Annotated in this window: 44 protein-coding genes and 1 other annotated feature (1 of these 45 only partly in view); of the genes, 10 read left to right on the top strand and 34 right to left on the bottom strand. The window is 50.8% G+C overall.

Annotated elements, in window-relative coordinates; all coding sequences use genetic code 11:
- Both BN3772_RS06745 and BN3772_RS06740 read left to right on the top strand, forming a co-directional pair.
- Positions 1–966, top strand: the 3' portion of a protein-coding gene (locus BN3772_RS06745; protein WP_042198039.1) for an aldo/keto reductase. It extends 24 nt beyond the left edge of the window; 966 of the gene's 990 nt are visible here — the last part of the coding sequence; its start codon lies beyond the left edge, outside the window; the stop codon is at positions 964–966.
- A 141-nt stretch (positions 967–1,107) separates the two neighbouring features.
- Entirely contained in the window at positions 1,108–2,016 is a 909-nt protein-coding gene (locus BN3772_RS06740; protein WP_042198037.1) for an aldo/keto reductase, read from the top strand.
- 109 nt (positions 2,017–2,125) lie between these two features.
- Here the strand turns inward: BN3772_RS06740 and BN3772_RS06735 are convergent, their stop codons facing one another.
- The 6 genes from BN3772_RS06735 to msrA form a co-directional block, all read right to left on the bottom strand.
- Positions 2,126–2,419 (bottom strand): hypothetical protein, encoded by a 294-nt coding sequence (locus BN3772_RS06735; RefSeq protein WP_042198034.1) that lies wholly within the window; start codon positions 2,417–2,419, stop codon positions 2,126–2,128.
- Positions 2,420–2,537: 118 nt separating this feature from the next.
- Entirely contained in the window at positions 2,538–3,269 is a 732-nt protein-coding gene (locus BN3772_RS06730) for a ZIP family metal transporter (RefSeq protein WP_042198032.1), read from the bottom strand.
- A gap of 101 nt (positions 3,270–3,370) precedes the next feature.
- Entirely contained in the window at positions 3,371–3,880 is a 510-nt protein-coding gene (locus BN3772_RS06725; protein WP_042198030.1) for a GNAT family N-acetyltransferase, read from the bottom strand.
- A 635-nt stretch (positions 3,881–4,515) separates the two neighbouring features.
- Positions 4,516–6,198: an ATP-binding protein gene (locus tag BN3772_RS06720; RefSeq protein WP_042198028.1), complete on the bottom strand. Its 1,683-nt coding sequence runs from the start codon at positions 6,196–6,198 to the stop codon at positions 4,516–4,518.
- Between the two features lie 19 nt (positions 6,199–6,217).
- Positions 6,218–7,291, bottom strand: a complete 1,074-nt coding sequence (locus BN3772_RS06715; protein ID WP_042198026.1) for a cobalamin-dependent protein — start codon at positions 7,289–7,291, stop codon at positions 6,218–6,220.
- Between the two features lie 86 nt (positions 7,292–7,377).
- Positions 7,378–8,352 carry a peptide-methionine (S)-S-oxide reductase MsrA gene (gene msrA / locus BN3772_RS06710; RefSeq protein WP_042198023.1) on the bottom strand — a complete coding sequence of 325 codons (975 nt, stop codon included), beginning with the start codon at positions 8,350–8,352 and terminating at the stop codon, positions 7,378–7,380.
- A gap of 158 nt (positions 8,353–8,510) precedes the next feature.
- Between msrA and BN3772_RS06705 the strand changes: the two genes are divergently transcribed.
- Both BN3772_RS06705 and BN3772_RS06700 read left to right on the top strand, forming a co-directional pair.
- On the top strand, positions 8,511–9,665 hold the full coding sequence (locus BN3772_RS06705) for a Rossmann-fold NAD(P)-binding domain-containing protein (RefSeq protein ID WP_042198021.1): 1,155 nt from the start codon (positions 8,511–8,513) through the stop codon (positions 9,663–9,665).
- Between the two features lie 142 nt (positions 9,666–9,807).
- The gene (locus tag BN3772_RS06700) at positions 9,808–10,326 is read left to right on the top strand and encodes an SRPBCC domain-containing protein (protein ID WP_042198018.1); all 519 of its coding nucleotides are present in this window, start codon (positions 9,808–9,810) and stop codon (positions 10,324–10,326) included.
- A 114-nt stretch (positions 10,327–10,440) separates the two neighbouring features.
- Here BN3772_RS06700 and BN3772_RS06695 read toward each other — a convergent pair whose 3' ends face one another.
- The 14 genes from BN3772_RS06695 to BN3772_RS06635 form a co-directional block, all read right to left on the bottom strand.
- Complete coding sequence (locus tag BN3772_RS06695) at positions 10,441–10,773, bottom strand: hypothetical protein (protein ID WP_042198016.1); 333 nt, start codon at positions 10,771–10,773, stop codon at positions 10,441–10,443.
- Entirely contained in the window at positions 10,760–10,936 is a 177-nt protein-coding gene (locus tag BN3772_RS30550; RefSeq protein WP_157643557.1) for a hypothetical protein, read from the bottom strand. Before BN3772_RS30550 ends, BN3772_RS06695 begins: the two co-directional genes overlap by 14 nt.
- Positions 10,933–11,232 (bottom strand): hypothetical protein, encoded by a 300-nt coding sequence (locus BN3772_RS06690; RefSeq protein ID WP_042198014.1) that lies wholly within the window; start codon positions 11,230–11,232, stop codon positions 10,933–10,935. The genes BN3772_RS30550 and BN3772_RS06690 overlap by 4 nt, the downstream gene beginning before the upstream one ends.
- A gap of 167 nt (positions 11,233–11,399) precedes the next feature.
- Positions 11,400–13,013, bottom strand: coding sequence for an S-layer homology domain-containing protein (locus BN3772_RS06685; protein ID WP_042198011.1), 1,614 nt, complete (start codon positions 13,011–13,013; stop codon positions 11,400–11,402).
- On the bottom strand, positions 13,010–18,700 hold the full coding sequence (locus BN3772_RS06680) for a dockerin type I repeat-containing protein (RefSeq protein WP_157643556.1): 5,691 nt from the start codon (positions 18,698–18,700) through the stop codon (positions 13,010–13,012). Before BN3772_RS06680 ends, BN3772_RS06685 begins: the two co-directional genes overlap by 4 nt.
- A 3-nt stretch (positions 18,701–18,703) precedes the next feature.
- Positions 18,704–25,525 (bottom strand): hypothetical protein, encoded by a 6,822-nt coding sequence (locus BN3772_RS06675; RefSeq protein ID WP_042198006.1) that lies wholly within the window; start codon positions 25,523–25,525, stop codon positions 18,704–18,706.
- A 281-nt stretch (positions 25,526–25,806) separates the two neighbouring features.
- A complete protein-coding gene (locus BN3772_RS06670; RefSeq protein WP_157643555.1) occupies positions 25,807–27,453 on the bottom strand; it encodes a clostripain-related cysteine peptidase in 1,647 nt (548 codons plus the stop codon).
- Between the two features lie 281 nt (positions 27,454–27,734).
- Positions 27,735–29,366 (bottom strand): chaperonin GroEL, encoded by a 1,632-nt coding sequence (groL, locus tag BN3772_RS06665; protein WP_042173324.1) that lies wholly within the window; start codon positions 29,364–29,366, stop codon positions 27,735–27,737.
- 203 nt (positions 29,367–29,569) lie between these two features.
- Complete coding sequence (gene groES, locus BN3772_RS06660; RefSeq protein WP_042198002.1) at positions 29,570–29,851, bottom strand: co-chaperone GroES; 282 nt, start codon at positions 29,849–29,851, stop codon at positions 29,570–29,572.
- Positions 29,852–30,188: 337 nt separating this feature from the next.
- On the bottom strand, positions 30,189–30,959 hold the full coding sequence (gene tatC, locus BN3772_RS06655) for a twin-arginine translocase subunit TatC (RefSeq protein WP_042197999.1): 771 nt from the start codon (positions 30,957–30,959) through the stop codon (positions 30,189–30,191).
- A gap of 116 nt (positions 30,960–31,075) precedes the next feature.
- On the bottom strand, positions 31,076–31,315 hold the full coding sequence (tatA, locus tag BN3772_RS06650; protein ID WP_086074442.1) for a twin-arginine translocase TatA/TatE family subunit: 240 nt from the start codon (positions 31,313–31,315) through the stop codon (positions 31,076–31,078).
- Positions 31,316–31,446: 131 nt separating this feature from the next.
- Positions 31,447–31,932 carry a MogA/MoaB family molybdenum cofactor biosynthesis protein gene (locus BN3772_RS06645; RefSeq protein WP_039870183.1) on the bottom strand — a complete coding sequence of 162 codons (486 nt, stop codon included), beginning with the start codon at positions 31,930–31,932 and terminating at the stop codon, positions 31,447–31,449.
- 84 nt (positions 31,933–32,016) lie between these two features.
- Positions 32,017–32,490 (bottom strand): cyclic pyranopterin monophosphate synthase MoaC, encoded by a 474-nt coding sequence (gene moaC / locus BN3772_RS06640; RefSeq protein WP_042197997.1) that lies wholly within the window; start codon positions 32,488–32,490, stop codon positions 32,017–32,019.
- Entirely contained in the window at positions 32,480–33,121 is a 642-nt protein-coding gene (locus BN3772_RS06635; protein WP_042197995.1) for a 5-formyltetrahydrofolate cyclo-ligase, read from the bottom strand. Before BN3772_RS06635 ends, moaC begins: the two co-directional genes overlap by 11 nt.
- A gap of 230 nt (positions 33,122–33,351) precedes the next feature.
- Here BN3772_RS06635 and BN3772_RS06630 point away from each other — a divergent pair, with 230 nt between their 5' ends.
- A complete protein-coding gene (locus tag BN3772_RS06630) occupies positions 33,352–35,301 on the top strand; it encodes an ABC-F family ATP-binding cassette domain-containing protein (RefSeq protein ID WP_042197992.1) in 1,950 nt (649 codons plus the stop codon).
- Between the two features lie 384 nt (positions 35,302–35,685).
- Here BN3772_RS06630 and BN3772_RS06625 read toward each other — a convergent pair whose 3' ends face one another.
- The 9 genes from BN3772_RS06625 to BN3772_RS06590 form a co-directional block, all read right to left on the bottom strand.
- Complete coding sequence (locus BN3772_RS06625; protein ID WP_042197989.1) at positions 35,686–37,242, bottom strand: 2-isopropylmalate synthase; 1,557 nt, start codon at positions 37,240–37,242, stop codon at positions 35,686–35,688.
- A gap of 62 nt (positions 37,243–37,304) precedes the next feature.
- Positions 37,305–37,596: a binding site (T-box leader), on the bottom strand.
- A 37-nt stretch (positions 37,597–37,633) separates the two neighbouring features.
- Positions 37,634–37,825, bottom strand: a complete 192-nt coding sequence (locus tag BN3772_RS30545; protein WP_157643554.1) for a hypothetical protein — start codon at positions 37,823–37,825, stop codon at positions 37,634–37,636.
- A gap of 194 nt (positions 37,826–38,019) precedes the next feature.
- Positions 38,020–39,069, bottom strand: a complete 1,050-nt coding sequence (gene tsaD / locus BN3772_RS06620) for a tRNA (adenosine(37)-N6)-threonylcarbamoyltransferase complex transferase subunit TsaD (RefSeq protein ID WP_042197987.1) — start codon at positions 39,067–39,069, stop codon at positions 38,020–38,022.
- The gene (gene rimI / locus BN3772_RS06615) at positions 39,066–39,590 is read right to left on the bottom strand and encodes a ribosomal protein S18-alanine N-acetyltransferase (RefSeq protein WP_042197985.1); all 525 of its coding nucleotides are present in this window, start codon (positions 39,588–39,590) and stop codon (positions 39,066–39,068) included. Before rimI ends, tsaD begins: the two co-directional genes overlap by 4 nt.
- On the bottom strand, positions 39,587–40,417 hold the full coding sequence (gene tsaB, locus BN3772_RS06610; RefSeq protein ID WP_042197983.1) for a tRNA (adenosine(37)-N6)-threonylcarbamoyltransferase complex dimerization subunit type 1 TsaB: 831 nt from the start codon (positions 40,415–40,417) through the stop codon (positions 39,587–39,589). The genes rimI and tsaB overlap by 4 nt, the downstream gene beginning before the upstream one ends.
- Positions 40,414–40,905, bottom strand: coding sequence for a tRNA (adenosine(37)-N6)-threonylcarbamoyltransferase complex ATPase subunit type 1 TsaE (gene tsaE, locus BN3772_RS06605; protein ID WP_042197981.1), 492 nt, complete (start codon positions 40,903–40,905; stop codon positions 40,414–40,416). Before tsaE ends, tsaB begins: the two co-directional genes overlap by 4 nt.
- 105 nt (positions 40,906–41,010) lie before the next feature.
- A complete protein-coding gene (locus BN3772_RS06600) occupies positions 41,011–42,018 on the bottom strand; it encodes a DMT family transporter (protein ID WP_042197979.1) in 1,008 nt (335 codons plus the stop codon).
- A 180-nt stretch (positions 42,019–42,198) separates the two neighbouring features.
- The gene (locus tag BN3772_RS06595) at positions 42,199–42,384 is read right to left on the bottom strand and encodes an H-type small acid-soluble spore protein (RefSeq protein WP_042173300.1); all 186 of its coding nucleotides are present in this window, start codon (positions 42,382–42,384) and stop codon (positions 42,199–42,201) included.
- 66 nt (positions 42,385–42,450) lie between these two features.
- Positions 42,451–42,630: a hypothetical protein gene (locus tag BN3772_RS06590; RefSeq protein WP_042197977.1), complete on the bottom strand. Its 180-nt coding sequence runs from the start codon at positions 42,628–42,630 to the stop codon at positions 42,451–42,453.
- A gap of 156 nt (positions 42,631–42,786) precedes the next feature.
- Here BN3772_RS06590 and ku point away from each other — a divergent pair, with 156 nt between their 5' ends.
- From ku to ligD, 3 genes are read left to right on the top strand one after another with little or no spacing between them, the layout of a single operon-like run.
- A complete protein-coding gene (gene ku / locus BN3772_RS06585; protein WP_042197975.1) occupies positions 42,787–43,758 on the top strand; it encodes a non-homologous end joining protein Ku in 972 nt (323 codons plus the stop codon).
- A gap of 33 nt (positions 43,759–43,791) precedes the next feature.
- Positions 43,792–44,739 (top strand): ATP-dependent DNA ligase, encoded by a 948-nt coding sequence (locus BN3772_RS06580; RefSeq protein WP_042197973.1) that lies wholly within the window; start codon positions 43,792–43,794, stop codon positions 44,737–44,739.
- Positions 44,740–44,764: 25 nt separating this feature from the next.
- Positions 44,765–45,649, top strand: coding sequence for a non-homologous end-joining DNA ligase (ligD, locus tag BN3772_RS06575; protein WP_042197972.1), 885 nt, complete (start codon positions 44,765–44,767; stop codon positions 45,647–45,649).
- 203 nt (positions 45,650–45,852) lie between these two features.
- Here ligD and BN3772_RS06570 read toward each other — a convergent pair whose 3' ends face one another.
- Together BN3772_RS06570 and cls are read right to left on the bottom strand one after the other, a co-directional pair.
- Positions 45,853–46,704: a YitT family protein gene (locus tag BN3772_RS06570; RefSeq protein WP_042198061.1), complete on the bottom strand. Its 852-nt coding sequence runs from the start codon at positions 46,702–46,704 to the stop codon at positions 45,853–45,855.
- A 230-nt stretch (positions 46,705–46,934) separates the two neighbouring features.
- The gene (gene cls, locus BN3772_RS06565; protein WP_042197970.1) at positions 46,935–48,368 is read right to left on the bottom strand and encodes a cardiolipin synthase; all 1,434 of its coding nucleotides are present in this window, start codon (positions 48,366–48,368) and stop codon (positions 46,935–46,937) included.
- 244 nt (positions 48,369–48,612) lie between these two features.
- Here cls and BN3772_RS06560 point away from each other — a divergent pair, with 244 nt between their 5' ends.
- Both BN3772_RS06560 and BN3772_RS06555 read left to right on the top strand, forming a co-directional pair.
- The gene (locus tag BN3772_RS06560; protein ID WP_042197968.1) at positions 48,613–49,803 is read left to right on the top strand and encodes a M23 family metallopeptidase; all 1,191 of its coding nucleotides are present in this window, start codon (positions 48,613–48,615) and stop codon (positions 49,801–49,803) included.
- A gap of 23 nt (positions 49,804–49,826) precedes the next feature.
- A complete protein-coding gene (locus BN3772_RS06555; RefSeq protein WP_042197966.1) occupies positions 49,827–50,285 on the top strand; it encodes a bactofilin family protein in 459 nt (152 codons plus the stop codon).
- A gap of 46 nt (positions 50,286–50,331) precedes the next feature.
- Here BN3772_RS06555 and BN3772_RS06550 read toward each other — a convergent pair whose 3' ends face one another.
- The 3 genes from BN3772_RS06550 to gltB form a co-directional block, all read right to left on the bottom strand.
- A complete protein-coding gene (locus BN3772_RS06550) occupies positions 50,332–51,114 on the bottom strand; it encodes an ABC transporter permease (protein ID WP_042197964.1) in 783 nt (260 codons plus the stop codon).
- Positions 51,107–52,036 carry an ABC transporter ATP-binding protein gene (locus BN3772_RS06545; protein ID WP_042197962.1) on the bottom strand — a complete coding sequence of 310 codons (930 nt, stop codon included), beginning with the start codon at positions 52,034–52,036 and terminating at the stop codon, positions 51,107–51,109. The genes BN3772_RS06550 and BN3772_RS06545 overlap by 8 nt, the downstream gene beginning before the upstream one ends.
- Positions 52,037–52,780: 744 nt before the next feature.
- A complete protein-coding gene (gene gltB, locus BN3772_RS06540) occupies positions 52,781–57,376 on the bottom strand; it encodes a glutamate synthase large subunit (RefSeq protein ID WP_042198060.1) in 4,596 nt (1,531 codons plus the stop codon).
- Positions 57,377–57,671: the final 295 nt, after the last annotated feature.

Genomic DNA, 57,671 nt, shown 5'->3' with positions numbered 1-57,671 from the left:
TATAACCAGATGAAATATAACCGTACCGGCCGGAGCGGCCTGCTGCTTCCGGCGATCTCGCTCGGCCTGTGGCATAACTTCGGCGGCAACGACCTGTTCGAGAACGGACGGGCCATGGTGCGCCGGGCCTTTGATCTGGGCATTACCCATTTCGACCTGGCCAACAACTACGGACCGCCTCCCGGCTCCGCTGAAGAGAATTTCGGACGGATTCTCCGCCAGGATCTCGCCGCTTACCGTGATGAGCTGATCATCTCCACCAAAGCCGGCTATTACATGTGGCCGGGCCCGTATGGAGAATGGGGCTCCAAGAAAAACCTGGTCTCCAGCCTTGACCAGAGCCTGAAGCGGATGGACTTGGATTATGTGGATATTTACTACCACCACCGTCCAGACCCGAACACTCCGCTGGAAGAAACGATGGCCGCACTCGACCTTATTGTCCGCCAGGGTAAGGCGCTGTATGTCGGTATTTCTAACTACCGTCCGGCTGAGGCGCGTGAAGCCGCGCAGATTCTCCGCCGTCTGGGCACACCTTGCCTGATCCATCAGCCGAACTATTCCATGATGGCCCGCTGGATCGAAGACGAGCTGCAGGATGTGCTTGCTGAAGAGGGCATCGGCACCATCGCCTTCTCGCCGCTGTATAAGGGTATTCTGACCGACCGCTATCTGAACGGTATTTCCTCGGATTCCCGTGCGGCAGGACCAAGCGTGTTCCTATCCGAGAAGGAAATTACCGAAGAAGTTATCAGCAAGGTTAGCAGGCTGAACGACATCGCTGCAGCCCGCGGCCAGAAAATGTCGCAGCTTGCCCTCTCCTGGGTGCTGCGCGGCGGCAAGGTAACCTCGGCGCTGATCGGTGCAAGCAAGGTAAGCCAGATTGAGGATGCAGTGGCATCGCTGAACGCGCCTGAGCTCAGCGCGGACGAGCTGGAACAGATCGAGGCTATCCTGCAGGGTTAATCGTAAGAATGATTGCACAGCACGGCATTATAGACGGCAAATGAAACTGCAGGGCTGAGACGCCGGGCAGGGGCGTTTGCCGTCTTTTGCATGGGGAATGTATAATGGACAAAACATGCGCAGAAAGGGATGCACAGCACAATGAACAAGCACCGCTTAGGGCAATCTGACTTATATGTAAGCGCCATGGGACTGGGCTGCATGTCTCTGGGAACTGAGGAGGCCCCCGCCGTCTCCATCATCCATGAGGCACTGGACCGGGGAATTAATTTCCTGGATACAGCAGATCTTTATGATGCCGGCCGTAATGAGGAGCTTGTCGGCGCCGCGATACGCGGACGCCGCAGCGAAGTCGTTCTGGCTACGAAGGTAGGTAACCGCCGGATTTCCGGCCAGGACGGCTGGTCCTGGGACGCCTCCAAGACCTATATTAAATCCGCGGTGCAGGATAGCCTCCGCAGGCTGCAGACCGACTATATCGACCTCTATCAGCTGCACGGCGGAACCATGGAGGACAATATCGATGAGACGATTGAAGCCTTTGAAGAATTGAAGCAGGAGGGGCTGATCCGCTATTACGGTATTTCCTCCATCCGGCCGAATGTGGTCAGGGAATATGTGAAGCGTTCCCGAATCGTAAGTGTCATGAGCCAATATAGCATTCTCGACCGGCGGCCGGAAGAAGCCATACTGCCGCTGCTTGAGCAGCACGGCATCAGCCTGATTGCACGCGGGCCGCTGGCGCGCGGCATCCTGACAGACAACGGCCGCTCCAGGCTCGGGAAGGATTATCTCGATCATACGGCAGCGGAACTGGCCGCCCTGCATGAAGAGCTCACGCGGCAGGCTTCTGCTCCGCGGACCCTCACGCAGACCGCACTCCACTACCCGCTGTCACACCCGGCGGTTGCAGCTGTAATCCCCGGCGCGAGCAGTCCGGAGCAGCTGCGGCTGAACATTGCCGCAGTTGAAGCAGCGCCGCTCACTGCCGCTGAAGCAGCAGCTGTCCGGCAGACGGTCAAAGTAGGCGTCTATACCTCGCACCGCTAAGCTGTAAGAGGCACAGCAAACAGGCTATCCCGCAGGCTGCATATTTGCAGCAGGGATAGCCTGTCTTTATTCAGTACGGAATACCGCCATAAGCACAGAAGCAGACGTGTTAACGTTTTTTGCGGATACGGTTAATCCACAGCACCAGGGACACCAGCAATACCACACCCGTGATTGCCCAGGTCAGCATGAATGCCATTCCCAGCCCGATATTGGCGTCTAGCGCCTCCCGCAGGCTCTCCTGCACGAGCAGTACGGCAAGCGGGGCACCGCTTGCTATCAGCAGCACCAGTGTACTATATCGCGCAAAAGCCGTGCGTTTAGGCAACGCATAATAGAAACTCAGATACGAGACAATCAGTAGAATGAAAGATAATGAAGCTTGAATTCCAAGTCTGTCCATCCTGTCACACTCCTTACCCTCAGCCTTTGCCGATGACGGCAGACTCTGCTGCCTTCGGATGCGTTCAGTATATCGGCTCTGTAAGCCTGATGCAAATACAGGCACCTCCCCGGCAGGATCAGCCGAAAAATTGCGTAATATATACCATCGCCAGCAGCCCGAAAATAAACGAATACGTGGAAGGCCGCTCATAACCGTGGCCATGGCTCTCCGGAATCAGCTCCTTATAGACAATAAAGAGCATCGCTCCTGCGGCAAACGCCAGCCCGTAACCGACTGCATGCTCCAGGGAGCTGGCTGCAAAATAACCGATAACCGCAGATATCATCTCCATTAGCCCGGTCAATGCCGCTACACCGAGCGCTTTCCCCCGGGTAGATTTTGAATTCATCATGAAGACAGCCAGAATAAGGCCCTCCGGCATATTTTGTGCCCCGATGGCAATGGCCACCATTGGGCCGAGACTGGACTCTTCGCTGGCATAGCTGAAGCCTGTACTCAGACCTTCAGGTATGTTATGGATGAACAGGGCAATCATGACAAGCAGTGCCTTGGAATCCATATTGGCGAAGCCGGGCTTGTTCTCCACGTCGATATGCGGAATATTCTTTTCAATGAGATCCAGCATCAGCACACCGGTAATCAGCCCAAGCGTCAAGGCGATGATCCCCGATTCATTAATCGCCTGCGGCATTAAGCCGAAGGTAGAAGCAGATACCATAATCCCGGCAGTAAAAGCGACCAGAATATCCTTCCAGCGCTCGGATAATCTCCGCACGAACAAAATAGGCACCGCTCCAAGCACCGTTGCCATTGCAGACAGAAAGCTGCCTAGCAGCGCAGTCTCCAAGTTATTTCCTCCTCATCAGCAGACCGGATTTCATAGACTCAATTTATGCGGCGGACAGCATAGTTTATGACTTGGCCCGCATTTTGGTGCCTATTCTCCGTTCAGGATAATACAAGTGTCATTAGGTCCTCATCCAGATACCGGCCGCCGGCCAGCCTGACCGCATTGCGTTCAGTACCGTAGCAGGTGAAGCCCAGGGTAGAATAGAGACGCTTTGCCGGAAGATTATTTGCCGTTACGGTCAGATTGATTACCGCAAGCCCAGGCATCTGCCTTACACGTGCAAGCAGCCCGGTCAGTAAAGCGCAGCCCAGCTTCTGTCCGCGTGCCGCCGGACTTACATACATTGCGAAAACATTGCCTTTGTGACGTATCTTCTCCCTGCCCTCACGGATAAAGGTAACCATGCCGGCCAGCTCATGCTCTGCATTGAAACCGCCCAGGGTGAACCTGCCCTCTACAGGCTCCAGTCTGCTGCGGGTAGCGTCCAGCGGAAGCTCCTTCTCTTCTTCGTAGGAGCTTAGAAAGGCCTCCGGATGAAGCCGAAGCGCCTGCAGCCGAAGCTCGCGATACTGCTCTGCATCAGCCTGATTAAGCATTCTTATGTACATGACGTCTCCCTCTTCCGCCCGGGGCGGGCAACTGATCTATATAGTGCGTAATTAAGTTTAGGACCTGACGAGGAGGCGTTCTATCGCATAGCCAGAGTCCTTCGATGAAGTTAAGGTTTGGGCTAACGTATTGAACCTGGCTGTTCTTCTATAGTTAAGGGCACAGAATAAGGAATGACCCAGCCGAAATAACTGTACTTTCTGCAGTTAAACCCGACTAATGGGCTCTGCTGCAGGTTTTAACTGCACTCTGTACACTTATATTTGCTAAAAACGCCCGAAACCGGCTTTTTCGAGGAAAATAGATGTATAGAATACCATTATTATCTTATAATGATTCATTTCCACTGTTTTAATTGTACAAAGTACACTTAACCTGATATGACCCTGTACCCACTGACTAAGGTTAGCGTTTGGCAGGGGCGCTCAATCTGCTGCCCGCCGTTTCTACTAAGCGGGAACAGGAGGCGTTTTGCTTCTTATAGGCGTTATGTATAGATAGATTATATCCGTATTACGGAACTTTTGAAACGGGAAGCAGAGCAGACAACAGTGCACCGGTTTGTTAGCCCGCAGGCAAAAAAGAAGCGGAGGCTCCGGTACTCCGAAACCTCCGCTCTCATCAGCCGCAGGATTTACAGCAGCTTGTCCAGCTCCCGGCAGGCTTCCCGGTATGCAGGCTCCAGCTTCTGGAGCTGGCGGGCAGCAGGACCGTATTCTCCGGCTCTGGCATGACGTTCCACCATGGCGCACAGATGGGCAAAGTACTGTACCCCGATGCTCAGGCTGCCTGATTTCAGGCTGTGGGCTGCTGCCTCCATATCCGCCAAATTCTGCTTTGCCGCAGCTTCATCCAGGGCTGCCAGTCTAAGCGGAGTATCCTTCTTAAAGATCCCGATAAGCATATGCAGCAGCTCCGGCTCCTCCCCGTCCATCTCCCGGATACCGGAAAGGGTGTCCTCCTGCAGAACCGGGATATACGGCTGTGCGCTGTACCATTTGGCCAGCAGCTTGCCGAGTGTCTGCAGGCTTAACGGCTTAACCGTCCAGTCATCCAATCCGGCCAGGATGAACTGCGAGCGGCTGTCCCCGCCTTCATCTCCGGTCACACCAATGATCGGCACCCTCGGCCTTCCCCCTGAAGCTTCAAGCTGACGGATTGAGCGTACGGCCTCCTGGCCGTTCATTACCGGAAGCCTGCTGTCCATCAGGATAAGTCCGTACTCCTGCTCCTGCCAGGCCTCAACAGCTTCCAGACCGTTATCCGCCAGATGCACAGATGTTACGCCCAGCTTCTGCAGCTGCCGCAGCAATACCGTACTGTTCAGCCCGTTATCTTCGGCAACCAGCACCGGAAGTACGCTGAACCTGCTCTCCGGGAAGGCTGCCGCAGGGGGCTGGTCCGGTGCCGCAAGGCCTGCCGGCTTGTCCAGTGTAAGCTCGAAGCGGAAAAGTGAGCCCTGACCGGGTGTACTGTCTGCTGAGATTGTACCGCCCATAAGCTCTACCATGGACTTGCAGATAGACAAGCCTAGCCCGGTCCCCTCGGCGGTCAGCTCCGCATCATGGCTTACCTGTGAATACGGGCGGAACAGGGCTGCCTGGTCCTCCGGTGAGATGCCGATTCCCTGGTCCCGGACTTCAAAGCACAGACGCTGCCAGGAATCCCCTTCCCCGGTCTGGCTAACCGTTACCCCGATCTCTCCGCCCTGCGTGAATTTCACCGCGTTGCCTAGCAAATTAATAAGGACCTGGAGGATTTTCGGGGAATCCCCTTCCAGCTTATCCGCAACCCCGTCAAGAATTTTATATTCCAAGGTGTTATCCTTCTTCGCCGCAGCTGGTGATAGCAGACGCAGCGAATATTCAAGCAGATCTTTAACACCAAAGCATTCTTTGCTAATCTCCATTTTCCCGGCTTCAAGCTTGGAGAAATCCAGCAGGTTCCGGATCATCTGCAGCAGGTATTGCGCGGATTCGCGGATCACCTGCAGATGAGCCCGCTGTTCCTCCGTCCCGCCTTCTGCTTCAAGCAGCTCGGTTATCCCCAGAATGCCGTTCATGGGTGTCCGTATTTCATGGCTTACAGTAGCCAGAAACAGACTTTTGGTCTGGTTGGCCGCTTCCGCCTCCTCCTTCAGAGCCTTAAGCTCGACATTATTTTTGGCCAGCAGCCGTTGCGTTGTAATCAGCTCATTGTTCATGGCGGAAAATTCAGCCAGCACCTGCTCTTCCCGCCCGTTGCCTTCAATGATCTGCTGCGACAGCTTTTCGATAGTTAGTCTGAGACTGATAATCTCCTGCTCATTTCCGGTCATGTAATCTCCTGCCTCTATGTCAGTTCTTATGATGCGTACTGGAAACCAGGCGCTCAGCTGCTTCAAGTGCCGTCCTGGCATCCGGAGCATAGCCGTCCGCTCCGACCTTTTCCCATAATTCCTTATCAATATTAAACGGCATACCGCCGACCATAATCCGCAGACCGTCCAGTTCAGGCCTGCTGCGGATTGACGCAATTACACGGGCAGCCTCTGACACGTGATAGGTCATTGTAACCGAAATCGCCAGCAGATCAGCAGGCTGCTCGATAAGATACCTGACCAGACTCTCCAGAGGCATATTGGACCCCAGATAATAGGTATTCCAGCCCTCCATCTCGAAGAAATCCGTCAGCATCCGCAGGCCGATTTCATGCAGCTCTTCGCCAACCCCGACCGCCACCAGACTGCTGCGGCCGCTCTGGGCCTTAATCCAGCGCGGATATAGCTGCGAAATAATGCTCTGGGTACAGGCTGTACAGTAATGCTCCTGGGCCACCGTAATGCGCCCCATCTGCCATAGCCGTCCTAATTCGTATTGGGTTTCCTGAAAGATATGCATGTAAATATCCTTAACCGGAACCCCCTCGTCATATAACCGGCTTATACAAGCTGAAGCCTTGCGGCGTTCCCCTTCCAGCAGCAGCCTCAGATATTCATCAGCCTCCCGGAAATAGGGCTTCTCAGGACGCAGAAAGGAAGGAGGGCTCTCCTCTCCCTTCATATGAAATACCGCCATGTCGAGATAGCTGAGAATCAGTTCTCTGGCCGGCGGCTCTAAGCTGGCGCTGATTGCATCCTTCATAAGAGTGAAGTTAATCCGCAGATCCTCCGCTGTAATCTTGTACTGCATAAGCAGCACCTTAAGCCAAAGCACATAGTTAATGAATAAAAGCGGGCTGTCCATAGCCACGCTTTGTGCCAGATAACGCAAATGGTATAGAGAGTCCTGCCTGGTTCTTGCCATCCCGGAAGGACCAAAGCGCTGTTTCAATTCAGGCTGTCTTTCATATTGACGCAAAGTTATTTCATCCGCAAGCTGCTCTGCTATCATTTTCAGCCGTTCTCCTGCATCTTGCTGATTAGTATACATCGGGTCACTCCTTCAGTATGCATATAAAATGATACTTAACTCCTATTATACCTTATTTCGCAAGCCTACCGGGAACACTGCGAGAATCACTCAAATATTACCAGATAACGTTGCAGCCCGTTCGCTTCAAGCTCTTCCTTCGGGATAAAATGCAGCGCAGCCGAGTTAACCCGGTAATGCAGCTTCGCAGGCTCCGGCCCGTCATATAGCAGAAGGCCGATATAGGCTCCGCTCAGCCTGCTCCGCAGCACAGTCTGCGCTGTACCGCCGTTCAGATCTGCCTCCCGGCGGACCAGGCCAGGCTCAAGCGGCCCGGTGAAGGACGGCCAGCCGGTGCCTGAGTCGAATTTATCCCGGGAGCTAAACAGCGGGTCTCCGTTCAGCAGATCGGTGTAGATACCGTCCCTGTAAACATTCCAGTAAGCATTATCAAAGGGGGGTTCTGTGCCCTTGTTCTGCGTTACTTCAAACTGCAGGGCGGACAGCTTCGAGCGAAGCCGTTCGCGATCCCCGCTCCGCTGCCAGTAATGCTGCGTGAAATCGCTGCGGCCTGAGCCCTTCAGGTAGAGCTTATAATCAAGGGGATGTGTTTTGTAATAGTCCTGGTGCTCCGCCTCCGCCGGATAGAACGGCCTGGCCGGCAGAATCTCCGTCACAACCGGCCCTTTGAACCGCTTTTCCGCCTGTAGCGCGGCTCTGGAAGCCTCTGCCTCCACCCGCTGTGCCTCATTGTGAACAAAGATGGCCGTCTTGTAGGAATGGCCGCGGTCCATGAACTGGCCGCCCCGGTCCGTGGGGTCAATCAGCTGCCAGTAAATGTCCAGCAGACGCCGGTAAGGAAACAGCTCCGGTTCAAAAGTAATCTGTACAGCCTCAAAATGACCGGTCGTCTCCGTTCCCACCGCAGCATAAGTCGGATCCTCCGTGTGCCCTCCTGTGTATCCCGATACCACTGACATAATTCCCGGCAGCTCGTCAAAAGGCTTGACCATACACCAGAAGCAGCCCCCGGCGAAGGTAGCAAGCCCGGACCGCTGAACAGTCTGCTGAAACTTATCCATCCGGCCTTCCCCCTCACTTGTATTGTTTGATATCTTATTACCCCATTATAGCCGAAGCTCTTTTTGACCCAATCGGCCAGTGCCCCGGGCAATAGCATCGCGTATAATATTCCTTAGAAATTCTTCCATTATAGACAGACAGGGAGACACGACACCATATGAATTCAGCCAAAGACAGCTGCAAGGAAAGCGCCAGATCAGCATCAGCTGACACAATAAATAACAGCACTAACTCCAGCCTAAGACAAACCGTTGCTATTACCGGCGCAAGCAGATGTCCGGATGAGCAGCTCCTCACACTGCTGACGGAGCATTATAATGTAATAGTGCTGCTGGACAAGGGAGATCGGGGTTTAGCTGCATGCCCTGATCAGACAGGGCATTGCCCAGATGTGCAGCGGCGGCCTTGTGACCTGTTCTCCCTGCCTTCCGCGGAGAAGGCTATGCAGGGGGCAGATTATGCCATATACTTTGTTCAGCCAAAGCGTTATCCTGCACGATTAACACAAGCTTGCATTGCAGATATTAATGCTATACAGGCAGATCATTTTGCCCGGGCAGCCTGTAAGAACGGCATACAACACATCGCCTTCCTATGCTCTGCAGCGGCAGGAGATGACACTCCGGGCAGCCTGCCGCTGAGCTGCCTGGAGATAGAGCGCATCCTTGGCTCTTACGGCCTGCCCGTCACGACGCTTCGTACCGGGCAAAATGCCAGGCAGACTACAGCCGGGGCGCCAGGCCCCTCCTTCGAGGCTCCCGCAGCGCTGATCAGCGCCGGCAAGGTGCTGCTTGATGCGCTGGTGACCGCATCCGGGTCCGGCAAACTGCCCGGCATCCCGGATAAGGGCCCGTCCGTAAAGTCTACACGGGTCTCAGATGTCCGCTCCATCCAGCGCGTAGTACTGCCCGACAATACGGATGCGGCCTGGGCTGCCCGTTATTATCTGGATTGGCTGGGCAGCCTGCTGAAGCTGCCGCTCCGTATTGATCATGACGGCGGTGACAGGCACAGAATTTGTCTGCGCGCCGGCAGCCTGCCGATACTGGAACTGACATGCCTGCCGCACCAAAGCAATCCGCAGCATACGATACTCAGGATTTCCGGCGGAGTCCTCGCGAAGCAACAGGATGCCTATGAAGGAAGACTCGAATTCCTGCAGCTTCCCGGCACCCGGGAATGCATCATTGCCATCCATGATTATTTGCCGTCCCTGCCCTGGGTACTTTATAAGCATACCCAGGCTCTGGTCCACCTTTGGGTTATGGCAGCGTTCCGCAGGCATCTACAGCTTATAAGCAGCCGCTCCTGAGTCATTTGCAAATTCCAGTCATCATACCTCCCTCTCGAACAGAGCGGGAGTCCGACGATTGGCTGGAGCAATACCGCTCCCTCTGGGAGTAACGCTTTGCTTGTTATAATAATCTGACTATCGCAGGGAGGATATGTACCTAATGACAAACCAAATGGTGTCCCGGTTAGAGGACAAATCACTTTTTCTTGAGCGTGAATTCAATGCGCCGCGCGGGCTGGTCTTTGCGGCCTTCTCACAGGCTGAGCATCTGAAGCACTGGTGGGGGCCGCGGGGCTGGAGTCTTCCGGTATGCCATGTAGATTTCCGCAAAGGCGGAGTCTGGCACTACTGTATGAAATGTGAAGACAAGAGCCAGGGGGAGTTCTACGGAATGGAAGCCTGGGGCAAAGCAGTTTACAGTGAGCTTACCCCGCCTGAAAGCATTATCTATACCGATTATTTCTGCGACGAAGAAGGCCATGTGGCAGAGGATCTGCCGGCCACGCTCGTAACGTTAACCTTTACAGAAACAGACAGCGGAACCAAGGTCATCTGCCGCTCCGATTATGAAACCGCCGATGAGCTGCAAAAGGTGCTTGATATGGGGATGCTCCAGGGAATCACAGAGACATGGGACAAGCTGGTAGAGCACCTGGACTCCGCCAGCAGCAACAGTTAAACGGATTAGCTCAACCACCGATCGGCTGCTTAACGCAGCGCCATCTATAAGCAGACAGCAAAGCAACGGTTTCCTGTTCCGGCAGGACCGCTGCTTTTTATCAACAAATCAGGTTTAGCTATCCTTCTCGTTAATATCCCACAGATCCTTGTGCATCAGCCCTGCAAACAGAAGGAGGATCAGCGTCAGAATCATCACTAGCTCTCTGAACGTATTGGATACGCTGTCTACATTATACCCAAAAACAATGTTCAAACGGCCCCACAACAGATTAAGGCATAGCAGCGAGACCATGCAATACGTCATCCATACACTCCTCAGGTACAGGTTATACGTCCGGTTCGGGCCTTTTCCGATAAAAAATTTGCGGTACCTCAGCACATAAGCAGCAAACACAATAAAAACAGCTATTTCCAGTGTAATAAGAATTAAGTCAACGATGGCCATGCAAATCATCTCCTCTCTTACCCAGGCCGGTACGGTGCAGGTCTAACAGGCTTTCGATATCATTCAGTTCATAGGCTTCCCGGATTTTGCCGAGGTTCTCTATTTCCCGCTTTACAGAGCTGGGCTTGACCACAGTTTTCTTGAAAATATCGAGGAGCTTCACTTGTTGACGACCTCCTCACCTTTGGTTTTATCGGCGCTCTCTCGTGCCAGGGCCTCTCTTTCAATTAATAGCTTGACCAGGGAACGGTTGTACTCACTCAGCTGCTTCTCGTTCTCTTCATCACGTTTCTGGTAATTCTGAATGACCTTCTCCTTGCCTGCGATCTGCCTGATAGCCCAGATTAGAGCAACCGATAAAAGGACATTTAGCACGACTGAGCCGCTATTCTCAGCAAACAGGCCAGTCAATGCATTCAGATCCATCCATATCACCCCGTTTGTTGTGAACCTGTCCATCTCCGCAGCACCACCTACAAAAGCAAAAGCACTGCAGAAGATCAACTGCTATACTCTATTCTTTTGCTGCTAGAATGGATTGGGTAATACAGTATGAAAAAAAAGCCTTCCGCATGTCCAATAGACTGCGGAAGACTTATATTAGATTGTATTCTCATGGAGTCGGCCTATTCCAACTCATTAAACCTTTGGAGCATCGTGGCTACCTCTGCTCTGGTTGCAAGACCCGAAGGATTTAGCGTCAAATCATTGTTACCCTTCATAATGTCCTTAGACACAGCCCAAGCAATGGACTCTTTGGCAAAGTCTGAAATTTCATTAGCATCTTTGAAGCTCAGGCTTGAAAGACCGGTTTGAAGATCAACACCTTTACTCTTAGCGTATCTATAGAGCATAACAGCAATTTGCTCACGGGTGATTGCATCATTGGGAGCAAATCTATTCTTATCATACCCGTTAACAATTTTGCTTTGATGTGCCCAAATAACCGGATCTGAATACCAATGCCCGCTTTGAACATCAGAGAATACATTTGCAAATGTAACATTCGGTTTATTTTCCATACGATAGATTACAGTGGCCAGCATGGAACGGCTCATTTTCCCGGAGGGTGAAAATTCCGTTTCGGAAGTTCCCGTGAATAGTCCCTTGTTGTAAACATACCTTACAGAAGAATAGAACCAATCGTCATGTGCTATATCTGTAAAAGGCGTTTTTTTAGCAAAGGTAACCACCACAACGGTATCACGGCTAACCTCTGGAATGGTGTAAATGTCATGGCCTATAAGTTTCTCACCGTTGACAATGATATATTCCGTTTCAAACCCCTCATCTGGAATCATTCTGATGGTTGCAGAGGTTGTTGCACGAATGGTTTGAACTTCGAAGCCGTCGGCAATTTTTCCGTTCCCGCCTTTTACAGAAGCACTAACGGAATAGTAAAGATCAATTGCGGTGTTACCGTCTGTGGTGTTGCCAACCGGGGCTGCCCAACGTTTCGGGCCGACAATTTTTGAGCGCTCGAAATCGGAAACGCCAGTGCTAAGCATTTCAATTGCTTCAGAGATTTCCGAAGCCAGAGCAGCCTTGTTATCAAAAACAGCCTCAGCCCCGGCAATTACCTCTCTCAATTTTTGAGCAGATTTTGTTGGATACCAAAACTCCGGATCATATATGTTTTTGGGGTTATCCGCAATAGTCACTGAAGCAAGTAAAGCTTTTGCAGCAACAATGTTTTCATACAGTAAAGCTTTTGAGGTGTCCTTTACTCCAGAGCCAACAATGATTTGCACATCTTCAAACGGTTCAATATACCGGTGTGTCGCATCTTTGTTTGTCAGAATGAAGCTGCTTAAAGAGAAGCTGAACGTTCCCGTGTTTCTGGCTTGAAATACAGCGGTCCCAATATTTTGAAGCATTGAATCCGCTTGTCCGTTGCCAGTCATATCAAGATAGACATAGTTGATGGCACCGCCGGAATATTTCATTGAAATATCCTTTTCCATCTTAACACCGGTATTTTGCAGAACATAAGAATCAAACTGCAGCTTTCCTTGAAAGCCATATACCGGTGCCCTTCCGGCACCAGTATATGAAAGACTTAGTTTAACAAAAATCTCTTCTCCAACCTCAAATGATGATTTTACGGAGCCGGAGCTGTCAGTTACTGTGGCCACTACACGATAGCTAAGGTCTGCAGCATCGTTTGCGCTGTAGGCATAGGATGGTAAAACAGCCCCTAGAAGCATGATACACAATATGCTTTTCAAGTATTTTATCATCTTTCAAGTGCCTCCATTAGTGTGAGCTGCGCATCTACAATGTCAACAATGCCGTCACCGTTTTTATCAGCTCTCATCCAATCCTCTGAAGAACTAAAGCCGTTATAGACATCGTCTAAAATAGCATCCAGGGTTGCTAAAATATCGATTTTATCAATCATACCATCACCATTGGTGTCTCCGCGAAGAAGAACAGGAGATTTCACCGTGGGTTCAAAACCAAGTTTTGCTGTTAATTGCTCGCCTGTGACAAGCTCCTTGGAAGCACCAATGTATGCTTTTTTAAGATTGTCATATAAAAGCGTTTGTTTGTTGCCTTCAATCACAACCGTTGCCTTGCCCATGCTTATTTCAGTGTAGATGGTGTACAACGAGAACCCTTGTGCTTGACGGATTTCATAACGGTAACCCAAATCCTTCACACTAATTTTGATAACGTCTGACAGTTCTTTATAGACCGGTTCCCCATTCCGGCCTTCAAAAGCAGCAAGTCTATAGCTGACTTTGATTGCAGCTTCGCCTGGAGCTAATGCTTCAATTGTCCCGTCCTGTGAAAGCCTGATGATGTTCTGATTATAAAGAATGTGCCACACAACGTCCTCTGCATGTAGAACGGTGTCGCCAGCCGTGCGGAGAGCTTTAACAGAAAGCACCGTTTTTCCGCCTATGCCAAGCTCGACCGAATCTGGCAGTTCATCGGAGCTTTCAAGGTCAGAGATTAGTTTAATGCTGTCAAACTCTGACAGAGCACGATTCACAAGATACACTTGAACAGCCGTTTCGTTTCCGGCATCATCAACCGCTTTAAGAATCAGGGTTTGGTCCGGGTCCTCACTTGAGGCCTTACGATTGACAACGAATGTTCCGTCCGGACTAATAATAATTCCGTCTGAACTGCCGTCTAACGTTAAGGCTGCGGATGGTTCTGTTAGACCCTTGAAGCTATAGCTTGAGTCCGCGCCGACAAAAACAACCTGATTGCTGACAGTGTTATCAACGTTGTCCCCGTCAAGGCTGGTTTGAACATCTTCGTTAAGGAGTAACGCAGGTGCTTTTGTATCAACAGTAAATCCAATGGCCCCTGATGACCTGCTCCCTTGGAGGGTGTCACGGTTTTCGGCAACCGCTATAAAGTCAATCAGCTGCTGGCCGTCTTCAAGACTTTCTTCAAATGACCACTCCGTCTTAAACTCTTGTGGCGTGTTTTTATCTTCAGTGTTAAGGTTAAATGTCATTTTAACAGGTCTGTCGAAGGTGTACGTTGCCTCTAATCGGTCAGTGTTTAAATAATAGCGGTCTTTGGATCTGTCAATATTGGTTTCAACGCTTAAAAGCTGAGGTTTATCCATTGACGGCATAACAAAGCTTTGCGATGATGCTACTTCGGTTGAACGATAATATTCTGCCTGTTTAAGAGCAGACTCCACAATTCTAACAGCCTGCGCTTTAACAAAGTAAGTCTTGCCTTCCTCTAATAGAGGCCGGTTGGTCTGGCTTTCTAATGGTTTTAGAATGATGTCACTTCCGACTTTAAATTGACCAAAGGAATTATCAACCTCATCACCCTCTTCGTCCTCGATCGCCACAAGATAATGGGTTGCCGTTTCGTCGCTTCCCGTTAGTTCAACCTTCACATAGCCGTCACCACTGTAGACCGCAGACACAGATTTCGGGTTTTGAGGGAGCAATGGATTTGTGAAAGTGAATGTTGAAGACGTGATTTTCTTACTCATTCCGCCTTGATGGTTAACAAGCATTGCAACAACATGATATTTCCCTTCAGGAAAGGACTCAGGGAGTGTGAACACATGAGAACCTGATTCAATTCCATCTAACTCCAGGTTGCCGATACTTATCAATGCTGAAGTGTCTTGAATGTTAGTGGATTCGATTGTTTGCATGACTGACGGGTCTTTTGTGACATAGACATTAAGTGCACCCGAATATTTGCCTTGCTTATCAGTTGTCCAGGAAACGTTAATATCACGGTTTGAATTTGCGCTATGAGAAGCACTGATTCCTGTAAGCTCCGGCATATAGTCAACACTGTTTACTGCAAAGCTGTCTATATAAACATCAGGTGTTGTAACTGAAACAGACCAGTTACCGGCAACAATAAGAGAGGGGTCAGTGACTGAAATGTACAAATAATTGTTGCCATCTAAAGATTGAACAAGATAGTTGCCGTTGCCCTTGTTATCGTCTTCAACCATTGTCAATTTTTTGCCGTTTGGATTGGTGACAATGATTTCTGATGCAGACGGTTTGACTAAGCCGCGAAGCGGAACTTCAAAGAGAAGCGCATCCTTTGATGTTGGGTTAACCTCTTTTGTAACCCCATCCCCGGCCCTTGTTTTAGCGATTGCCCCGGTACTCATCCTTCTCATATTCGTTCCATAGATCATTGTGGTCGGCACAAGATTGCCGTTTTCGTCCAGCGCTTCCGAGTTGACATAGTGAACGGCGTTTCCTCTTGAAGAGAGATCGATTGATCCGCCAAAGCTCAGGTCACCGTTCCAGTAATAGATAAAGCCAAGCTTAATTCCAATGACTTTAAAGTTTGCACCAACAAAGTCAGAGGAAACAGCTGCTTCAACTCCTGAAAGCTCCTTGCCCCCCACGAGCGGGATCGAGTCAGGAATGAACAGTCCTGCGTAAACATAACCGTAAAAATAATCCTCAGTAATTTTTATCGTTATCCCGCCGCGAATGGCTCCGGCGTGAATGCTGATGCTGCCAAAGGCATTTAGCTGAAACGGCGATATCCATTGCACATTCATTCCCGCTTGAAGATTAAGAAGTCTTCCCTCTTCGTCTTTTGCCAACCGTCCTGTACCTTCAATGGCAAGACCGGATAGTTTGGCATCCAGCTTAAAGTCACCTACAATAATTGCATTGATTAAAAGTCTTGTCTGAAGATGGATGGTAAGCGGCGGAAGCTCACCTGCCGGTTCTCCGGCAATGGTGTCTGCAAGGTTTGAAATGCCTCCGCCAAGTCCTGTGATAAACACATAAGGTGCAACGACAGGAACTTTCATTGTGGATGGCGCTAAAAAGAAGGTGAGCTTGTCCAGCATCATTTTTGGAACATCGTTAATAGGAACCTTTTTCAGCGCCAATGACCCTTCTACTTCCAGCATGGTAATAGAAACACCGGCATTAATGCTATAAATATCATCAATGGTGTTGATGGTTATGTCCGCCTTAACACCGGCTTCGTTGCCTACCAATGGGCCTAATATATCTTTGGGCAGGGCTACTGACAGTGTTGTGTTAATGCCAACAAAACCAATTTCACTGTCTTTACTTCCATAGAGAACATCTTGAACGTCCGCTGTCAGTGAGCCTTTATAATCATAATGCTCTTCACCCTTCGATGGGTCAGCAGCTTTCAAAGGCATTGAAATTCTTCCGCCAAAGCTAATGCCGAAATCATCATCGTCCCTAGTCAATACACCATATTTAATATTGATCAAAAAGCCTGCAATATTCTGCAGCATATAACCGGCATCCCCAAGCTGAAGCTCAAGGGCTTGAGCCTCCTTCTTGGAAACAGCCTCCCGGTTCAGGGTATATTTGATTCCATTTTCGGCTTCAAAATGCCACTTATTATGCCAAATATTAATGGAGTTAATCACCTTGATGGTACCATCGCCTTCCAGCTTTGCACCATTGCTGTCAACTGTCATCTTAAGGGCTTCGTTGCTGTCATAGGTCAGGATGTTATTGATGGTTATATCGCCATCGGCTCTGCTGGCAGAGTAATATTTTTCCGTCCCCGTATCCATAAGCCTGATTTTTCCGCGAAGGGTCAGAAGAATTTCTGTTTTATCTTTTTCAAATGCTATGCCTTTGTTAAGAATGCCATCTTTTTTCACGCTGCCGGATGCAAATTTTTTCAATGCATCTTCGTTTGCAAAGCTAACATAGTCATACAACTGTCTGTTGGTTGCAGCGTCAGTAAACCGAACCAGCGAAACAATACCGTAGCTTGCACTTCTATCCAAGATATTATTTGTGACATCGACTGTAGCTGCTGCTTTGATTTTTGTACCGAAGGCATCGATCAGCTGCTGATTGGTAAATCTGAATTCAATTTCATACTTTCCAACAGCCATGGTCTGATTCGTTGAGAACGCAAGCGTCTGACCTTCTTCAATAAAACTTATTTTTCTTTTGTCGATCATAACAGCCTCACCGCTTGTTGATGAAACAAGGTAAAGACTCCATCCGTCACTTCCCGCAAGGGCCCCGGTTAAAACCTTCATATCACCGGAAACGGTAATATTTTTGTCGCCTTCATAATAAACGGACGACGGGAAAACTTGCTTCATTGAAACTTCCGGAAGCTTTCCTTCAACTGCAGGAATCAGAATGTTTGTGTTGGCACTGTAGTCAACCACTTTATTTGTGTTAGCATCAACAATTTCCGTTGCGTTTAACGAAACGGCCAGACGTTTTGAGGTGATCGTAGACTGAGTCTCTGCAATGATCTCAACATCCGGAATATCAAACACCGTCCCAATGTTAAGACCGCCCGAAATCTTCACCGTGTATTCCCGTGTGTTCGTTGCTGCAAAAACAAGTCCCTCTTCGAGGCTAAGCCTCACAATGGGCTCTAAAAGTTCTTTTGCTCCTGAGACACTATTGTCAATGACTACATTTGCTTTGAAAACACCATTGTTTTCATATGCCTTTTTGTCGTTAGTTAGCAATACATTTTCGGTTTGAATACCTATTGAAACATGCTCCTTTTGGGTTTGTTCAGCAAAGCTGCCAATCCCATAGAGCATTTCAGAAATTCTGACCTGGCCCGGCTCAATTGATTTTTCATTCCAATAATAAGCCGTTGCAGTGTCAGGAACTAAATATTTGTTGGAATAATTGGTAAAATCAACATTAGGGTCTGGCGTATAATCGTATCTTGTGTTTGCAAGATTAACCCAGTGACCTACAATCACTTTATCAACGTTTACGTCTTTGTTGCCGCTCCAGCCGGACAAGAGGGCATAAGCCATCTTGTTCGACGCTGAAAGAGAATCCACATATCTAATCTGCTGCGGAAGGTTGTCACCGCTATATTCGGTTTCAACAATTGTCGGCTGCATCGGGTCAACCAAAACATAAGGTGAATCAATTTCTGAACCAAGCGCGTTATCCAGAAGAAGCCGGATACCCACCGTCCCGGCTGTGGCATTGTTATTTTTCACATCATATGAAATACCAATGTTTCCAGTCCTCAAGTTATTTGGGTCAATCGAAATGGACACCTTTTGTGTGATGGTATAGCCCTTAATGTCCCATGCGATGGTTAAAAGCCTGTTTTGCTCGGAAACGACAGGTTCATGAAGCTTTGTATCGATTCCAAACCAGCCATATTCCTGACCGAAAACATAATCTTTGCCGTCGATCCGAACGGTTGTGAACGATGTTCCATTGCTCCTTGCCGCATCTTCCCTATAAAGAAGCGGCAGGTTGTTGTCAAAAGCTTTTTGCGGATGGCCGTCAATGGTTTCGATTGAAAAACCGCCTGTTTTAGAATTTATTGAATATTTCATAAATTCGTTCGCAATGGAATAATCCGCGCTACTGGCTTCTGCACGGGCAGGGAAACTGGCAAAAGTGAAAAGCATGGCTACAAAGAGAGCTGCAGCTATGCTGCGTTTCATTGATCTATGGACCGTCATTGCCTACTTCCCTCCTTGATTTGAAACATATACATGAATGTTGAAATAGTCGCGTTTATCCGTTTGGATATATACGGTGTACCAGCCGCCTGAAACATTATCAATGGTATACACTCCGTTTTTCCCCTGAAGGACAGTTCCTTTTGATTTCATCTGGCCTTGTGTTAAAATACCTTTTTCATGACGGGCATACGCGATTCCCGCAAAGTTTTTCAGTGAGATTTCAACTTTGCTTCCAAGAACGGCTGCACTATTTGAGCTGTCTGGCATAACGCCGTTAACAAGGGCTATGGTGTCATAAAGACCCACAAGGCGAACAGTTCGGCGAATGGTTGTTTGATTGCCTGCGTCATCTCTTACTGTGTAGTCAATATAGTAAGGGTTCGAGCGAACAAATTCATTTGCCAGGATGTTGTCAGGGTCAAATACCCGCCCGCCTGCCCCATAACTGATGGTGACCCGGTTCGTCAGATCGACCTTTTTACCCGCAACCGTATCCCATGCTTCGAAGTCCAGAAGCTTTGACTTGTCATAGGCAATGGAGGCATCTTTTTTAGGCGTCATTCCTTCGATGAAGATTAGCTCTTCCCCATTTTTAAGTTTCAGCTCAGGGGGTGTTTTGTCGATTAGACCAATGTCTACACCATACGAGGTATAGGCCCCTGTTCTCCCTTCAAGGTTAAAATTGTAAAGCCCATTTTCTCTATAATTCATTGACTTATCTTGTGCCCAAGGGTCGTTGCCGCCCACGAGCTTAGCATCTTTATCCGTGATTACCGTGACATTCACATTCTGGTTCGTTGCCGGGTTCTTGTCGATGCCCACAACATATCCTGCTTCATCTCCAGAGGTGTCAACACCAACAACAATCTGGTTTTGATGATTCTTTTCTACCCACTCACCACTTTGGTTTTGTTCGAGATATTTGTATGTCCAGCGGACTTCTTTAACCTTGGGTGCTCCAACTTCAATTCCTTCCACCGTTAACAGAATTTTTTGCGTTATGCCAGTCTGGTCCCTGACTTGAAAGACGTGTTCCCCGTTAGTGTTAACGTTGATAACGGCATCTTTATAGGACAGGGCATCGCCGTTTTCATCCTTCACCTCAGTTAAAAGGGCATATTCATATCCGCGATAAGAAACAGTAAGGTCTGTCATCTTTCTAAGAATATCGAGCGGAACGCCGTCACTGTCACGGATTTGGTCAAAGGTTACATTAACGCTCAGCTTATCTTTTGCTAAAGTTGCAATCGCTTTGACTTGCGGCGGCGTGGAAACAATATTGGATATGGTAATTAGCTCATGTCCTTCGTTGCCATAGTCGTCAGCAAAGAACATGGTGACTGTACCATTTTTTCTAAAGCGGACAGCCTTTGTGCCTGGGATATGTACGATATCGTTGGCAGTCAGGCTCCCGGCCGGTTCTACACCGGTGACTGTAATGGTTTTGATATCTTTGCTGAACTTTGTCAGCTCAACATTCACGCTTTGTGCAGTAATGGTGGTCGGAGGCGTACTGTAAGTCTTTGCGATTGCAGTCGGCACTACTTTGTTAATGTTTGAAACGGTGATCGGTGCCACCCAACGGTTTCCGGCGTAGTCATAGGCTGTCACATAATAAATCCCTGAGCTGTCAAGCTCAACGACATATTCATTTTCAAGCGGCTCACCTTTGAACGGATAAACCACATCGCCCTTTTTAACCTCAGCAAATGCTATTTCACCTGAATCATCCGATAGAGTGATCGTTGCAAAGATATTCTGGTTCGTCTTGGACGTGTTTGATAACACATAGGAGGTTTGGCCAATGGTGTTGTCAAAATCGTTATAGCTAACCATATGAGAACCTGTGTTGCCCGAATGATCCCTAAACTCAAATGTGAATGTGTTAACATCTTGCGTTAGAGTCCTTGAGAATGCTGCGTTGTTGTTTGTCATAGAAAGCGTTTTTCCGCCTCCGATGAACTTGAGCGTTGCCATAACCCTTCTATAGGCTTTTCCTTCTTTGATTGGAACCCAGTTCCCAAGATAGTTCTCATAGCTGTATTCCACCGTGTAGTGTGTGTCTTGCGTGATTGGCGTTTTATCAATATTCGAAACGGCGGCCGGCAGTACCGTTGCTATTCCGGCTTTGTTTGTCACTCTGAAATAGACCGTTGCATTCTGTTCAAAGGTTTCGGTGTGCGAAACAATGGAGTCAATCGGGCTAAAGCTTATGCCGTCATACGAACGTTCAAGCTTTAAAATTCCGCTTTCCGGGTCATATACAGAGAGTGTTGCGCTAACATTTTGGTTGGTTGACTCCGTGATTGAATATTTCACCTCTGCAACAGGTGCAGTCTCGTCAACCACTGTAATGGCAACATATTCTGCTTCCATCCGGTCAGCTTCCATACCTTCTGCCGTATATACCTCGAAATAAGCCGACTTTGTTGTTTTTCCATTTCTTAGCGCTTCAAATACAAGCTTTGAATACGCTGTTTTTCCTTCCTCTTCTGTAAATGTAGGGTCAAGAACACTTAGCTCGCTATTTAGCTCTAAGCCAGATAACACGGCATTCTCAACAAAGAAATATTGTGCGGAATACTTGGGATTTGGAACGACAACGTAATACAGCTTGTCGCCCTGGTTAAAGGATATAAACCCGCCGTTTTGAATCGTTTGATCATTTTTCTCCACATAACCTGTAATGTCAAATCCTGTAACAAAATCAACATCAGGTGTGAATTCCAGAACATTATCCCTTCCGACCTCGTCCTGAATATAGAGGCTGATCGGATTATTGTTTTGAACAACCACCTCATAGTCCATTACATAGTCAGCGGATGTTGTTAACAGCCCCGTATGAAGAAGGTTCGACCTTGCCATATCACTCACAACCTCACCCTGGGCGGGCGCGTTAGGCATTACGGTTACCGGAACGTTAAAATACACGCTAACCGTTGCGGTGGTTTTTGTTGTTGCAGGGTTTGCACTGACTCTTACAATGGATGCCTCCGCGTCAATCAGGTCTAGTTTTGAGTCAAAGAAAACTTTCTCAGTCACATTTCCTGCGGTGTCGACGGCTTTGATCCCAATGGCATAGGTGCCGCTAAGCCCTTTCAAGTCAATTGTATAGGTTTTCTGTTTGTTCCCTTCGCCATTAACGATTAACGGACTACTTTGCATGTCCACAGATTGACTTGAATGAAACAACTCATAGTCAGCTTCGGTTAGAGTATAGTTTGCTGTAGGGTCTTGAATAAGTGCGAATGAAGCGGTTGTGTCGCTATTGTCTGAAACTTCAACGGTAATCACACCATCTTTTCTTGCTCCTTTGGTCACGATGTCACTTGAAGCAAGCGCAGATGGAGCTGTTTGGTCGATGTTAGACACGGATATAGGAACTAGAACACGATTTCCAAGCTCGTCAGACAGGATCAGGTTTGTTGTTATGTTCTCGCTTACCGTTACTGTGAATGCACCGTCTGTATATGGAGAAACCGTGATTTTGTCTGCATCCTCTGGTGCAACTGTCAGCTTGCTGATTCCTGTGCCGGCATCATTTGCTATTATTGTTGCTGTGACTGATGCGTTGGTTGGCTGAATGGTGCTATAGTCTGGCAATTCAAAGGTTGGTGCCTGGCTATCATAAAGAATAGTGATCGGTCTTGCTTCTGTTAAGAACTCAGGTTTTTCGTCAGCAGGAACATTGATAAGCCCAAACTGAAGATAGATTGTGTTAACACCCTCTTGAAGCGGAACAGGTGTATCAAGTGTAAAGGCAAAATTCCCGCCCGAATTACTGCTCGCTGTAAACTCGGACACCACAACGCCGTTATCTGTTGGCATCCCGTCTGTTGTTGCATAATATACCGGGTTTTGATATTTTAATGTGCTATCAGAAGTCCATGCTGCATGAGGCTCATTCAAAACAGCATAGACACTATATGTTCCATCTGTTGTTGCACCCATTCCGTTTACAGTCTTTGGCTGGGTATGGTTTAATGTATCCATTTCCGCAGGTCCTGACCTCATTCCAAAGTATTGGGAAATCTTTTTACTTTCTCTGCCATGCGGGTCCTTTGCAACAACAACAATGCTGTACGCCCCTGATGGAAGTCCTGTTAGGGCCAAGGTTTGATTAACCTGAACTATGTTTTCACTGTCTGGTGTCAGTGCCAGCGGATAGTCCGGCATATCTTCAATTCTAATATCTGAGCCGGGCTTAGATAAATAGTAATATGCACTTTCAATTCCACTCCGATCTGTCACCTTCACGTTAAACTGATGTGTTGATTTAAAAAGCTCGGACTGGCTTAAGGCAGTATATTTAATCTCCGGAGGATTGGAGTCATACGTGTATATTCGTGAAAACTCGGCAGTGTTACCAGACTGTTTATTTTTAACACGATACTCAAGTACGTATCTTCCGTCCATCAAAACATTTGTTCCATTAAGATTACTTTTCTCAGCTGCACCAACATCATGGCTCAATTCATACACTCTAAAGTTTTGTGTAAAGCTTGTGTCATTGCCGGAATCAGAAATCCAGCGGTAACTCGTTTCAAAATTTGGATTGCTTACGTCAAAGCTGATGTCAAAATGCGGCTTTGGAAGACTGGAATCTTCCGTTTGGAGTGTGTCGACAACATTTCCATTGAAAATATTCACAGCTTTTTTATAGTATCTTGACACTTGCTCATTTCTTGAATCGTTCCCAAGGGAATCTACTGTGAAATAATAGAGAGTTCCCTCAAAGTTGGCACCTTTAGATATGGATAGTATGGCAGTTGCGCTATCACCTTCTGAGTCTACGAATGCCCACACCCCTTGAGTTGAGGCGATTTCTTTGGATGCAGGTTTAATTTCATCGATTGAAGTGTCAGGTGGCGTCGCAGCTCCGTTTATAAAGGTATAATACGTTCTTGACCAGCCGTTATTGCTTTGCTCGAGGTCGTTCATTTCAAAGCTATAGTCATTTCTTTTGCGAAGCTGTGCATCTTGCGGATGTACAGTTTCTTGTATGGTCACTCGCGGAGCCAGGTTATCGATTTTGATATTTTCAATTTCTGCATATCCGGCATCTCCGCCAAGCGGATTGTCAGCTTGATCCCATCCATACAGCCGAAGCTTGAATTCGCCTTCAGTCGGAACAATTGGACTTAGTTTTATGCTAACTCCATTGATAACTTGCGTGTTAATAGGTGCGGTAACTTTTGTCCGGTTTCCTGTACCGTCAAAGTTTGTTATTCTGGTCATTGCCGGTTCATAGGAATCACCGGTTTTCTTGTACAGCTCATAATTAAAATAGTTTTGATTGGACTCGTTGTGGGCGACATTCCCGTCTGGAAAGAGGGTTTCGCTTGAAACCATATAAAATTCATGCATCTTTTTGATGCTGCTTTGAATGGAATTTGCCCCAACAAGGTCATTTCCATATTGGTCGGTAACCCTTACGGTTGGTGTTTTTGTGTCCACTTTGTGAGTTGAAAAATAAAAGCTTTGTGATGCTGCAGATTCCGGTGTCGGATTTTCCAAATAATAGGCCTGAGCCCGTCCATTTTTCATTAGGGAGGTAGATACATTGTCAAGCTGAAGCCTTATGCCCTCACTTTCAACTGCGCTTACATCCAGCGGTACTTTTCCAGTGAACTGAAGCTTGCCGTTTGGTTTGCCGTCATTACCCTCCAGTTTTGTCATGGTAAGGTTAGCAAGCGGTGTCGTCGTACTGTTTCCAAGATATAACACAGGTGTGGCTTGGAAGTTTGTTATAAGCTCCGTTTTAATTTCTTGCGTCATGGCTTTTTTGTGGATCGAAACTGCTTCAACGGTGATATTAACATCTGTAAATTTACGATTTAGATATCGATTGTCCTGGCTTGGCGAATAAGTAACCGTTTGAGTGATATCGGGGTTAGCGAGATTATATATGCTACGATAGAACGTATAGGTTACATCTTTATAATAGTAATTCTCTTGCCCTATCTTGGTTGTTAAATAGGTTTTAACTTCGGGATCTCCTGAACTCGTATGGGCAAAAGTCCCCCCGAGGCTTTGTGTATTGGTAGACTGGGCAAGCAGCGCCACCCTATAGGTTAGAGAAATCTCTGCTTTGTCCTTTGCAACCATTTGATCGTGAAGCTTCTTGCGGTCAATATCCAGCTGAAAGGTCTGCGTGGCTGTGGGCTCCTTAAAATTCAACCAGTCTCTGCCTACAGCGTCGTCCGAAAGGGTATAGCTGAAAACAGGAGCATCCTCGTATTTCATAATGTCATAGTGACCATATTGGTCCCTGACGTATTTATTCCACTGGGCACTTTCAGAGCCTGACGAATTAGCATCAAGATAGAACTCTCCGCCAAGCTCATCAACGTAACCCAAATCTGTAAATTTTCTTTTTGTTACATCCGAAATGTCACGATAAAGTCTGCCGCGGTCTATTGTGTTTGAGTATATTGGAATGGTTACCGCCTTTGTTGGATTTGTATTCCCCTCAAGATAAGGAAGCCATAAATCCACATAATCACCGTGCCAGTCATCACTGCCCACAAGCCAAAAAACGAATTCGTTCATTCTCCATGGTGGAATATTTTGTACTCCAAAGGTATATTCTCCATAAGAGTTTGGCTCAAAGTCGTCGCCGGGTCCGTCAGTGTTATATGCATAATCAGAGCCTATTCCTGTATCATAGGTACTTACACCCATATAAAGATCATCATCTGTTCCGTTTCCTCCTGTTTTCACACCAATCTTATAGGTATAGGTGGTTGGCACATTCGCATAAACAGGCGCTACTGATGCCAGAAGCGAAAATACCAGCATCAAACTTAAAATCTTCTTCATAAAATACCTCCTAGTATTATCCTGGCACTTTTGGCAGTAAGTTCATTCGCAGTTATGAACCGTGATGATCAAATTTCGACATTTTTTTCTATAATACCATCGTCGAAAGAAGCCCTGCTGCTTTGTAAAGAAAACTTTAAGTTTCATAGATAAAGTAGACTAGGAGCCAGCTTGTTACCACGACACGCAAAAAAAGGCCCGCATAAGTTTGGTACACTCATGCGAAGCCGGAAGCGCAACAATGATAAGACCACATTCTGGACAACGATCAGCCTTTACAGCTATTTTCCGTTGAGAATAGTTTCTATATACTTAGAGCTAAGACCTATGGCTTGTAGCTCTTCTTTCATTTCATTTATTTGTGATATTTTTCTGTTAGGGACATATAAAGCTATGCCGCCCCGATTGTTATAGCCTGCTGAATTTCTTACTTCGAAAGCAAGTGCTTGGGCGGCGGCAGTGATTTCTGATGATTTGCCCATTAGCACTATAAGATCATATTGATCAAATATCCCGTCGTTCTTGCCTAATAGCTCTGAGTTGGTTGCAAGACTTGTTAATGATGAATCCAATTCTGCATTTTCTATTGCCTTAACTAAGGATTCAGCCTGAGAAAGCTTCATCATAGACATTGTTGTTTGCATCTTAGCTTCAATCCCCGAATGAAGGGTAAAGGAATCTAAAATTAAACGCCCTACCCTTTCAGTGCTAATCTGCGGGTTTCGCTCCATTGCACCTATCCATGTGGTATAATACAGCCCTGCTGCGGGGGTTGAATCTTCAGAGGCTATGAGATATTTGCCATGGTCTCTAAGGGCATAGGCCGCTTCAACCGTACCCATAAGGCATGCATCAAAGACGATTAAGTCGAAATACATATCTGCTGAACCGATTGCTTTCGAAAGCTCCGAAACCTTCATCGTTTTTCGTCCGTTTAGCTCGTCTGCACCAAATCCGCCCATTGTTCCATACCCATGATCCCATAAAATCAGTATGTAACGCTCACTTGGTGCAACAGTTTTGCCCCAGACAAGAAAATCCTTTAGTGTTTTAGGGTCTGATGCTGCGGTTTGGATGTGGCTTTCGTGCTTTTTAAGTTGTCCCTTGCCCACCTCAAAGCGTTCTGATGCTCCATCCGTCATATAGTTGTTGTGATATTTGAGCGTTCCGCCTGTTTGAATCAGGATTTTCGTATTTTGGTTTGGCTGGCCGCGAAGAATTTCTTCCAGGTCATCTGTCAGCCGGCCTTGCTGTGATTCAAGATCAGAACCAACTGCATATATTAGAATCGTCGATGATTCTACCTTTTTATCCTGCTCCCAAAGTGACCTTGCCTCGTTTAAAGCTTGCGTTGTGAAAACATCTGTTGTGCTAAGGGTATCACCTAGTGTTGCAATTTGATTTTTGGGTCTTGTGTTTAAAGCATGACTGCTTATTTTTGCGAGCGTTCCCCGATTGAATTCGAGTTCTTTTGTAAAGTCTATTCCTAACACCATGGAGGCGAAAGAAACCGCAGTTTCATAGGTAAAGTCGCCCTTAGTTTCTGAATATCCCAAAACCCTTAAAATCATTGAACAATACTGGTGTAGAGTGGCTGGCCGGTTACCGCCAAAGCTGTATTCATCAATTCCGTTAACTACACCCTTTGCATAAGCATACGACACGTAGCGGCTTTCCCAGCCCGTATCCTTAAACGGATTCTTGTAAGTGCTTGTCAGGACCTCGTCTTCCTTCCCCCACAGACGCAGCATCATTACAAGGGATTCTGCTCTGGTAGGCACCCGCGAGAGTTCATATCCATTCCCCGTTCCACTGAACAATCCCAAGCGGTTAAGCCCTTCTGCATAGTTTGAGCTTTGTGCCGCTGCTGATGGAGTTATTGCAACAAAAAAAACCACAAAAATGATTAAGCTTCGGATATATTTCATCAAATTCCGGCCTTTCAATTTGAGAATAAAGTAGCTGATTGAACCTATCACGCTACTTTAACATGGCAGATTAGCCCCTGTGTGAAAGTTAAAGAAATCTTTATGTTCGGGCTGTGCCGTGACTCCAGATTTCTTGATTTATACCGAAACCTTATTCAAGATATAAAAAAGACACCCTAGAGTAATTTTCATCACTCTAAGGTGTCTTCATTGTACACAATGTGGGCAATTCAGGTTTCTCCGAGGAGAAACCCTTGCCCCACAAGGCTTTACAGCCTTGTTTACATCATGCCGCCCATTCCGCCCATGCCGCCCATATCCGGCATGCCGCCGCCTTTTTCAGGCTCTGGCTTGTCAGCGATAACAGCTTCGGTTGTCAGGAACATTGCTGCTACGGATGCAGCGTTCTGCAGCGCGGAGCGTGTTACCTTCGCAGGGTCAACGATTCCGGCTTCGAACATATTTACCCATTCGCCGGTTGCAGCGTTGTAGCCGATACCTACTTCCTCTTTCTTCAGACGGTCCACGATTACGGAACCTTCTTCGCCGGCATTCGCAGCGATTGTGCGGATCGGCTCTTCCAGAGCACGCAGTACGATGTTTACGCCGGTTCTTTCGTCACCGGTTACATCTACTGCTGCTACTGCATTATATACGTTCACAAGAGCTGTACCACCACCGGATACGATACCTTCTTCAACCGCAGCGCGGGTTGCGTTCAGGGCGTCTTCGATGCGCAGCTTGCGCTCTTTCAATTCTGTTTCAGTTGCAGCGCCTACTTTGACAACGGCTACGCCGCCAGCCAATTTAGCCAGACGCTCCTGCAATTTCTCTTTGTCGAACTCGGAAGTTGTTTCTTCCAGCTGGGAACGGATCTGGCTTACGCGGGCATTGATGTCCGCTTTGTCGCCGCTGCCGTCTACAATTGTAGTGTTTTCTTTGGTTACGCGCACTTGGCGTGCGTTACCCAGTTGGTCAATGGAAGTGCTCTTCAGGTCAAGACCGAGCTTCTCAGTGATCACTTGGCCGCCTGTCAGAGCAGCGATGTCCTGCAGCATAGCTTCACGGCGGTCGCCGAAGCCTGGAGCTTTAACAGCAACAGCGTTGAACGTTCCGCGCAGCTTGTTCACGATCAGCATAGCCTGTGCTTCGCCTTCGATATCTTCAGCGATGATCACGAGCGGACGGGCCTGCTGTACGATCTTCTCAAGCAACGGCAGGATTTCCTGCGTGCTGCTGATCTTCTTGTCAGTGATCAGGATGTACGGGTTGTCCAGAACAGCTTCCATTTTGTCCGTGTCAGTAATCATGTACGGAGAAATGTAACCGCGGTCGAACTGCATACCTTCTACCACTTCAAGCTCAGTCAGGAAGCCGCGGGATTCTTCAACGGTGATAACGCCGTCCTTGCCCACTTTTTCCATAGCTTCAGCAATCAGTTGACCCACTTCGTCGTCAGCAGCAGAGATAGCTGCTACTTGAGCGATAGCCTGGGAATCTTCGATTGGCTTAGCGATGTTCTGCAGTTCAGCAACAGCTGCTTTAACCGCCTTGTCGATCCCTTTACGGATAACCATCGGGTTAGCGCCTGCAGTTACGTTCTTCAGACCTTCACGGATCATAGCCTGAGCCAGAACCGTTGCAGTTGTAGTACCGTCACCGGCTACATCGTTAGTCTTGGTAGCTACTTCTTTAACGAGCTGTGCGCCCATGTTCTCGAAAGCATCTTCCAGTTCGATTTCTTTAGCAATCGTTACACCATCGTTAGTGATCAGCGGGCTGCCGAATTTTTTCTCAAGAACTACGTTACGGCCTTTAGGACCCAGTGTAACCTTTACTGCGTTAGCCAGAGCATCAACCCCGCGGAGCATCGAGCGGCGGGCGTCTTCACTGAATTTAATTTCTTTTGCCATTAGTGTTAACCTCCTAAAAGTTTGTGAGCGTTACTTCTGGGAATATACTTCGAACAAACTAACTTCGAAAGCATATACCTGGTTTGTGAGCGTTACTTCTGGAAATATACTTCGAACAAACTAGCTTCGAAAGCATATACCTGGTTTGTGTTACGTGCACTGAAACTTAAGTATATTTACAGCTATTCTTATACACGTTCCTCTTAGTCAAGAATCGCGTGAATGTCGCTTTCTTTCATAATCAGATATTCTTTGCCTTCGTATTTGATTTCGGTGCCGGCATATTTCGAGAAGATCACGCGGTCGCCTTCTTTAACTTCCAGCGGTACACGAACTCCGTCTTTCAGAGCTCCGCTGCCAACTGCGATAATTTTGCCTTCCTGTGGTTTCTCCTTGGAGGAGTCCGGAAGCACGATACCGAAAGAAGTGGTTTCCTGTTGCTCGCTTGCTTCTACCAATACGCGTTCACCTAATGGCTTGATCATGAAAAATAGCCTCCTTTGAAATTATGTGGTTTGACTTGAAAACATAGATTGGAATACCGGAGAATCAGCATGATTAACCGGCTGTCCGGAGACAGGTTACTGCACGGCATCAGCCAGCTGGTTCCCTATTACCCGGGAGTATTAGCACTCAACCATCTTTAGTGCTAACAACAATTTTTATGATACTCAACTTGAAGACGGATTTCAAGTCCTTTTACGTAAAATCGGATGCTTCCTGCGGAAAAATATGGCTCTGCAGGGTTATCCGGTACACACTCACCTACATTCTATCCACCGGGAGGCAAAATATGCCTGCCCGGCATCAAAACCTGAGACCTTACAACTGCTCCTGCTTCGCATACCTTGCTTCACGCGCTGCATCCTCAGCCAGCTGCCTGCGGTAGACAAAAGCCGAGAGAAACACACTGAACTCATACAGTACAAGCAGCGGCACAGTAACCAGGAAATCCGAAATAAAATCCGGCGGCGTAATAACAACAGCGATAAAGACGAGGGCGAAATAGGCATACCGCCGCATCCGCCGCAGTCGCAGCGGATTCAGAATCCGCAGCTTGGTCAGGAACATCACGATCAGCGGCAGCTCAAACAGCAGAGCCAGCGGCAGGCAGAGGCTGAACATAAAGCTGAAATACTCGGCAATCCCGTATGTCTCCTCCAGCCCCATGCTCCGGGTAACAGAGATCGTAAACGACAAGGCCATAGGGAAGACAATGTAGTAGGCAAATAACAGGCCCAGCACAAATAGCACCGACACATAAGGAACATACCGCAGTGCAGCGCTCCGCTCCTCCGGATGTAGACCCGGACTGATGAACGCCCATAGCTGATAGACAATAAACGGCAGCGATACTGCCAGCGACACCGCCATGGCAATCTTCATGTACATGCCTATACCGTCCCAGAAGGAGAAGGCGTGCAGCACAAAGCTCTGCGCCTGGTCGGCGTCAATCAGGAACTCATATATCGGCCCTGCAACAAACAGTCCGCCGATCAGCCCGGCTGTAAACATAATCAGCACATAAATGATGCGTCTGCGCAGTTCGGACAGATGATCAACCAATGACATTTCTTCCGCTTCCAGAGACATGATAGGTCACCACCCGGATAACATATGTAGAATGCTGTTCTCCTAATAAAAAAATAAAGGAGCGTTCGCCCGGTCTGAAGCAGACTGAGAGTAACGCCCCCGCGTAATTAAATCTGTTATTCCGGCAGCTTCCGGTCCTGCGGAAGATCTGCAGCTAATGACTGCGGGGCCGGCGTAGCAGGAGCTTCACTGCGCTTAGCCGGTTCCGGTTCACTGATAATTTCACGTGCGCCGTCCTTGAATTCACGGAAGGTACGTCCGACCGCCCGGCCAAGCTCAGGGAGCTTATTCGGACCAAACAGCAGCAGCGCCAGGATCACCAGCAGAATAATTCCGGGAGCACCAATACCACTCAGCATTCGTTATTCCTCCTCGCCTTTTATCCGGTCATGATAACTTAAGCAGCAACTTAATAATACCATAACTTATATCACACATCCAACGGCTTTAATCCGGCTAAATGTGACACGGCAAGGGCTTGCAGATGCTATTGACGGTATTGGCCGGTTACCATGAGCAGTGCTTCCGGCAGCTGATCCATGATTGCCGCCAGATTCTCATGTACCCCCTTAGGCGTACCGGGCAGATTAACAATGAGCGTCCGTCCGCGGATACCGCAAATGCCGCGGAAAAGCATGACCGCACGGTTCTTTTGCATCACAGTGCTTCTCATTGCCTCGGACATACCCGGCACCTCGCGCTCAATTACCCGCCGGGTTGCTTCCGGGGTAACGTCGCGGATAGCCAGCTCGGTTCCGCCAGTGGTCAATACCAGATCGGCCTTGAAGTAATCGGTAAGCTCAATCAGCGCTGCAATAATCTCGTCCTGCTCATCAGGCACAATTCTGACCTCGATAATTTCACCGCCAAGCTCTTCTTCCACAAGCTCACGGATAACCTGGGCGCTCGTATCTTCCCGCTCGCCCCGGGATCCTTTATCGCTTGCTGTCAGGATTGCTGTTTTCCACGCCATAGGTTATTCCTCCCTCTCTGTTCTATGTATGGACGGCCGCAGTCTGCAGCCCGCTGCGCTTCTCTCTTGCAGCACCCGGGCTGTCTAAGCTTCCAGCACGTAATCCCCGTTCTTTCCGCCGCTCTTGGATACGAGCATCGTCGGTCCGATAACCATATCCTTCTGCAGCGCCTTACACATGTCATAGACGGTCAGTGCAGCCGCAGAAACAGCCGTCAGCGCCTCCATCTCCACACCGGTCTTCCCGGCCGTCTTCACGGTTGCTTCTATATAAAGTTCATCTTTGCTGTTATCCGAGAAGGCGATATCTATACCGGTCAGCGGCAACGGGTGGCACATCGGTATCCAGGCAGACGTCTGCTTCGCAGCCATTATGCCGGCTACCTGTGCAACAGCCAGAACATCCCCTTTACTGATTCTTCCGGCCTTGATTGCCTCAAGTGTCCCGGGGTCCATCGTTACCTTGCTCTTTGCAGCCGCCGACCGCTTGGTGACCTCCTTGTCGCTGACATCCACCATTCGCGCGCGGCCCTGCTCGTTAAAATGACTAAATTCCATGCCGTCTCTCCTCCCGGAAATCCATGACGCCGTCTTCGGTAATTAACAGGTCCATGCAGGCATCATGATTATCCATCGGTACCTCTTCAATCACCTGCTGGCCGAAGGACAGGCCAATCCAAAGCGTGTCTCTTCCTGATCCGGAGGCCTCAGTATCCAGCCCGGCCCGTAACCGGTCGTAGTATCCGCCTCCGTAGCCCAGCCTTCCGCCGCGCTTGTCAAATGCCAGCCCTGGCGCGAAAATAAGCTCCGGCCGGTGCAGCGGGACCTGCATAACTGCGGAATCAGCTGCAGGCTCCAGAATACCGTATGCCCCGGGTACAAGCTCTTTCCATGAGTGTACCGGATGCAGGCTCATCATTCCTGTGGCTTGTATCACACGGGGCAGCAGCACAGTGCAGCCCGCTGCCCATGCACTGCTGATCAGCGGGCGTGTATCCAGCTCCGAGCGGAACGGAACATAGGCAAGCAGCGTCTTTACCCCTTCGCCTGCCAGCCATTCCGCCGCATGCCGGCAGACCAGAGAAGACAGCTGCTCTCTCTGGCCCCCCGGAAGCTTACCGCGTGCAGCAGCAGCCGCTGCACGCAGCTCCCGCTTCCACTCAGCGGTCCGGTCACTCCGGACTGTCATGTGCAGCCGCCTCCCCTTACGTATTTACCTGACTTATCATTGTTTGTAAACTCAGTTTACCACTCTTCCCCCCGGTTCGCCAAGGTTGTATCATTTGCCCTGTTACACGAATCATACAATCCGTCCCCCTCGCGCCGCAGAAGCTTTTCATGTAAACTGTAGTATAAGCAAGTTTAACAGCCGGGCTATATCGTCCGGGCGAATATGCAAGGGCGGAGGGTTCAATCAGTATGCTTCTTCAAGCGACAGGAATTTCGAAATCATATGGTGTTCAAAGCGTGCTGGACGGCATCAGCCTGCAGGTGAACGAAAAGGAACGGGTAGGCCTTGTAGGTGTCAACGGAGCCGGAAAGTCCACCTTTTTACAGATTATCGCAGGTGAAATGTCCTTTGACAGCGGACAAATTCATAAATCCAAAGAGACAACCGTCGGCTATCTGGCCCAGAACAGCGGCCTGCAGTCCGACAAAACCATTCAGGAAGAGATGCTGGCTGTATTCGCTCCTCTAATTGAAGCAGAGAATGAGCTGCGCCAGATGGAAGCGGACATTGCCGATCCGAAGCTGGCTAATGATGAGAAGCGGTATGAGGATCTGCTGGAGCGTTATGCCAAGCGCTCAGACTGGTTCAAGGACCACGGCGGCTATGAGATGAATACCCGGATCCGCAGCGTGCTGCACGGTATGGGCTTCGGTGAATTTGCACCGGATACGCCTATCTCTACGCTTAGCGGGGGGCAAAAAACCCGGCTGGCGCTGGCCCGCATTCTGCTGCAGGCTCCCGACCTGCTCATGCTGGATGAGCCTACGAATCATCTGGATATTGAGACACTGACCTGGCTGGAGGATTATCTGCGCGGGTATGCCGGCGGCATTCTGGTCGTTTCCCATGACCGTTATTTCCTCGACAGGCTGGTCACCACTATTGTAGAAATCGAACGCCACCAGTCCCGGCGGTACACAGGCAATTACAGCCGTTATATGGAGCTGAAGGCGGCGGAATATGAAATCCGCATGAAACAGTATGAGAAGCAGCAGGATGAAATCTCGCGGATGGAGGATTTCGTACAGCGCAACATCGTGCGCGCTTCCACCACCAAACGTGCCCAGAGCCGGCGCAAGGCACTGGATAAGATGGAACGTATCGACAAGCCGCTCGGCGACCTGAAGAAAGCAAGCTTCTCCTTCGAGCCCGACTTCATGTCCGGCAAAGAGGTGCTGCAGGTGCGTGATGTCGCCGTAGCATTCAATGAAGCTGCGTCCCCGCTCTTCCGCGGCGCTTCCTTTGAGCTGCGGCGCGGAGAGACAGCTGCACTAATCGGGCCGAACGGAATCGGCAAGTCAACACTGCTGCAATGCCTTACCGGCACCCGGGAGCCTTCCGCAGGAACCGTTAACTGGGGTGCCAAGGTTAAAATCGCTTACTATGACCAGGAGCAGACACGCCTTAACCCGCGCAACACTGTGCTTGAGGAGCTGTGGAGTGAATATCCTATGCTGGAGGAGGCACGAATCCGCACGATTCTCGGCAACTTCCTGTTCAGCGGCGAGGATGTCCTGAAGAAGATAGCTGCGCTGAGCGGCGGGGAAAAAGCCCGGGTGGCCCTCTCCAAGCTGATGCTGCGCGGTGCTAATATGCTTATACTCGATGAGCCTACCAACCATCTGGATCTGGTAAGCCGCGAGGTGCTGGAGTCGGCACTCATTGATTTTGAAGGTACCCTGCTGTTCATTTCCCATGACCGGTACTTCCTGAACAAGATGGCTGAACGTGTTCTGGAGCTGCATCCGGCCGGCATTGACCAGTATCTTGGCAATTACGATGATTATATTGATAAGAAAAAAGAGCTGGAGGCTATTGCTCTGGAGGAAGCCGGGCTCATTGCAGCCAAAGCTGCACGGATTGCCGAGTCTGAAGCTCTTGATAAAGGCAGCGCCTCTTCCTTTGAAGCGGACAAAGCAGCCAAGCGTGAGGAGCGCAACCGCCAGCGGCGGATTTCTGAGCTGGAAGAAGCTATTGCCCGCTTGGAGGAAGAGATCGCCGTAATAGAGATTGAGATGACAAAACCTGAGGTTTATCAGGATTATATGGCACTCCAGCAGCATGAAACCGACCTGAAGAATAAGAAGGAACAGCTTGCCGGGCGGTTTGACGAATGGGAGCAGCTTGCTGACGAATAATGTAAATGCATTAAATAAATATTTTTTAACTGTTCCCGATTTGTTCAAAATTAGTTATACACATATCTATCCACAGTTTTCGTGTATAACCCCTAATAAAAAAAGGCCCAACGGGCCTTTTTTTATGCATTAAATCAGCATTTTGTTTGTCAAGTACTTTTTATCCACCGAATTGTCCACATTATCCACAATTCCCACAGAAACCTGACACCGAAAAACCGCTTCCTTCCGGGGTGTCTGAAACAGGCGTTATTGCTGATTTTACACGGTTTTTACACAACTAAGGCGGAATATGTGGATAACGTTGTCCACAGCTTGACAATTTCGGCATTCGCTAATTTTCTACTTTTTTTGACATACGCTCAGCATGCTGCTTCTTTGGAATTACACTGCCTTTTCCCGGCCTTTTTCGGTTTCATCAGAGAGCAGAGCCGCATTGCAGGCAGCCACGTAGGCAATTCCTGCTGCCATGACAATATCCCGGTGAATGGCTGTTCCCCTGAATTTGGTCCCGCTGTATTCTACCATAACCGCAGCTTCAGCCTGGGCCTGCTCCCCGCTGCCCAGCGAATGCAGCTCAAGGCCGTCAAAGCCGATACCTTCAGTAATCCCTTGGCTGATTGCCGCAATAACAGCCTCCAGCGGACCCGCACCCGTGCTGGTATAAGCTTCATTCGCTCCTGTCTTCAGGTTGCGTACCGTAACTGCAGCTACTCTATGCGGGGAACTGCCGGCCAGCACCTGGACATCCCCCAGCTCGTAGAACTGCGCCTGCTGTCCGGTAGTGCTGCTTATCATCCGCAGCAGTTCATCATCGCTGACAGCTTTTTGGCGGTCAGCGGTCTCTTTAAAGGATTCGTAGAGCGCATCCAGCTCGGCCGCATCCAGAGCTATTCCATACCTGGCCGCACGGTCCTTCAGTGCATGCCTGCCGGAGTGCTTGCCCAGAATAATCATGCTGCGCGGAATGCCGAGCCGTTCCGGGTCCATAATCTCATAGGTGCTGCGGTCCTTCAGCAAGCCGTCCTGATGAATGCCGGACTCATGCTGAAAGGCATTCCGCCCGACAACCGGCTTATTAAAGGCAATCGGGAAATGCATTGCCCCGCTGATCATCCGCGAGGTATCATACAGCTTTTCCAGTACGATTCCCGTCTCTGCGCCAAGTACATCCCCTCTGGTCTCAAGCGCCATAACCAGCTCCTCCAGTGCGCAGTTTCCGGTCCGTTCGCCAACGCCGTTAACCGTAACCTCAATTTGTGTAGCGCCTCCTTCAATCGCCGCCAGACTGTTCGCAACAGCCAGCCCCAGGTCATTGTGACAGTGAGCGCTGTAGCTTACGTTCTGTCCGCCTCTTGCTCCGAGGCGCACCCGCCGGAACATCTCACCGTATTCATGCGGCAGGGCGTAGCCGACTGTGTCCGGTAGATTGATAATACCGGCCCCTTCTTCAATGACGGCCTCAACCATTTCAATCAGGTCATCGATTCCTGTCCGGGCCGCATCCATCGCAGTGAACTCTACCACATCACAGAACTGGCGGGCATAGGCCGTCATTTCACGGGCAGCCGCAACAACCTCAGGGCGGCTTTTACGCAGCTGATGGCGCAGGTGAATATCGGAGGAGGAGATGAACAGGTGAATCCGCCGCCGTGCCGCATCCCGGGTTGCCCGGACAGCCGCATCGATATCCCCGCGGACCGCGCGGGCGAAGCCGCAGATTTCCACTCCCTCTACTTTACGGGAAATGGTCTCCACTGCGGCAAAATCCCCCGGACTCGAGACCGGAAACCCAGGCTCAATCACATCGACTCCCAGCCCGGCAAGCTTATGGGCCAGCACAATTTTTTGCTCCGGGGTCAAGCTGGCACCTGGTGCCTGCTCTCCGTCCCGCAGTGTCGTATCAAAAATCTGAATTCGTTTCTTTACCGGAATAATCATCATAAACCCTCCTGAAATATAAGTTTACAACCATAAAACAACGCAAAAACCCGCCGTCTCTTATAAGAGACGGCGGGTCACCCCACCGCGGTACCACTCTTGTTGACGCATCCGGCTTACCTTCCTGATAAACCGCAAGCTGCGCCCAGCTCACCCCGTATCCGGCTCATCCCCATACGGGTATAGTCCGGCAAATACAGATGTCCGGTAACGGGGACTTCCGTTGCAGCGTACTTCCTGTTTCCGCCGCTCCGCTCCCGGGCGAGATTCAATGCCTATCAGGTGACTGCGTTGCACCAGCCCGCAGCTCTCTGCACACCCTCATCATCTACTGCTCCCGTTCATTGCGTGTAATTCATATAAAAGCATACAAAAAAGCCTGCCGTCTCATTCAAGAGACGACAGGCTGTTCACCTTCGCGGTACCACTCTTGTTGACATTCCGGTTCAGCCGTAATACACAGCCTGCAGAATATCCACTCAACAGTCAGCCAGTTGATCGGGATAACTTCAGCATCCCCCTGTACTTGATTGACCACCCTCTCACGGAGGTTACCCGTAACGGTGTACGAAAGGTCCGGCACACTAGTGCACCGTTTATCGCTCCTCTAGAAAGAGCATCCCGCTTCCACCGCTCCGCTCCAAGACGAGTTCAGGACTCCTTCGGCTGCGTCGCACCTACCCGCAGATCTCTTAACCCGGAGTTACCTTACTGCTTCTCTTCATAGCGTTTCGTTAATTGAATTGGGTTGATTATACTCTTCCTGTTTCAGGGATGTCAATAGGCAGAAACAGACCACTTCTCCAGCGACAGGCCGGGATCGGCAACCATATCCAGCGGCGTACTGCCGTCATGCCGCCATTTCACGTAGGCCGCCGCTCCGATCATCGCCGCATTATCCGTACAATAAACGGCCGGAGGAATAATCAGCTCAATCCCTTCCTTGTCGCAGCGGGATATCAGTGCTTCGCGCAGCCCTTTATTGGCGGCAACCCCGCCGCAGAGCAGCAGCTGCCTGGCCTGGTTGGCTTTTACAGCACGTACAGCCTTCTCGACCAGCACTTCGACGACTGACTCCTGGAAGCCGCGGGCAATGCCTGCCACATCCGGAGCCAGCCCCTTCATCTTGCTCTGGTTGACTACATTCAGTACAGCCGACTTCAGGCCGCTGAAGCTGAAATCATACGAATCCGGCTCCAGCCAGACGCGCGGCAGGGCTACTGCCGCCTCAGCTTCACGGGCCAGACGGTCAACATGCGGGCCGCCCGGATACGGGAAGCCCAGGGCGCGCGCGACTTTGTCATAGGCTTCGCCCACTGCATCATCCCGGGTGCGTCCGATAATCCGGAACTCCCCTTCACGCTCCATATTTACAAGCTCCGTGTGCCCGCCCGATACAACCAGCGTCATACACGGATACTGCAGCTCCTTAACCAGCCGGTTGGCATAAATATGCCCGGCGATATGATGGGTGCCGATTAGCGGCTTGCCCCAGGCCAGCGCCAGGCTCTTTGCAGCCACGACCCCAACCAGCAGTGCTCCGACCAGCCCCGGTCCTTGAGTTACTGCAACAGCCGTAAGCTCTTCCGGCTGTACACCGGCCGCAGTCATCGCTTCCTCAATCACCAGGGTAATCACCTCAACGTGTTTACGGGAAGCGACCTCCGGTACAACCCCGCCGAAGGCGCGGTGGGTTTCAATCTGGCTGGAGATGATGTTAGCCAGCACCTCACAGCCGTCCTTGACAACCGCTACCGAGGTTTCATCACAGCTTGTCTCAATAGCTAATATTAGTACAGGCGCAGCCGCGCCCGCTTCTGTATTCATTTCTGCTCCACTCTTCCTTCCATCATTCCCTGCTCCCCGCCAGCCGGCAGATCCGCCCACATAATGAGCGCATCTTCACGGTTGTCCGAATAGTAGCCCTTGCGGGTGCCGGCCGGGCGGAAGCCTTTTTTACGGTATAAATTCTGGGCTACCTCATTTGAGACCCTTACCTCAAGCGTAATGGATTTCATCCCCAGGAAGCCCGCGGTTTTCATGAGCTCATCAAGCAGCCGCTCGCCCCATTTGCGTCCCCGGTAAGCTTCAAGCAGAGCGATATTCGTTACATGAGCTTCATCGACAATTGCCCACATCCCGGCGTAGCCGATAATCCGGCCCTCCAGCTCCATCACCATGTACTTGGCAAAATGATTATGCGTGAGTTCATTGCGGAATGCCTCCTCGGTCCATGGCATGGTGAAGGCTTCCCGCTCAATGACGAGAATTTCCGGAATATCCTCAAGCTTCATCAGGCGAAAAACAAGCTTACTTCCCTGATCTCCCACTATCATAGGCTCCGTCATACTTGGCCTCTGCTCCCTTCACTGCTCCGGCGCAGATTGGCTTCCGCTTCAGAAAGCTGGGTGTAGTTCGGGACTAACCCGTGAACATCATCACTGCCCTCCAGCAGGCCTGCTTCGCCTAGAAATCCTGCCCAGCGGCCTTCAAGCTCGTACGGTACAGGCTGAATCTCAGCCTTGCCCAGCAACGGCTCAAGACTGGCACTGCTGCCGTGCTGCGCAGTTTCGCCGACAAACCATACCGTATGCGGCTTGCTGCCCTCTGCCTCCGCCTGCTTCAGGCGTTCACCCAGGAACAGCACCCAGTCAGCCATAAGCCGGATCGCATCCGGCTCCAGCCGCTGCGGCGCAGCTTGTCCATCCGCCGCGAAGAGCCCGGTATAGGCTTGTCCCCGGCGGGCATCAATCAGCGGGATAACCCAGTCGGGGCCAAACCCGGTTAATTCAGACGGCTCCGCTGATCCGTCCGCATGCTTCTCCTGCACTGCAGCATATCCGCCCCAGGCGAGCGCATGCAGGCTGGACACACCGGTGACCGGCACCTTCCAGGCCCAGGCCAGTGTCTTGGCTGTTGAAACCGCGATCCGTGTGCCGGTATAGGAGCCCGGTCCGATACCGGCGGCGATGCCTTTCAGCATGGAGGCATCCGTACCGCTGGCCTGCATTGCCTGCTCAATAATCGGCAGCAGATGCACGGAATGGTTCCGCTCCCCGGAAGCATTGATCTCATGCAGTACTCTGCCATCTTCTGTTACAGCCACACCCAGGATAGCCGTCGAGGTATCCAGCGCTAAAAGCCGCTTGCGCGGCCCGTTATTATCGTTCATCATTCTTCGTTACCCCACTTCTCGATCAGTGCGCGGCAGATTCCGGCGTAAGGCTCTCCAGCTGCCGTCACCGTAATCAGGCGTTCCTCAAGCCCGGCCGTTTCCAAGTATATGTGCAGATGCTGCTGCGGCATCAGATCTGGAATGATGCTGCTCCATTCCACGAGGCATACTCCCTGCCCGTAGAAATATTCATCAAGCCCCAGCTCGTCCGCTTCCTGCGGTGAAATCCGGTACACATCCATATGGTACAGCGGAAGGCGCCCGGTATATTCCTTAATAATTGTAAAAGTAGGACTGTTCACAATCCCCTCAACGCCCAGATGGCGCGCAAAAGCCTGCGAAAACGCCGTCTTTCCGGCACCCAAATCACCGTTCAGGCCGATCACCGTACCGGCTGATACCGCGGCGGCTACCTCAGCCGCAAGCGACTCCGTATCCTGAAGGTTATGGGAACGGTAACGGAACACCGTTTCAACATTATTGTCCAAGCTGCAACTCCACCTTATATCAATATCCTGATTAGACATGAACCGGCATATCTTTACCTTACATTTAATTATATCGGTATGCTACTAGTCCCGCAACAACCCCCTCTAGTCGCCGCGGCCGCCCGTAAGGTAGGGGGCAATCTGTCTGCTTGTCCCAGCCTGCTTTTTCTTTGGTGTGCGGCGGGAAAACAGGCTGTGCAGTGCCATCCCGGCAATAATGACTGCAATTCCGGTCCAGGACAGCAGCGAGGGCAGCGGAGCGGACAGAATCAGCATCTCACCGATCAGGGCGAACAGTACCTCCAGCGACTGGGTTGCCTCTACAGCGGCAAGGCCGCTCATGCTGCTGCGCACCATATCAGTTGCCCGGAAGAACAGCACGGTGGCAACAATACCAGAGGACAAAGCCACAATGACAGACTGCAGGGCCTGCGAGCCTGAGGGCAGACCGGTATCGGCCAGGCCGACAAGCGATATAATAAGCCAGAACGGCAGGCTGGCCAGCGTCATGCCAAGGATACGCTGGAATACATCAAGCCGGTCACCGCACAGCTCCATCGTCTTGCGGTTCCCCAGCGGGTAGGCGAAGGAGGCAATCAGTATTGGAATGATTCCCAGAAGAACCTGTGAAGCCTCAAGCTCCCGGGCGTGTTCGGCCTGAAGCAAGGCGACACCGGCAAGAATAATAAGAGACAGTCCGAGGCCGCGAAGCGGAATCCTCCCGCGTTCAAAGATGCGTGCCCCTCCAGGACCCGCAACCCATTGTCCAAAGAACGGGGCCAGCAGGGAGCCGGAAATAATGGTGATCTGCCAGGTTCCGGCAGTCAGCCAGCCCGGCGCATAAGCTGCCGCGAAGCAGATCGGCGCATAGAACAGTCCGAAGCCGACAGTCCCCCACAGCAGCCAGGCCCCGGGGCGTTCTTTCATCACAGCAAGCAGCGGCTTCAGTCTCCCCCTTCCGGCAACAATCGCCATCAGGAACGGCAATGTAAACAAATAGCGCAGCGAAGCGCTCCAGGCCCAGCTCCCTCCCGCCAGCTCCATCCGCCGGTTAAGCACAAAGGTTACCGCAAAAAACAGCGCCGAACAGACGCCAAGCAAAATAGGCCGCATGCTCATCATCTCTTTTCATCAAATTCACCTCCCAAATATAGGGTCAGGCGGCAGCCAGCGTCAACCCTTGTGTAAGCTCCGCGGCAGCTCGAGAAAGCTTTTCCAAAAAAAACAGAGCCTCAAATATCCGTAGTCCGGATACTGCTGCTCTGCCGTTGTGTATTGTTAAAACCGCTGCAGTTATTTGGCCTGCTCCTCCAGCCGCTCTACCCCTACTGTATGGGTATTGGCTGGACGTGAGCCTACCTGTACCGTCGCCATACCGTTCTCCTCGTCCACCCGTTCAATCCATACCGACTCACCGTCCAGATGAACCGGGATCATCTCCTTAGAGGCATAAATATCCTTTGCCCGTTTTACGTCCATGATTCAGGTCTCCTTCGAAAACATATGTTTTATTTTAGTAATGGATACCGCTTCCATACACGCTGCCTACTCCTGCTCCTCATCCGCCTCAGGCTCACCGATCGTTGCATCAGCATCGAGATAACCGGCCTCCGTACCCAGCTCATCTTCAGCGGGATCAGCCACAATATTTGCCCAGTCTACAACCTCGGCGGGAATATCCTGCTCAGACAGATCATCCAGCCATTCCTTGCGTCCATTGTCCACCTTATCGACTCCCTTCCGGCATGTGCTTGGCTTTATTTTTTCCCAAGGCTCGCAAAAAATGCATCAGGGTAGAATCAGCACCGCCACAGCATACTAAACGGTAATTACATCGTTATTGTCAGCTCTTGCAGCACTTATACCCAGGAGGCGATATCTATGCATACCGTTTGGAAAGGGGCCATCAGCTTCGGTCTTGTGCATGTTCCGGTCAAAATGTTCTCGGCAACCGAGGACAAGGATATTTCCCTAAGATACATCCATAAGGAGTGCGGGAGCCCGCTATCCTATGTGCGCAAATGCCCCGTGTGTGAGAAGGAAGTGGCCTGGGAGGAAATCGGTAAGGGTTATGAATATGAAAAGGGCAAGTTCGTCCTGTTCGAAAAGGAGGAGCTGGAGCAGCTGACTGAGGAGAGCAGCAAAAGCATTACCATTCTTGATTTCGTGGATTTAACTGAAATTGACCCGATTTATTTCCAGAAAACCTACTACCTGTCCCCTGACCAGGCCGGCAGCAATGCTTACAGGCTGCTGATGGAGGCGATGCGCCAGACCGGTAAAATCGGAATCGCCAAAATTTCCATCCGTTCCAAGAGCAGTCTGGCAGCAATACGCGTGCTGGAGAACTGTCTGGCGATTGAGACGATTTTTTATCCGGATGAGGTGCGGCCGGTTACTCAGGTTCCCGGACTCCCGGAAGCCGGTATTGTCAGCGACAAGGAGCTGGAAATGGCCAAGCTGCTGATCTCCCAGCTGTCCACTCCGTTCGAGCCGTCCAAGTATACAGACGACTACCGCCAGCGGATGCTGGATCTGATCTCGCACAAAATATCCGGTGAGGAATTCCACATCGCACCGGCGCGGCAGGAGAGCAATGTGATCGACCTGATGGCCGCGCTGCAGGCCAGCATTGAGGCGGTTCAGCATATTCCGAGCGACCCCGGGACAGCTCCCGCCGCAGCTGGAGCCAAGACCAAACCTGCCGCCGGTACCCGAAAAAGAACCGCTAAAGCCAGCGGCGCCCAAGCGGAAGCCGGATCTCCTGTTCTCAGCGAGGCAACCGGCCCTATTCCGGTCATTGCACCCAAGGCTAAACGGCGCAGCACTAAAAGTAAAGAAACCATATCTTAACGCGTACTGTCCAGCTACCAAGGAGGCGGTTTGATGGAAGTAAAGCAGGTGAAGCCGTTTGAGCCGGTGCTTGCCGGACAGCTGCCTTCCGGCAGCCAGTGGATCGCCCAGATTAAATGGGACGGTGTCCGCATGCTCTCCTGCTATGACGGCAGCGCTATAGAGCTTGTTAACCGCCGTGGCAACCGGCGTACCATGCAGTATCCCGAATTGACCGTACAGGGACGTTACTGCCGAGCAGACAGCTATATTCTCGACGGTGAGGTTATTGCCCTGAGCGGGGGGAAGCCGTCCTTTCACGAGGTGATGCGGCGTGACGGCGTAAGAAGCGAAGCGGCTGTCCGGGCAGTACAGCCGCAGGTTCCGGTGCTGTATATGGTATTTGATATTCTGTACTGTAACGGTGAATGGCTGCTCGACCGGCCGTTGTCCTTACGCCAGCAGATGCTGAAGGATGTACTGCTTCCTCACCCGCATGTGCAGAATGTGCCGAGCTACACAGATCCGGTGCAGTTGTTCGCCGCTGCCTGCAAAGGCGGCCTGGAAGGCATCATCTGCAAGGATATACGCAGCACTTATGCCCCCGGCGGCAAGGATGCACGGTGGCAGAAACGCAAGAACATTCTCGACGTGACCGCTGTTGCCGGAGGGGTTACCTTCCGGGATGGAACAGTTAATGCCCTGCTGCTCGGTCTTTATGACGATGAAGGCAGGCTGCACTATATCGGACATGCGGGAGCTGGCCGGCTGACAGCCACGGACTGGCGTAATCTGACAGCACAAGCCCATAATCTGGAGGTGCCCGTCATGCCGTTTACAGGTGTTCCGCAGCGCAGCAAGGATGCGGTATGGATCAGGCCCAGCCTGGTATTCAAGCTGCATTTCCTGGAATGGAACGCCTCCGGCACGCTGCGCCAGCCGGTTATTCAGGCACAGGTTGATCTGCCGCCTGATGCCTGCCGGCTGGAACAGCGGGGTTGAACATTCTTAGAAAGGAGGGCATTCCATGCCGGCTACACTGAAAGGCACCATTACCATTGACGGACAGGAGATTACCGTAACGAATCCGGACAAGCCGCTCTGGCCGGAGATGGGTATTACCAAGCGGATTTATCTGCAGAAGCTGGCAGCCCTCTCCCCCTATCTGCTGCACTACTGCAGGAACCGGCTGCTGACCGTCATCCGTTATCCGCACGGCGTGCCGGGAATGTCCTTCTACCAGAAGAATGCGCCGCAGCCGAGGCCGGAATTCGTCCATACAGCCGCGCAGGACGGGATTACGTATATTGTCCTGCACGGCTTACCGGAGCTGCTGTGGCTGGGCAATCTGGCTGCACTTGAATTTCATCCCTCCCTGCATTATGCAGGAAGTGAACTGCCCTGTGAGTGGATGATTGATCTGGATCCCTCCCTTGAGGTGGAGCCGCGGATCATGGAGGCAGCCGCCCTGGTCGGCGAGGTGCTCAAGTCGCTGGGTCTGGCCTCCGTACCCAAAACCTCCGGGGCGACAGGGGTTCAAATTATTGTACCGGTGCATCGGGGCGTAACCTTTGAGGAGCTGCGGAAAACGGGACATTTTATCGGACGGTATGTAGCCGAAAAGCACCCTGGCCTGTTCACACTGGAGCGGCTCAAAAAGCACCGGGGCGATCGGATTTACTTTGATTATCTTCAGCATTACGGCGGAAAAACGCTGGCTGCACCTTATACCCCGCGCGCAAGGCCGCGGGCTACCGTATCTACACCGCTGCTATGGGAGGAGGTTGCCCGTAACGTTTCACCGCTGGATTTTCACCTGCTGAATATTGAAGAGCGGCTTGCCCGCACAGGTGACCTTATCGCTAAGGTGCCCCCGCAGCCTGTAGGCGAAATCGCTGCAAAGCTGCCTTGATTCCGGACATGCATATCCCCTATAGACAGCAATAAGCCCGCAATTGCCTATAACAGGCTGCGGGCTTATCAGGCGTCCAGCTTTGGGACGGAAGGTATTATATATGAGAATTCGGCACAGCTTGCTGCAGGCACCGGATTGGTTACTCTGACTTTCGTAAATATACCTTCCTTCAGACCGCGTATCCGTTCCCCCGGATGACGCTAGTGGATTGATTTCTTTTTAAAGCGGCCGCCTTTTACATCATGGATATTGCCGATCGCAATAAAGGCGTCGGAATCCCAGTCTTCAACAATGGATTTAAGCTTCGCTTCTTCCAAACGCGTAATGACCACGAAGATCACTTTTTTGTTTTCCCCGGAAAAGCCGCCTTCACCATCGAGATAAGTAACTCCGCGTCCCAGACGTTCTGTCAGCGCTTCACCGATATCGCGGAATTTGTCACTGATAATCCAGACCGATTTGGACTGGTCAAGACCTTCAAGTGTAATGTCGATCATTTTGAAAGCAATGTAATAAGCAATCAAAGAGAACATGGCGTTATTCCAGCCGAAGACAAAGCCCGCCCCCGACAGAATAAAGAAGTTGAAGAACATCACCACTTCACCGACCGAAAACGGCAGCTTCTTGGCGACCAGGATAGCCACGATTTCAGTGCCGTCCAGCGAGCCCCCGTATCTGACTACGAGTCCCACACCGACGCCGAGAATAACGCCGCCGAACACTGCTGCCAGCAGCGGTTCAACGGTAATCGGATTTACCGGATGCAATAATTGTGTGCCGACGGACATTACAACTACAGCAAACAATGTGGACAAAGCAAAGGTTTTGCCGATCTGCTTATATCCGATAATCAGAAACGGAAGGTTGAGCAGGGTCAGCAAGATACCGAGAGGTATATGAAAAATATGGGATAGCATAATGGAAATACCTGTTATTCCGCCGTCAATCAACTCATTGGGAACAAGAAAAATTTCCAGCGCAACGGACATCATCCCCGCGCCAAGCACCATCATGACAATCCGTTGGGCTAGCCGCAGCCTGGCCGCCTTCATAGATCCGGCTTTCAGTGGTTTTTTCTCATCCTCACTCGTAAAGATTTGCTGGCTTACATTCATAGAACTCCCCCTATAAATAAGTATCCAAAGAATAACGGAAAGTATAAGGTTCAAGATACACTTTCTTATGTTTCTTCTCGTACTTATATTATATCATAAAAGACGGTCAAATAAGGTATGGAACATATTCGCGCCTTAGAAAAGTTAAGGTTTAGTCCTATTTTTGGTCATAATAGCGGAGATAACAGCTGACAAAGACCTTGAATCAACTTGACATTCCTTCCGCGCCTCATGAACTTGTCGGGATCAATAAACTCGCTGTGCTTCAGATCCTTTTCAAAGGCGTCCGCCAGCCCGGCAACCGTCCCAGGAGCCAGCAGCACCGCCGACAGCTCGAAATTGGAATAGAAGCTGCGCATATCCAGATTGGCACTTCCTGCCGCCGCCAGCAGATCATCAATAATCATCACCTTGGCATGCATAAAGCCCGCAGTATAGCGGTAAAACTTCACTCCGGCATCCTGCAGATTCTCCAGATAGGACAGTGACGCCGCATAGACGAGCTTATTATCCGGTTTGCCCGGGATAATAATACGGACATCCACCCCGCCCAGCACCGCATTCTTAAGCGCCCGGCAGATGGCAGGATCGGGAATAAAATACGGCGAGGTAATCCATATGCGCCTCCTGGCGGCACAAAGCGAACCAAAAAACATGCCCTGGGAGGCATCAATCGCCCCGTCGGGCCCGCTTGCCACAATCAGCGCCGCTTCCTCACCTGTACAGTGATGCTCCGGAAAAAAACGCGGATGGCTAAGCAGTTCCCCTGCCGCCAGCTTCCAGTCCTTCAGAAAAACATCCTGCAGGTCATATACCGCATCCCCTTCCAGCTGCAGATGCGTGTCACGCCAGTAGCCCATTTTGGGATCTTTGCCTAAGTAATCGTCCCCTACATTCATCCCGCCTGTAAAGCCGACCAGACCATCGACTACTATAATTTTGCGGTGATTCCGGTAATTGAACCGGCGCTCAAGCAGCGAGATCAGCGGAGGCAAAAAGAAATGCATCTCCACACCTGCATGTTTCAGCGTGCGGATGAACCGCTTGCCCAGACTGTGGCTGCCCAGACCGTCGCACAAAAGGCGGACCTTCACCCCCTGACGCGCTTTGCGGGTCAGCACATCCTGAAACTGCTCGCCGATCTCATCATCGCGGAAAATATAAAATTCCAGATGGATATGCTCGCGCGCGGCCTCCATCGCCTCCAGCATGGCATCGTAGGCAACACCGGCATTCGGCAGCACCCGGCAATGATTCCGGCCTGTAATCTTCATACCGGATAATCCGGAAAGCATGCGGATCAGCTCCTCACGTCCGGCAAAGGCGGGATTACCGCACTCCTCCGGCTTTCTGACCATCCGGATTTTGCCGCTGACATGGGCACGGATTTCCCTTCGTTTTGCCGGTGTGCAGCGCCTGCTTATTCTGCGGCTCTGCCAGTAATCCCTTCCGAGAAAATAATAGAGTGCAAGGCCGGCCGGCGGACAGCAAAAGCTCAGGAACAGCCAGGCCAGCGCCCTTTGCGGGCGGCGGTATTCCAGCAGCAGGATTGCCGCAGTCTGCAGCACAAAAAGCCCCAGCAAAGTCACTATAATTATCAACCCCTCACCTCCCCTAAGTCCCGGCAGACAAATTCCGCCAGCTGCCTTTTCTTATCCGGACAATTCTTATCTAGTACAGGTTTTGCCGTAACTCTCCCACTTTATTCAAGCAAACCGTTGTCATGTTCATCCAGCAGCCGGAATACATAGAGTAATAGGACAAATCGGATGAGCCTGCTGATTATTACTGAAAAGCAACATTCTAGCCGTACAAGGCGGCGCCCAGCCGCAGAAAGGAGAAGCTATGAAAACCCAGCATAAGGATAACCGGATTACCCTGCTTGTTGTCCGTGAAGCCGGCCGGCCGGTCAGACAGGTCCACCTGTCCAAGCCGCTCGCTCTGGTCCTCCCGGCTGCTGCTGCCCTCTCTATTTCCAGTCTGGTCACCTCGATGCATTTTCATGCCTCACGCTCCATAGCGGAGCTGGAGGCCGAAGCCGCCTCCTTGTCACTGGCCAATCTCCGTATGGAGATGAAGGTCGCCGACAAGGACCAGACGCTGCTGCAGCTCCGCAGCAAGGTGACTGAACTGTCTGAGGAAGCCGCCACCATCAAAGACAAGCTGAAAAGCGTCAGCGAGCTTGAAGCACAGCTGCAATCCCTGATTGAAACAGAGCAGGACGGCGGGGCAGACCCGGAGGCAGACAGAGACTCCGCTTCCATCTCAGGAGATGCTGTTTCAGGAAACCGCCTTACCGCCTACTCTGCAGCTCCAGCCGCTAACTACAAAGCCAATGCCGCAGGAGGAGCGCAATCCGGCACCGCTCTCTCCTCCCTGCCTGCTGTAAGCTTCCGCCTCGGGGCCGTCGCTTCAGCAATCAGGAGCACTGTAACTCCCCAGGTCGGCGGAGAATATATCGCTGTCTATCAGGAGGACCCCCTGGGACTTGTCCAGGAGGCAAGGGATGATTACGAGGAGATCCGCAGTCTGCTTGATGAGCTGCTCACCAGCCTGTCCGCCACCATTACTGAGGCGAGGGAGGTGCAGAGCGCGGAAGCCAGGCTCCAGGCTAAAGAGGAGCTTGCCGAACAAGCCAGACTGGCACCGGCCGTCATCTGGCCTACCCAATCCAAAATAATCACCTCAAGCTTCGGCTACCGCTCCGATCCGTTCAAAGGGGTCTCCGCCTATCACTCCGGAATTGATATTGCCGGCAGCATCGGGGACCCGGTCTATGCGGCGATGGACGGTGAGGTTACGGCCTCCGACCAGATGGGTGCAAGAGGCAAATATATCATCATTAAGCATGCAAACGGCCTGGAAACCTGGTATATGCACCTGAACAGCATGGACGTCTCCGAGGGAGATTATATCAGCAAGGGCCAGCAGATCGGCACACTCGGCAATACCGGGCGCAGCACCGGGCCGCATCTTCACTTTCAGGTTCTGAAGCAGAATAAAGCAGTCAATCCTTTGGGTTACGTTGAGCCTTAACAGAATGTACGGGAGGGATAAACATGTGGACCAGACGAAAACAGGGGGCACTATCCAGATCAACGGATTCGCTGATCGGCCACGGCGGCAATCTGGAGGGTAAGGTGCAGTGTGATACAAATCTGCGGATTGAAGGGAATTTCAGCGGGGAGATCCATTGCGAGGGAACAGTAACCGTCGGTGAACTGGGTACCGTGCGTTCCTCCATTAAAGCAAAAGAGATCATTATTGCAGGAAAAGTGTACGGGGATGTCACTGCCGACCAGCGGCTCACTATGACCGAAACCGGGCAGCTTCACGGCAATATACTGGCAGGCACACTGAGCATTATGGAAGGCAGCGTGCTGAACGGCTCAGTAGCGACCGCCGAGCCGCCTGCACCTCTGCTCTCAGAGGCTCACACTTCTGCTGAGAATGCCGGAACTATGGACAAAGCGGCCAAGCGTGCAGCCAAGCAGCAGGCTAAACGTGAAGCAGGCTGAGCGGGCATACCCGCTTAGCCTGCTTTTTTTGCATGAGGTATTCTTTTTACGCAGCAACATCCCTTTTACTGAAAACAAGCCAGGATACAGCCAGAAACAGCACGTAGTAGGCAGCCAGTACCGCAGCTGAGAAATATAGGCTGACCCCGCCCGGACCGGTATCACTGAGAAGGTATACTCGCAGATCCATGTGGGTAAAAATCAGATATTGTGCCCACTCAAAGCGTTCAGGACTAAAAATCTGCACAAAAATATTTTTGGTAAACATAATAAACAGCGACAGTCCGATTGCGAGCCCGCTCGCCCGGAAGACACTGGAGACCATAAAGGCAAGTGCTGCTGTCAGGAACAGCTCAATGTAGCGGCAGAACAAATCCATAAACGAATAGGCCGCCGGGCTCCAGGACATCAGATTGGTTACATCCGAGGTATCTTGTCCGGAGAAAATCAGCGATGACGCATAACCGAAAGCAATCAGCACAGCCGTGCTGAGCAGGCTGAACAGAATCATCGAAATATATTTTGACAGCAGAATTTTGGAGCGGCTCCACGGGCGGATCAGCAGCAGCTTGATGGTTCCCCAGGAGAATTCCCCGGCCACCGCATCGGAAGCAATTACCACCGTAAAGATAGTATTTAAAAAGAAGGAAATAGTAACCGTCAGCTGAAAATTATCCCACACGCCAACCGGATTAGAACTGCTCGTAAAATAAATCAGCGCCGGGAACAGCGCACTCATGAGCCCCAAGATAGCCAGCATAACCCATGTGCGGACCCGGCTGTAAATCTTGATGTTCTCATTATGTATGAGAGCTGCAAATTCACCCAATGCCTTCACCTCCGGTAATTTCCAGGAATTGATCCTCGAGCGACCGTGACAGCGCCCTGATGCTGTATACCTTGAAGCCGGCTGCTACAAGTGCTGCATTCAATTCAGCGATCTCCTCACGCCCGGCCTCTACGGTAACCCCCCCGTTCTTTATCACACCTTGTCCAAGCAAAGTCAGCGCACCTTCAGGATCATTAACTTCAAACAGCGTTTCTGTGACAGGCAGCACAGCATCCCCAACAGCCTTGAGCTGCTTAACATCAATCAGCCGGCCATTCTGGATGATCGCCACACTGTCGCACATCAGCTCCATTTCCGAGAGCAGATGACTGGAGACAAAGACGGTTGTTCCCTCCGTCTGGCATAACCGCCGCAGATAATCACGCAGCTCGCGGATACCCTGCGGATCAAGGCCGTTCGTAGGCTCGTCCAGAATCAGCAGCTTCGGGCGGTGCAGCAGGGCCTGGGCCACACCCAGCCGCTGGCGCATGCCCAGTGAGTAGGTTTTTACTTTGTCATTAATTCGCTGGCCGAGTCCGACCAGCTCCACAACCTCATCAATCCGCTGCTTCGTAACGCCGGGGACCATCCGTGCATACTGGCGGAGATTCTGATAGCCGCTCAGGAACTTATACATTTCCGGATTCTCTACGATCGCACCGATATTGGCGACAGCCTCCTCGAAATGATCCTTAATGCTGCGTCCGCAGATCAGAATATCCCCTTGGCTGATGGAGATCAGGCCGACCATCATGCGGATCGTGGTTGTTTTACCGGCGCCGTTAGGACCGAGGAATCCAAATATCTGTCCGGGCGGAATGTCGAGCGTCAGATCGCTGACCAGCGTTTTGGAGCCGATTTTTTTGCTCACGCCCATCAGGCTGGCAACCGGCTTATTCGCTGATTCTGCTGTAACTGGCATACCTTCACTTCCTTTCTTTTGTTATAAAATGAACATGTCCTAATAATTTTTATAATGCGTAGGCCGTAACTGCGGGGAATGTTTGGACTTCCAGCCGTTGCCCTTCTGCAGATTTCTTGATATATACCGCTCTCGCGGTGGAAATCCGCAGACTGCCTATGCTTCCGTAGCGAGCTTTTCTGCGAAAAGCTTTCAGGCGGTCGCTACCGCTCCTACAGTTCCAAAATTCCCCTCCATTACTTTCGCATTATTGATATTCTTAGCATTTCATTTTATATATTTTTCATATTACCACATCCTGGCTTTTTCCTGAAAACAAGGGTAAAAGGAAGATCTAACCAACTATTAGACGGTTTAATAGGAAGGTATCACTGCATCAATAGGAAATTTTAAGAAGAACCTCCTTTAATAACTTAACATCAAGCTCTGGTTTAACTGCCTCACTCCAAAACTTTTAGTCGGGTAATGTTCTGCCTAAGTAATGGATCCTTCCCTCTATTACCGCTCTCCCTGCTTACTTTGGGGATGTTTAATGGGATTTTTCCCGTTGTTCGTTCACTCCTGCATTTTGGGCTGGGCAGACAGGTCTGCTTTAATTTGGTTAATCCATTACCAAATGTTTATCAGGGAGGAGGGATAGCATCATCTATACCGGTATATAAAAGGGCTGTATCCTCCTCTAAGCGGAAGAATACAGCCCCTTACTCTTTATTACACCAAGCTGCTTAGCACAGCAGGTTAAGTTTAGCCTCCAACACGCGCAAGCTCACGCATATTGGCTTCAAAAGCAGCCATCAGGGCAGCCTCGCCGGTCAGGCCGGTCTGCTCCACCTTACGGATCTGCTCCAGCATCCGTTTGTAATCCTTCGGAATGACACGGGCGAACTTCGGCAGTGAAGCTTCCCAGTTCTCTAGAATCCGGCCAGCCGCCGCACTGCCTGTAAGCTCGGCATGACGCGAGATCAGCTTGTGCAGCTCCGCTGCTTCCTCAGCCTCCTCAACACGCTCCAGCAGGACCATTTCCAGGTTACAGCGTTTGATGAAGCTGTTCTCCGGATCATAGACATAAGCGATACCGCCGGACATCCCTGCCGCAAAGTTGCGGCCTGTTGCACCTAGCACCGCTACGCGGCCGCCGGTCATATATTCACAGCCGTGGTCGCCCACGCCTTCAACCACTACGTTCGCGCCGGAGTTGCGGACAGCGAACCGTTCACCGGCAATACCGCTAATATAAGCTTCACCGCCGGTAGCGCCGTAGAGTGCCGTGTTTCCGATAATGATGTTATCTTCTGCAGCAAAGGTAGCTTTAGGAGACGGCTTGATAATCAGCTTGCCACCAGATAGACCTTTACCCACATAGTCATTCGAGTCGCCTTCGACCGTAATTGTAATCCCCTTAGGAACGAAAGCACCAAGACTCTGTCCGGCAGAGCCGGTGAAGTTCAGGCGGATCGTATCATCCGGCAGACCCGCAGCCCCGTACTTACGGGTCAGCTCACTGCCCAGAATTGTACCCACTGCACGGTTGACGTTGGTGATCGGCAGAGATACCTCTACAGCCTGCCCGGATTCCAGCGCCGGAGCAGCCAGATCAAGCAGCTGTGATACGTCAATCGTTTCTTCCAGACCGTGGTTCTGGAACTTGCTGCGGAAGCGCGTGCTTCCCTCCGGAAGCTCCGGTGTGTGCAGCAGGCTGCTCAGATCAACGCCTTTCTTCTTCCAGTGGTCAGAAGCATGAACCGCATCAAGGCAATCCGTGCGTCCGACCATCTCTTCGATAGTGCGGAAGCCAAGCTCTGCCATAATCTCACGCAGATCCTGTGCTACGAAGGTCATGAAGTTAACAACATGCTGCGGATCGCCCGTAAAGTTCTTGCGCAGATCCGGGTTCTGGGTAGCAACGCCGACCGGACAGGTATCCATCTGGCAGACGCGCATCATGATACAGCCTACCGCTACAAGCGGTGCTGTTGCGAATCCGTATTCCTCTGCTCCCAGCAGCACCGCTACCGCAAGGTCGCGTCCGCTAAGCATTTTACCGTCGGTTTCCAGCACAACGCGGTCGCGCAGATTGTTCAGCATAAGCGTCTGATGCGTCTCAGCGAGTCCAAGCTCCCAAGGCAGACCGGCATGGCGGATCGAGTTCATCGGTGAAGCACCGGTACCGCCGTCATAGCCGCTGATCAGGATAATGTCGGCACGGCCTTTCGCCACGCCTGCGGCAATCGTTCCGACACCAACCTCAGACACGAGCTTCACGTTGATGCTGGCCCGCGGATTGGCGTTCTTCAGATCATAGATCAGCTCAGCCAGATCCTCGATGGAATAAATATCGTGATGCGGAGGCGGCGAGATGAGACCTACACCTGCTGTGGAGCCGCGCACTTCCGCTACCCAAGGATATACCTTACGGCCCGGAAGCTGCCCGCCTTCACCCGGCTTCGCTCCCTGTGCCATCTTAATCTGAATCTCATCAGCGTTCACCAGATAATTCGAGGTTACCCCGAAGCGTCCCGATGCCACCTGTTTGATTGCACTGCGGCGGGAATCGCCGTTAGCGTCAGGAATGAAGCGGGCAGGGTCTTCCCCGCCCTCACCGGTGTTGCTCTTGCCGCCGATGCGGTTCATTGCAATAGCCAGTGTCTCGTGGGCTTCCTTACTGATGGAACCAAACGACATGGCTCCTGTCTTAAAGCGTTTCATAATCGATTCCGCCGGCTCTACTTCATCCAATGGAACCGGCTGGTTGTTGGACTTGAATTCCAGCATGGAGCGGATCGTCTGATGTTTCTTGGTCTCACCCTGAACAAGGGCCGCATATTTCTTGTACAGTGCATAGTCACCGCTGCGTACGGAATGCTGCAGCAGGTGAATCGTCTGCGGGTTGAACAGGTGATCCTCCCCGTCACTGCGCCATTGATAGTCGCCGCCGGAATCCAGCACCTTGTCGTTGCCGTCCTTCTCGGTGAAGGCACGGTTATGGTGAGACAGTGCTTCAGCCGCCACTTCTTCCAGGCCGATACCGCCGATACGGGAAGGTGTCCAGGTAAAGTACCGATCCACAAACTCTGTGCTCAGGCCGACCGCTTCAAAAATCTGTGCTCCGCGGTATGACTGGATGGTGGAGATCCCCATTTTGGATAGTACTTTAACTACGCTCTTCGTCGCAGCCTTAATGTAATTCTTCACAGCCTTCTCATGCGAGATACCGCGCAGCAGCCCTTGGCCGATCATATCGTCCAGGCTTTCAAACGCAAGATAAGGGTTGACTGCACTGACGCCGTAGCCGAGCAGCAGCGCGTAGTGGTGCACTTCACGCGGTTCGCCGGACTCCAGCAGGATGCTGACCTTGGTGCGTGATCCGGAGCGGATCAGATGGTGATGCAGGCTGGAAACAGCCAGCAGCGCCGGAATGGCCGCATTCTCACGGTCTACGCCGCGGTCAGACAGAATAAGAATATTGTGGCCTTTCGCCATTACACGGTCAGCCGCTTCGTTCATGCGCTCAAGCGCGATTCGCATGCCTTCTGCTCCAAGCTCAGCCGGGAACAGGATCGGAATGGACATCGACTTGAATCCGGCACGGCGGACGTGGCGGATCTTCGCGAAATCCTCATTGGAGAGAATTGGCGAGTCCAGGGAAATCTGGCGGCAGCTCTCAGGCTCAGGCTTCAAGAGGTTGCGTTCTGGACCGATTGTAGTCGCTGTGGAGGTAACCAGTTCTTCACGGATCGCATCGATCGGAGGATTGGTTACCTGCGCGAACATTTGTTTAAAGTAATTGTAGAGTCGCTGCGGACGGTCCGAGAGCACAGCCAGCGGCGCGTCATAGCCCATGGAGCCGATAGCTTCGGCACCGGTGGAGGCCATTGGCTCCAGCACCTTGCGCAGATCCTCAAAGGTATAGCCGAACGATTGCTGCAGCTGCTGTACATTGTCATGCTTCGGATTAGGCAGCTCAGGCGCTTCGGGAAGCTGATCAAGGCCGATCAGATGCTCTTCGAGCCACTCACGGTACGGCTGCTCGGAAGCAATGGAAGCCTTGACTTCCTCGTCGGAGATAATCCGTCCCTGCTTCGTGTCCACCAGCAGCATGCGGCCCGGTCTCAGCCGGTCCTTGTATAATACATCCTCTGCCGGAATATCAAGTACTCCCGCTTCAGAGGATAAGATAATCATATCGTCTTTAGTTACATAATATCGTGCCGGACGCAGACCGTTGCGGTCGAGCATTGCACCGATTTGTACGCCGTCGGTAAAGCCCATTGCCGCCGGCCCGTCCCACGGCTCCATCAGCGTGCTGTGATATTCGTAGAATGCCTTCTTCTCGTCGCTCATAGTCTCATGATTGCTCCAAGGCTCTGGCACCATCATCATGGCTACATGCGGCAGCGAGCGTCCGCTGAGATACAGGAATTCAAAGGTATTGTCGAACATTGCCGTATCCGAACCATCCGGATTCACGATCGGTTTGATCTTGCCCATGGATTCCCCGAATAATTCACTCTTGAACAAAGACTGGCGGGCATGCATCCAGTTCACGTTACCGCGCAGCGTATTAATCTCACCATTGTGGATCATGAAGCGGTACGGGTGGGCGCGTTCCCAGCTCGGGAATGTGTTCGTGCTGAAACGGGAGTGAACCAGGGCAATAGCCGACTCCAGCTCTTCATTCTGCAGATCCAGGTAGAACTGTCCTACCTGCTCGGTTGTCAGCATGCCTTTGTATACGATCTTGCGGCAGGACATGCTTGGCATATAAAAGGATTCAGCCTCTTCAACGCCGCCATAACGGATAGCGAGCTCTGCACGCTTACGGATTACAAACAGCTTGCGTTCAAAGGCCAGCTCATCAGCAAAGCCTTCCGAACGGCCGATAAACACCTGGCGTACATAAGGCTTGGCAGCCTTAGCGGTTTTACCCAGCATTTCATCGAAAGTAGGCACATCACGGTAGCCAAGCACCGTCTGTCCTTCTTCCGCAATAATCTCGCTGAGCAGAGCTTCATGACGGGCGCGGATCTCCTCGTTATGAGACAAAAAGATCATACCCACGCCATAATGGCCCTGTTCCGGCAGCTCAAAGCCAAGTCTGCTGGCTTCACCTGTAAAGAAACGGTGCGGAATTTGCAGCATAATGCCGGCTCCGTCACCGGAGTTCGGCTCGCTTCCCTGGCCGCCGCGATGCTCCATATTAAAGAGCATGGTCAAAGCGTTGCTTACGATATCATGGGAAGGCTTACCTTTAATATGGGCGACAAAGCCCATGCCGCATGCATCTTTTTCGAACTGGGGATCATAAAGACCTTGTTTGTTGGGCAGTTCAGTGTGTCTCATCATACGCAACCTTTCTATTCTAAAGTTGTACCTTAATATCCAGGAAAATATTTCAGAGTAACGCCTAATATTTATTCAATCCAGATTGGTTATATAAGTTTATCATCGACCTGACATGAGTGCAATTTAAAGTTTTTTATGAGTTTGATTAACAATTGTTTTTACGGTACAGCTTTACTGAGTGAAAGTGTAAAAAAACTTAATAATGAATAAATATGCATTAATTATGAATAAGTCCTTATTCAGTGAAAACGCTTCAACACAGTTTCATTTTCACTAAATACCCTTTTTTATG

The sequence above is a fragment of the Paenibacillus camerounensis genome (assembly GCF_000723885.1).
In the GTDB taxonomy this organism is placed as follows: domain Bacteria; phylum Bacillota; class Bacilli; order Paenibacillales; family Paenibacillaceae; genus Paenibacillus_AQ; species Paenibacillus_AQ camerounensis.
Note: the sequence above shows the minus strand (reverse complement) of the source record. Positions and strands in the feature narration are given on the sequence as shown.

Excerpts from the sequence above, each read along its gene's own strand:
- groES (WP_042198002.1), bottom strand. The coding sequence starts at position 29,851 with ATGATCAAGCCATTAGGTGAACGCGTATTGGTAGAAGCAAGCGAGCAA.
- ligD (WP_042197972.1), top strand. The coding sequence starts at position 44,765 with ATGCCGGCTACACTGAAAGGCACCATTACCATTGACGGACAGGAGATT.
- BN3772_RS06700 (WP_042198018.1), top strand. The coding sequence starts at position 9,808 with ATGACAAACCAAATGGTGTCCCGGTTAGAGGACAAATCACTTTTTCTT.
- BN3772_RS06630 (WP_042197992.1), top strand. The coding sequence starts at position 33,352 with ATGCTTCTTCAAGCGACAGGAATTTCGAAATCATATGGTGTTCAAAGC.
- BN3772_RS06695 (WP_042198016.1), bottom strand. The coding sequence starts at position 10,773 with ATGGCCATCGTTGACTTAATTCTTATTACACTGGAAATAGCTGTTTTT.
- BN3772_RS06740 (WP_042198037.1), top strand. The coding sequence starts at position 1,108 with ATGAACAAGCACCGCTTAGGGCAATCTGACTTATATGTAAGCGCCATG.
- BN3772_RS06735 (WP_042198034.1), bottom strand. The coding sequence starts at position 2,419 with ATGGACAGACTTGGAATTCAAGCTTCATTATCTTTCATTCTACTGATT.
- BN3772_RS06555 (WP_042197966.1), top strand. The coding sequence starts at position 49,827 with ATGTGGACCAGACGAAAACAGGGGGCACTATCCAGATCAACGGATTCG.
- BN3772_RS06670 (WP_157643555.1), bottom strand. The coding sequence starts at position 27,453 with ATGAAATATATCCGAAGCTTAATCATTTTTGTGGTTTTTTTTGTTGCA.
- BN3772_RS06720 (WP_042198028.1), bottom strand. The coding sequence starts at position 6,198 with ATGACCGGAAATGAGCAGGAGATTATCAGTCTCAGACTAACTATCGAA.
- BN3772_RS06690 (WP_042198014.1), bottom strand. The coding sequence starts at position 11,232 with ATGGACAGGTTCACAACAAACGGGGTGATATGGATGGATCTGAATGCA.
- BN3772_RS06580 (WP_042197973.1), top strand. The coding sequence starts at position 43,792 with ATGGAAGTAAAGCAGGTGAAGCCGTTTGAGCCGGTGCTTGCCGGACAG.
- ku (WP_042197975.1), top strand. The coding sequence starts at position 42,787 with ATGCATACCGTTTGGAAAGGGGCCATCAGCTTCGGTCTTGTGCATGTT.
- BN3772_RS06675 (WP_042198006.1), bottom strand. The coding sequence starts at position 25,525 with ATGAAGAAGATTTTAAGTTTGATGCTGGTATTTTCGCTTCTGGCATCA.
- BN3772_RS06715 (WP_042198026.1), bottom strand. The coding sequence starts at position 7,291 with ATGTATACTAATCAGCAAGATGCAGGAGAACGGCTGAAAATGATAGCA.
- BN3772_RS06560 (WP_042197968.1), top strand. The coding sequence starts at position 48,613 with ATGAAAACCCAGCATAAGGATAACCGGATTACCCTGCTTGTTGTCCGT.
- BN3772_RS06625 (WP_042197989.1), bottom strand. The coding sequence starts at position 37,242 with ATGATTATTCCGGTAAAGAAACGAATTCAGATTTTTGATACGACACTG.
- BN3772_RS06635 (WP_042197995.1), bottom strand. The coding sequence starts at position 33,121 with ATGACAGTCCGGAGTGACCGGACCGCTGAGTGGAAGCGGGAGCTGCGT.
- BN3772_RS06645 (WP_039870183.1), bottom strand. The coding sequence starts at position 31,932 with ATGGCGTGGAAAACAGCAATCCTGACAGCAAGCGATAAAGGATCCCGG.
- BN3772_RS06545 (WP_042197962.1), bottom strand. The coding sequence starts at position 52,036 with ATGCCAGTTACAGCAGAATCAGCGAATAAGCCGGTTGCCAGCCTGATG.
- BN3772_RS06600 (WP_042197979.1), bottom strand. The coding sequence starts at position 42,018 with ATGCGGCCTATTTTGCTTGGCGTCTGTTCGGCGCTGTTTTTTGCGGTA.
- msrA (WP_042198023.1), bottom strand. The coding sequence starts at position 8,352 with ATGGATAAGTTTCAGCAGACTGTTCAGCGGTCCGGGCTTGCTACCTTC.
- BN3772_RS06570 (WP_042198061.1), bottom strand. The coding sequence starts at position 46,704 with ATGAAGGCGGCCAGGCTGCGGCTAGCCCAACGGATTGTCATGATGGTG.
- BN3772_RS06595 (WP_042173300.1), bottom strand. The coding sequence starts at position 42,384 with ATGGACGTAAAACGGGCAAAGGATATTTATGCCTCTAAGGAGATGATC.
- rimI (WP_042197985.1), bottom strand. The coding sequence starts at position 39,590 with ATGACGGAGCCTATGATAGTGGGAGATCAGGGAAGTAAGCTTGTTTTT.
- BN3772_RS06705 (WP_042198021.1), top strand. The coding sequence starts at position 8,511 with ATGAATTCAGCCAAAGACAGCTGCAAGGAAAGCGCCAGATCAGCATCA.
- tatC (WP_042197999.1), bottom strand. The coding sequence starts at position 30,959 with ATGTCTCTGGAAGCGGAAGAAATGTCATTGGTTGATCATCTGTCCGAA.
- groL (WP_042173324.1), bottom strand. The coding sequence starts at position 29,366 with ATGGCAAAAGAAATTAAATTCAGTGAAGACGCCCGCCGCTCGATGCTC.
- BN3772_RS06725 (WP_042198030.1), bottom strand. The coding sequence starts at position 3,880 with ATGTACATAAGAATGCTTAATCAGGCTGATGCAGAGCAGTATCGCGAG.
- BN3772_RS06685 (WP_042198011.1), bottom strand. The coding sequence starts at position 13,013 with ATGATAAAATACTTGAAAAGCATATTGTGTATCATGCTTCTAGGGGCT.
- moaC (WP_042197997.1), bottom strand. The coding sequence starts at position 32,490 with ATGGAATTTAGTCATTTTAACGAGCAGGGCCGCGCGCGAATGGTGGAT.
- gltB (WP_042198060.1), bottom strand. The coding sequence starts at position 57,376 with ATGAGACACACTGAACTGCCCAACAAACAAGGTCTTTATGATCCCCAG.
- tsaD (WP_042197987.1), bottom strand. The coding sequence starts at position 39,069 with ATGAATACAGAAGCGGGCGCGGCTGCGCCTGTACTAATATTAGCTATT.
- BN3772_RS06680 (WP_157643556.1), bottom strand. The coding sequence starts at position 18,700 with ATGACGGTCCATAGATCAATGAAACGCAGCATAGCTGCAGCTCTCTTT.
- tsaB (WP_042197983.1), bottom strand. The coding sequence starts at position 40,417 with ATGATGAACGATAATAACGGGCCGCGCAAGCGGCTTTTAGCGCTGGAT.